This is a genomic window from Natrinema sp. 1APR25-10V2, assembly GCF_031626495.1.
Lineage (GTDB): Archaea > Halobacteriota > Halobacteria > Halobacteriales > Natrialbaceae > Natrinema.
Map to the genome: position 1 here is coordinate 284,783 of NZ_JAMQOJ010000006.1, position 57,339 is coordinate 342,121.

Annotated in this window: 54 protein-coding genes and 5 pseudogenes (1 of these 59 running past the window's edge); 28 read left to right on the forward strand and 31 right to left on the reverse strand. The window is 58.2% G+C overall.

Annotated elements, in window-relative coordinates; all coding sequences use genetic code 11:
- Positions 1–8: 8 nt before the first annotated feature.
- The 5 genes and pseudogenes from NDO75_RS19780 to NDO75_RS19800 all read right to left on the reverse strand — a co-directional run bounded on the left by NDO75_RS19780 (position 9) and on the right by NDO75_RS19800 (position 4,375).
- Complete coding sequence (locus NDO75_RS19780) at positions 9–410, reverse strand: nuclear transport factor 2 family protein (RefSeq protein WP_310908331.1); 402 nt, start codon at positions 408–410, stop codon at positions 9–11.
- Between the two features lie 44 nt (positions 411–454).
- A complete protein-coding gene (locus NDO75_RS19785; protein WP_310908332.1) occupies positions 455–1,327 on the reverse strand; it encodes a plastocyanin/azurin family copper-binding protein in 873 nt (290 codons plus the stop codon).
- A gap of 15 nt (positions 1,328–1,342) precedes the next feature.
- A complete protein-coding gene (locus tag NDO75_RS19790) occupies positions 1,343–2,368 on the reverse strand; it encodes a methyltransferase (protein ID WP_310908333.1) in 1,026 nt (341 codons plus the stop codon).
- Between the two features lie 236 nt (positions 2,369–2,604).
- Positions 2,605–3,856: pseudogene (locus NDO75_RS19795) on the reverse strand (transposase).
- A gap of 153 nt (positions 3,857–4,009) precedes the next feature.
- Positions 4,010–4,375, reverse strand: coding sequence for a helix-turn-helix domain-containing protein (locus NDO75_RS19800; RefSeq protein ID WP_310908334.1), 366 nt, complete (start codon positions 4,373–4,375; stop codon positions 4,010–4,012).
- 413 nt (positions 4,376–4,788) lie between these two features.
- Between NDO75_RS19800 and NDO75_RS19805 the strand changes: the two genes are divergently transcribed.
- Entirely contained in the window at positions 4,789–5,130 is a 342-nt protein-coding gene (locus NDO75_RS19805; RefSeq protein ID WP_310908335.1) for a hypothetical protein, read from the forward strand.
- On the opposite strand, the gene NDO75_RS19810 is transcribed toward NDO75_RS19805, so the two are convergent.
- Positions 5,127–6,446, reverse strand: coding sequence for a transposase (locus NDO75_RS19810; protein ID WP_310908336.1), 1,320 nt, complete (start codon positions 6,444–6,446; stop codon positions 5,127–5,129). The two genes, NDO75_RS19805 and NDO75_RS19810, sit on opposite strands and share 4 nt — an antisense overlap.
- A gap of 311 nt (positions 6,447–6,757) precedes the next feature.
- On the opposite strand from NDO75_RS19810, the gene NDO75_RS19815 reads away from it, so the two are divergent.
- The 9 genes from NDO75_RS19815 (at position 6,758) to NDO75_RS19855 (ending at position 15,419) form a co-directional block, all read left to right on the forward strand.
- On the forward strand, positions 6,758–7,093 hold the full coding sequence (locus NDO75_RS19815; RefSeq protein ID WP_310908337.1) for a hypothetical protein: 336 nt from the start codon (positions 6,758–6,760) through the stop codon (positions 7,091–7,093).
- Between the two features lie 328 nt (positions 7,094–7,421).
- Positions 7,422–7,994, forward strand: a complete 573-nt coding sequence (locus NDO75_RS19820; protein WP_310908338.1) for a class I SAM-dependent methyltransferase — start codon at positions 7,422–7,424, stop codon at positions 7,992–7,994.
- A 167-nt stretch (positions 7,995–8,161) separates the two neighbouring features.
- The gene (locus tag NDO75_RS19825) at positions 8,162–9,112 is read left to right on the forward strand and encodes a type II CAAX endopeptidase family protein (RefSeq protein ID WP_310908339.1); all 951 of its coding nucleotides are present in this window, start codon (positions 8,162–8,164) and stop codon (positions 9,110–9,112) included.
- Positions 9,113–9,132: 20 nt separating this feature from the next.
- Complete coding sequence (locus NDO75_RS19830; protein WP_310908340.1) at positions 9,133–10,806, forward strand: serine hydrolase domain-containing protein; 1,674 nt, start codon at positions 9,133–9,135, stop codon at positions 10,804–10,806.
- Positions 10,803–11,210 carry a hypothetical protein gene (locus NDO75_RS19835; protein WP_310908341.1) on the forward strand — a complete coding sequence of 136 codons (408 nt, stop codon included), beginning with the start codon at positions 10,803–10,805 and terminating at the stop codon, positions 11,208–11,210. Before NDO75_RS19830 ends, NDO75_RS19835 begins: the two co-directional genes overlap by 4 nt.
- Positions 11,211–11,657: 447 nt before the next feature.
- On the forward strand, positions 11,658–12,344 hold the full coding sequence (locus NDO75_RS19840) for a helix-turn-helix domain-containing protein (RefSeq protein WP_310908342.1): 687 nt from the start codon (positions 11,658–11,660) through the stop codon (positions 12,342–12,344).
- Positions 12,345–12,432: 88 nt separating this feature from the next.
- On the forward strand, positions 12,433–13,491 hold the full coding sequence (locus NDO75_RS19845) for an ATP-binding cassette domain-containing protein (protein WP_310908343.1): 1,059 nt from the start codon (positions 12,433–12,435) through the stop codon (positions 13,489–13,491).
- The gene (locus tag NDO75_RS19850; protein ID WP_310908344.1) at positions 13,488–14,405 is read left to right on the forward strand and encodes an ABC transporter permease; all 918 of its coding nucleotides are present in this window, start codon (positions 13,488–13,490) and stop codon (positions 14,403–14,405) included. Before NDO75_RS19845 ends, NDO75_RS19850 begins: the two co-directional genes overlap by 4 nt.
- Before the next feature lie 207 nt (positions 14,406–14,612).
- Positions 14,613–15,419, forward strand: a complete 807-nt coding sequence (locus tag NDO75_RS19855) for an alpha/beta hydrolase (RefSeq protein WP_310908345.1) — start codon at positions 14,613–14,615, stop codon at positions 15,417–15,419.
- Between the two features lie 641 nt (positions 15,420–16,060).
- On the opposite strand, the gene NDO75_RS19860 is transcribed toward NDO75_RS19855, so the two are convergent.
- The 4 genes and pseudogenes from NDO75_RS19860 to NDO75_RS19875 form a co-directional block, all read right to left on the reverse strand.
- A complete protein-coding gene (locus NDO75_RS19860; RefSeq protein WP_310908346.1) occupies positions 16,061–16,912 on the reverse strand; it encodes an RNA ligase family protein in 852 nt (283 codons plus the stop codon).
- A gap of 54 nt (positions 16,913–16,966) precedes the next feature.
- Positions 16,967–18,232 (reverse strand): Fic family protein, encoded by a 1,266-nt coding sequence (locus tag NDO75_RS19865; RefSeq protein ID WP_310908347.1) that lies wholly within the window; start codon positions 18,230–18,232, stop codon positions 16,967–16,969.
- Between the two features lie 192 nt (positions 18,233–18,424).
- A pseudogene (locus NDO75_RS19870) lies at positions 18,425–18,661 on the reverse strand (hypothetical protein); the annotation flags it as partial.
- Between the two features lie 35 nt (positions 18,662–18,696).
- Positions 18,697–19,056 carry a hypothetical protein gene (locus NDO75_RS19875; RefSeq protein WP_310908348.1) on the reverse strand — a complete coding sequence of 120 codons (360 nt, stop codon included), beginning with the start codon at positions 19,054–19,056 and terminating at the stop codon, positions 18,697–18,699.
- 245 nt (positions 19,057–19,301) lie between these two features.
- Between NDO75_RS19875 and NDO75_RS19880 the strand changes: the two genes are divergently transcribed.
- Positions 19,302–21,845 (forward strand): helix-hairpin-helix domain-containing protein, encoded by a 2,544-nt coding sequence (locus NDO75_RS19880; RefSeq protein ID WP_310908349.1) that lies wholly within the window; start codon positions 19,302–19,304, stop codon positions 21,843–21,845.
- Entirely contained in the window at positions 21,842–22,834 is a 993-nt protein-coding gene (locus tag NDO75_RS19885) for a DNA-processing protein DprA (RefSeq protein ID WP_310908350.1), read from the forward strand. Before NDO75_RS19880 ends, NDO75_RS19885 begins: the two co-directional genes overlap by 4 nt.
- Before the next feature lie 74 nt (positions 22,835–22,908).
- Here NDO75_RS19885 and NDO75_RS19890 read toward each other — a convergent pair whose 3' ends face one another.
- Entirely contained in the window at positions 22,909–23,832 is a 924-nt protein-coding gene (locus NDO75_RS19890) for a metallophosphoesterase (protein WP_310908351.1), read from the reverse strand.
- A 325-nt stretch (positions 23,833–24,157) separates the two neighbouring features.
- On the opposite strand from NDO75_RS19890, the gene NDO75_RS19895 reads away from it, so the two are divergent.
- Both NDO75_RS19895 and NDO75_RS19900 read left to right on the forward strand, forming a co-directional pair.
- Positions 24,158–25,108 (forward strand): helix-turn-helix domain-containing protein, encoded by a 951-nt coding sequence (locus NDO75_RS19895; protein ID WP_310908352.1) that lies wholly within the window; start codon positions 24,158–24,160, stop codon positions 25,106–25,108.
- Complete coding sequence (locus NDO75_RS19900) at positions 25,105–25,950, forward strand: DUF6036 family nucleotidyltransferase (protein ID WP_310908353.1); 846 nt, start codon at positions 25,105–25,107, stop codon at positions 25,948–25,950. The genes NDO75_RS19895 and NDO75_RS19900 overlap by 4 nt, the downstream gene beginning before the upstream one ends.
- A 1,712-nt stretch (positions 25,951–27,662) precedes the next feature.
- Here NDO75_RS19900 and NDO75_RS19905 read toward each other — a convergent pair.
- Complete coding sequence (locus NDO75_RS19905; protein WP_310908354.1) at positions 27,663–28,559, reverse strand: DUF3267 domain-containing protein; 897 nt, start codon at positions 28,557–28,559, stop codon at positions 27,663–27,665.
- Positions 28,560–28,998: 439 nt separating this feature from the next.
- Here NDO75_RS19905 and NDO75_RS19910 point away from each other — a divergent pair, with 439 nt between their 5' ends.
- Positions 28,999–29,961, forward strand: coding sequence for a type II CAAX endopeptidase family protein (locus NDO75_RS19910; protein WP_310908355.1), 963 nt, complete (start codon positions 28,999–29,001; stop codon positions 29,959–29,961).
- 314 nt (positions 29,962–30,275) lie between these two features.
- Here the strand turns inward: NDO75_RS19910 and NDO75_RS19915 are convergent, their stop codons facing one another.
- Complete coding sequence (locus tag NDO75_RS19915) at positions 30,276–30,509, reverse strand: hypothetical protein (RefSeq protein ID WP_310908356.1); 234 nt, start codon at positions 30,507–30,509, stop codon at positions 30,276–30,278.
- A 135-nt stretch (positions 30,510–30,644) separates the two neighbouring features.
- On the opposite strand from NDO75_RS19915, the gene NDO75_RS19920 reads away from it, so the two are divergent.
- From NDO75_RS19920 to NDO75_RS19935, 4 genes are read left to right on the forward strand one after another with little or no spacing between them, the layout of a single operon-like run.
- Positions 30,645–30,935, forward strand: coding sequence for a hypothetical protein (locus NDO75_RS19920; RefSeq protein WP_310908357.1), 291 nt, complete (start codon positions 30,645–30,647; stop codon positions 30,933–30,935).
- A 2-nt stretch (positions 30,936–30,937) separates the two neighbouring features.
- The gene (locus NDO75_RS19925; RefSeq protein WP_310908358.1) at positions 30,938–31,807 is read left to right on the forward strand and encodes an FAD:protein FMN transferase; all 870 of its coding nucleotides are present in this window, start codon (positions 30,938–30,940) and stop codon (positions 31,805–31,807) included.
- Positions 31,791–32,078 carry a thrombospondin type 3 repeat-containing protein gene (locus tag NDO75_RS19930; protein WP_310908359.1) on the forward strand — a complete coding sequence of 96 codons (288 nt, stop codon included), beginning with the start codon at positions 31,791–31,793 and terminating at the stop codon, positions 32,076–32,078. Before NDO75_RS19925 ends, NDO75_RS19930 begins: the two co-directional genes overlap by 17 nt.
- Positions 32,078–32,623, forward strand: coding sequence for a hypothetical protein (locus NDO75_RS19935; protein ID WP_310908360.1), 546 nt, complete (start codon positions 32,078–32,080; stop codon positions 32,621–32,623). The genes NDO75_RS19930 and NDO75_RS19935 overlap by 1 nt, the downstream gene beginning before the upstream one ends.
- Here NDO75_RS19935 and NDO75_RS19940 read toward each other — a convergent pair whose 3' ends face one another.
- Positions 32,624–33,163: a metalloregulator ArsR/SmtB family transcription factor gene (locus tag NDO75_RS19940; protein ID WP_310908361.1), complete on the reverse strand. Its 540-nt coding sequence runs from the start codon at positions 33,161–33,163 to the stop codon at positions 32,624–32,626.
- Between the two features lie 2 nt (positions 33,164–33,165).
- A complete protein-coding gene (locus tag NDO75_RS19945) occupies positions 33,166–33,495 on the reverse strand; it encodes a hypothetical protein (protein WP_310908362.1) in 330 nt (109 codons plus the stop codon).
- 19 nt (positions 33,496–33,514) lie between these two features.
- On the opposite strand from NDO75_RS19945, the gene NDO75_RS19950 reads away from it, so the two are divergent.
- Together NDO75_RS19950 and NDO75_RS19955 are read left to right on the forward strand one after the other, a co-directional pair.
- A complete protein-coding gene (locus tag NDO75_RS19950; RefSeq protein ID WP_310908363.1) occupies positions 33,515–33,946 on the forward strand; it encodes a LiaF domain-containing protein in 432 nt (143 codons plus the stop codon).
- Between the two features lie 158 nt (positions 33,947–34,104).
- Positions 34,105–34,962 (forward strand): CPBP family intramembrane glutamic endopeptidase, encoded by an 858-nt coding sequence (locus NDO75_RS19955; RefSeq protein ID WP_310908364.1) that lies wholly within the window; start codon positions 34,105–34,107, stop codon positions 34,960–34,962.
- A 26-nt stretch (positions 34,963–34,988) separates the two neighbouring features.
- Here NDO75_RS19955 and NDO75_RS19960 read toward each other — a convergent pair whose 3' ends face one another.
- From NDO75_RS19960 to NDO75_RS20005, 10 genes are all read right to left on the reverse strand, one after another.
- Positions 34,989–36,191 carry an MFS transporter gene (locus tag NDO75_RS19960; protein WP_310908365.1) on the reverse strand — a complete coding sequence of 401 codons (1,203 nt, stop codon included), beginning with the start codon at positions 36,189–36,191 and terminating at the stop codon, positions 34,989–34,991.
- A gap of 6 nt (positions 36,192–36,197) precedes the next feature.
- Positions 36,198–36,614, reverse strand: coding sequence for a DoxX family membrane protein (locus tag NDO75_RS19965; RefSeq protein WP_310908366.1), 417 nt, complete (start codon positions 36,612–36,614; stop codon positions 36,198–36,200).
- Between the two features lie 243 nt (positions 36,615–36,857).
- Complete coding sequence (locus NDO75_RS19970; RefSeq protein WP_310908367.1) at positions 36,858–37,178, reverse strand: AzlD domain-containing protein; 321 nt, start codon at positions 37,176–37,178, stop codon at positions 36,858–36,860.
- Positions 37,168–37,929, reverse strand: coding sequence for an AzlC family ABC transporter permease (locus NDO75_RS19975; protein ID WP_310908486.1), 762 nt, complete (start codon positions 37,927–37,929; stop codon positions 37,168–37,170). The genes NDO75_RS19970 and NDO75_RS19975 overlap by 11 nt, the downstream gene beginning before the upstream one ends.
- Positions 37,930–38,116: 187 nt before the next feature.
- Positions 38,117–38,968, reverse strand: coding sequence for a DsbA family protein (locus tag NDO75_RS19980; RefSeq protein WP_310908368.1), 852 nt, complete (start codon positions 38,966–38,968; stop codon positions 38,117–38,119).
- Positions 38,969–39,209: 241 nt separating this feature from the next.
- Complete coding sequence (locus NDO75_RS19985; protein ID WP_310908369.1) at positions 39,210–39,842, reverse strand: GAP family protein; 633 nt, start codon at positions 39,840–39,842, stop codon at positions 39,210–39,212.
- Between the two features lie 357 nt (positions 39,843–40,199).
- On the reverse strand, positions 40,200–41,018 hold the full coding sequence (locus NDO75_RS19990; protein ID WP_310908370.1) for an AI-2E family transporter: 819 nt from the start codon (positions 41,016–41,018) through the stop codon (positions 40,200–40,202).
- Between the two features lie 197 nt (positions 41,019–41,215).
- Positions 41,216–42,445 carry a cation:proton antiporter gene (locus NDO75_RS19995; RefSeq protein ID WP_310908371.1) on the reverse strand — a complete coding sequence of 410 codons (1,230 nt, stop codon included), beginning with the start codon at positions 42,443–42,445 and terminating at the stop codon, positions 41,216–41,218.
- An 830-nt stretch (positions 42,446–43,275) separates the two neighbouring features.
- Complete coding sequence (locus NDO75_RS20000; RefSeq protein WP_310908372.1) at positions 43,276–44,163, reverse strand: DUF1214 domain-containing protein; 888 nt, start codon at positions 44,161–44,163, stop codon at positions 43,276–43,278.
- A 557-nt stretch (positions 44,164–44,720) separates the two neighbouring features.
- Positions 44,721–45,044 (reverse strand): DUF1214 domain-containing protein, encoded by a 324-nt coding sequence (locus NDO75_RS20005; RefSeq protein ID WP_310908373.1) that lies wholly within the window; start codon positions 45,042–45,044, stop codon positions 44,721–44,723.
- 294 nt (positions 45,045–45,338) lie between these two features.
- On the opposite strand from NDO75_RS20005, the gene NDO75_RS20010 reads away from it, so the two are divergent.
- Positions 45,339–46,979, forward strand: a complete 1,641-nt coding sequence (locus NDO75_RS20010) for an MFS transporter (RefSeq protein ID WP_310908374.1) — start codon at positions 45,339–45,341, stop codon at positions 46,977–46,979.
- 94 nt (positions 46,980–47,073) lie between these two features.
- Here the strand turns inward: NDO75_RS20010 and NDO75_RS20015 are convergent, their stop codons facing one another.
- Positions 47,074–47,358: a sodium-independent anion transporter gene (locus tag NDO75_RS20015; RefSeq protein ID WP_310908487.1), complete on the reverse strand. Its 285-nt coding sequence runs from the start codon at positions 47,356–47,358 to the stop codon at positions 47,074–47,076.
- A gap of 111 nt (positions 47,359–47,469) precedes the next feature.
- A complete protein-coding gene (locus tag NDO75_RS20020; RefSeq protein ID WP_310908375.1) occupies positions 47,470–47,952 on the reverse strand; it encodes a universal stress protein in 483 nt (160 codons plus the stop codon).
- Positions 47,953–48,081: 129 nt separating this feature from the next.
- Between NDO75_RS20020 and NDO75_RS20025 the strand changes: the two are divergent.
- Positions 48,082–48,207, forward strand: a pseudogene (locus NDO75_RS20025) (IS607 family transposase); the annotation flags it as partial.
- Here the strand turns inward: NDO75_RS20025 and NDO75_RS20030 are convergent.
- Positions 48,184–48,312 (reverse strand): hypothetical protein, encoded by a 129-nt coding sequence (locus NDO75_RS20030; RefSeq protein ID WP_310908376.1) that lies wholly within the window; start codon positions 48,310–48,312, stop codon positions 48,184–48,186. The pseudogene NDO75_RS20025 and the gene NDO75_RS20030 sit on opposite strands and share 24 nt — an antisense overlap.
- A 6-nt stretch (positions 48,313–48,318) precedes the next feature.
- A pseudogene (locus NDO75_RS20035) lies at positions 48,319–48,492 on the reverse strand (urease subunit beta); the annotation flags it as partial.
- Positions 48,493–49,412: 920 nt separating this feature from the next.
- Between NDO75_RS20035 and NDO75_RS20040 the strand changes: the two are divergent.
- The 3 genes and pseudogenes from NDO75_RS20040 (at position 49,413) to NDO75_RS20045 (ending at position 52,387) form a co-directional block, all read left to right on the forward strand.
- Positions 49,413–49,736 carry a hypothetical protein gene (locus NDO75_RS20040; RefSeq protein WP_310908377.1) on the forward strand — a complete coding sequence of 108 codons (324 nt, stop codon included), beginning with the start codon at positions 49,413–49,415 and terminating at the stop codon, positions 49,734–49,736.
- A 263-nt stretch (positions 49,737–49,999) separates the two neighbouring features.
- Positions 50,000–50,148, forward strand: a pseudogene (locus NDO75_RS27805) (RNA-guided endonuclease TnpB family protein); the annotation flags it as partial.
- A gap of 844 nt (positions 50,149–50,992) precedes the next feature.
- Positions 50,993–52,387 (forward strand): orc1/cdc6 family replication initiation protein, encoded by a 1,395-nt coding sequence (locus tag NDO75_RS20045; protein ID WP_310908378.1) that lies wholly within the window; start codon positions 50,993–50,995, stop codon positions 52,385–52,387.
- Positions 52,388–53,023: 636 nt separating this feature from the next.
- On the opposite strand, the gene NDO75_RS20050 is transcribed toward NDO75_RS20045, so the two are convergent.
- Positions 53,024–54,262, reverse strand: coding sequence for a transposase (locus NDO75_RS20050; RefSeq protein ID WP_310908379.1), 1,239 nt, complete (start codon positions 54,260–54,262; stop codon positions 53,024–53,026).
- Positions 54,263–54,323: 61 nt separating this feature from the next.
- Entirely contained in the window at positions 54,324–54,707 is a 384-nt protein-coding gene (tnpA, locus tag NDO75_RS20055) for an IS200/IS605 family transposase (protein ID WP_310908380.1), read from the reverse strand.
- A 1,250-nt stretch (positions 54,708–55,957) separates the two neighbouring features.
- Here tnpA and NDO75_RS20060 point away from each other — a divergent pair.
- Together NDO75_RS20060 and NDO75_RS20065 are read left to right on the forward strand one after the other, a co-directional pair.
- Entirely contained in the window at positions 55,958–56,848 is an 891-nt protein-coding gene (locus tag NDO75_RS20060; RefSeq protein ID WP_310908381.1) for a ParA family protein, read from the forward strand.
- Positions 56,845–57,339, forward strand: the 5' portion of a protein-coding gene (locus tag NDO75_RS20065; RefSeq protein WP_310908382.1) for a hypothetical protein. 30 nt of this gene lie beyond the right edge of the window; only the first 495 of its 525 coding nucleotides appear in the window; its start codon is at positions 56,845–56,847; its stop codon lies off the right edge, out of view. The genes NDO75_RS20060 and NDO75_RS20065 overlap by 4 nt, the downstream gene beginning before the upstream one ends.

Consider the following 57,339-nt stretch of genomic DNA (forward strand, 5'->3'; position numbering starts at 1 on the left):
TCGACCTATCACCCTGTAGGCTGATTTGAGGGGGGTGGCGGGAAGGGCAAGTATGACCGCCACCGAGCAATCGCTCCTGCGTCGCTTTCGATGACGAACACTTGTGGGAAATCGACTTCGGCTCCGTCCTGCATGAGGTGGTGTGTGTTCACTTCGAGAGCGAAGGTGCCGTCGTCTTCCCAGACCTTGCGCACGGTGAGGCCGGGTTCTTCGACGATATTTTCCAGCGCCCAATCGAGTGCTCTGCGGATTTCGTCGGGCCCGCGGTACTCGGGTTCGGGGTAGTGTGGGTCGATGAATACCCCATCTTCTGCCCAGAACGCGGCGGCTGTCTCCGTATCCCCTTTTTCGAAGGCCCGCAACAGGTCTTCGATCTGCTCTCGAGTCAAGGTGTCGTCATTCGCGACCATTGGTACCCCCATCGATGGAGCGTCTGCTCTCGACGAGTAGTGAATCAGTCATGGCTGTGCCCTCCGCTGACCCGTTCGATGTCGGCGAGAACGTCGTCGAACGATACCGTCCCATCGCCCGCCTGGATGGAATTCGGGTCGAGTACGTCCGTGTCGAGTACTTCTCTCGGCGTCAGCCACACCCATTCGGCGTTGTCGTTCGCGTTCGGTCCGCTGAAGCGGTTGAGTTCCCCCTCGAGGAACTGCTTGCTGAAGGGGGCCAGGAGTGGCGGTGGTCCTTCGGCCCCTTCGAACGTATCCTCGTAGTCGGGGACATCGTCCTCGTCGAGGTTCCCGACGACGAGTCGCATGTTCATCCCGAAGATGTGGTGGGGCGCACAGAACACGTCGTACAACCCTTCTTCTTCGAACTGGTACAACCACGTCCCACCTGCGCCGACGACCGGCGAGGAAAACTGCGGCGCATCGGCGGGAATTCGCCGTTGGTATCCGTGTGCCGGATGATAGGCCGTAACCGTGTGATCCGGCGTGGTGAATCGGAACTGAACGATATCTCCGGCGTCTACCGTAAGCCCCGTCGGCTCGAAGTGGAACAGCGGACCATGCTCCCCCGGTGCCGGGTCACTGACGCGGAGTTCGACCGTGTGGTCCGGCTCGAGTTTGTCCGGGATGTCTTTCGCGCTCGGCGTCGCGTACCCGTAGTGTGAATCGATACGCGGAGTCTGTGGATCGTTTTGGCTGGCAGCAACGACCCCGCCACCGACCGAGAGTGGGGCACCGACCCCGAGCGCTTTCAGGAGCGGTCGTCGTCCGACGCTCGGAATCGCGTTCGACTGCCGCTCGGATCGGTCGGTATCTTCACAGTCGGTTGTCGAACCAGTTCGTCTGGGCTCGCCGTCGTGAATCTCTTGGAGCATTTTCGGTGGAACGTGCTATTTCTTTGCTTCGACCATCGTATCGGGACCGGGTAGGGGAGTGGTCTCTCCGCCCTCGAATCCGGCTTGGTGGAGCCACTCGATACATTGGCCAGGGGTGTAGTCCGAACCGTCCGGCGTCTCGATCAGCATGTTCAGGCTCATCAAGAGCGGCAACACCGCATTCCTGCGGTCCTCGTCGATCATCGTTCCGTAGACGATAACTGCACCGCCGGGCTCCACCGCGTCGTACACTTTCGAGAGTATCGCTCTCGTTTCGTCGACCGACCAGTCATGGAGAATGTGGCCGAGGACGTAGACATCAGCGGCGGGCAGCGACTCGTCGGTGAAGAAGTCGACGGTCCGGAACTCGATGCGGTCGGCGGTGGGACTCTCCCCGGTGAAGTTCTCGAAGTACGGTTCGATCCGGGGGAGATCCGCTCCGATCGCGCGGACGTGGTCGTTCACCTCGGCAATACGGCGGGGAACGACGCCTTCGCTCGTCCCTAAATCGACGACCGACTCATGGTCCGCCCAGGGGAACTCGTTAGCGATGACATCCGCTGCGGCCATGCTGAAACTGGTCATCGCGCCGACGAACTGTTCGAGGATCGCGTCGTCGTGATAGATGACCCCTTCGAAGGGGTGAGCCTCGTCGTCTTCGAGTTCGTTCTGGGGCCGTCCCGTCTGGAGTGCGGTTTCGAGGTCACCCCAGAACGGATAGAGACGGTCGTTGACCATCTCGAACCAGCCGACGAACGACGACGGCTTGTCTTCCACGAGGTAGGTCGCTGCCTCCGGGGCGTTCCGATACTCGTAGTTCTCCCGATCGAGGAGACCGAGTGCCACGAGGGCGTCCAGGAAATCCCGTGACCCCCTTGGATGCAGGCCGATCGCCTCCTCTATTTCTTCGACCGTGAGCGGTCCGTTTCGCTCGAGTTCCGTGAAGAGACCGAGTTCGGTGGCGCTCAGTAACGCTTTGGCGGCCCAAAATCCCTGTCCGATTTCCAAGATTCGTTCGGGAGTCGGCCCGTCTTCTGTCATGCCTGTTGGCCTCCGTGGTCCCGTTGACCACAGCGAAGACGTCGCCCCGACCGGATTTATAATTTTTGTGATACTAATGCGAGTCAGTGATATCCGCCCTATTAGGTAATGGAACGTAACCCCGGATCAAGAGAACTGAGAGATTACAGAAGGGAGAGGCGAAAACCCACGACTGTGACATCCTCCGCGCCGTAAACGGCGCGGCTTCCCGTACCGCAGGTGGGATATTTGCTGGTCTACGACACGACCTGCTCTCTCGTGTGAAACGTCCCGCTCTTGCGGTCGAACAGGTGTACCGATGGCTGTGCCACACAGCCGTTACTCCGAGTCCTCACCGTGAGGACTCGGAGTTATCTTCTGGCGCATATTCTCCGCCCCATTACAATCCGCGTTGGCTACCAACTCGCACGACGAACAAACGTACAGGCCACGTTCGATCCGGTTTGACTTCGTGTCGTCGCCACAGTGCGAGCAGGTCTTCGAAGTGTCCCACTCGTTCTCCTTCAGCACCTCGACGCCACGTATCTCGCCTTTGTATTCGAGGTACTGGTAGATGCGGTCGAATGCCCACGAATGCAACTTCATGTTCCCGGTCTTGCCCCAATCAGACTCACGCACATCTTCAGGCCAACTCACCGCGAGCCTGCCAACACCGCGTTCGACACATTCAGTGATGAGGGCGTCCGTGAGAACATGGTAGAAATGCGTCTCACGGTCAGCGAGCTTTCTCCGTGCCCACATCGACTTCTCCGATGGGCCGTTCTCACCTTCAGTATCGTACTCAGTTCGGGTGAAGTAGTGCTTGTCCTGCTTGAGCGAGTTGCCGGAGTACAGGACGTACTCGTTCGGGAAGGCGACCGTGGCAATGTTCGTGATGCCGAGATCGATTCCTGCTACGCCGTCACCTGCTGAATCCGCGGTTTCGAGATCGACTTTACAGACGAAGTGCAGCTCCCATTCGTCGCCATTCCAGACCGCACGAACGTTCTGTACCTTGTTGACTTCTGAGAGGTCAATGTCTGGCCGGGCCTGGTACTCACAAAGAATGAAGTCCGACCAGTTCTCTTTCAGGTTCGACCCTTTCGAGAGTCGGAGGCGGTTGTTCTCGGGGACGTGTTTGAAGCCGTCTGTTTTGAACGTGACCGTACTACGTGGTCGTTCATCGCCGTGCTTGCGATAGCCGGGCGGATTCGCCTTGTCGTCTTTCTGTCGTAGATCGAACCACGACTGAAAAGCGTCAGAAAGTTCTTCGATGACTTTCTGACTGGATTGTGCGTTTAGGTCTTTCCAGCACGCTTGGTTCTTCATGTACGCTTTGAGCGTCCCTTCATCGGGAATCTCGCCGATTTCATCCCAGATGCGGTCGGCTGTCCAGCGTGCGACGTTCCAGATCTTCGAGGCGGAGTCTCCGAGCAAATCCAGATCATTGCAGACCTGTCGCTGGTTCTGAATGGAACCAACATAGGTGCGAGTGACCTGAATCGCCATACATAGCCTATATAGACAATCCAACTAAGTGGTGTGGATTCACGTTGAATATCCAGCTTGCCATCGACTGTGGATTGTGTAGTCGAGTGACGCGATTCACGCCCGGCGTAAACGCCGGGATTCTCTCGCTGTTCAAACATAGCCGAGAGGTGGTCAATCCGGTAACTCGACGGCGGGCATCTCCGCGGCTGTGTATTCAAACGCCCACTCCTCGAACTCCTCGAACACTCCAGTGAGCGATTCACCTCGTTCCGTCAGGTCGTAATAGGTGGCGATCGGTCGGTCTTCCAAACGTCGAGTGATGAGGTTCCGCTCCTCTAGATCTTCGAGTACTCGAGAGAGGGTGGCCGAATCGGCAGTTGTCGTCTCTTGGAGTTCGTTGAATCGTTGTTCTCCGTATAGGTGGAGACTCCGAAGGACGGTGAGCCGCCATTTCGATCCGACTATCTCGAACGCTCGGGCGACCGGACACACCTCGAATACGTCATCATCGGGGTCAGGTTTGGGAGGGGGGTCCATGCAAGTCATTAGCCGTGTTCCGTGCTATCTCCCCACACACCAAAAAGGTGTCTTGAGACTATTCTAGAAAACCATCTGTCGTCCGACCCGATGGACGGTCCGACTGTTCAGTACAGATCGAAAATCGAGCGATACGCCGCCGTTCGAAAGCGCTCGAGAGATTCGCGAGGGAGCAGCCGAACAGGATATCGAATAGTGTGCGAAAGACTGGATCGCAACTCGACAGTTCGTTGTCTTTCCCGATCGCAATCGACGCGACCGGTCGGCGTGCCCTCCTTTTTGTTTAAACCAGCTCATCAACTGGTCCGTTGCGGTCGTCGGGCACATCAAGGCGAACGCGCACGGTGCGGGTAATTCTGGCAGTCAGACGACGAGGGGTTTCAAGGGCCGTGTAAAACTAGTCACAGGAAACGATGACCGAGGAACGTTCAACTTCCGAAAATTTTCGGCTGCTCTCCGATGAAACGCGAGTCGATATTCTGGTACCAGTTGCTACCGCTCAGTACGAACTCGGTCAAGCGGGGGCCGGAGCCGCCGAGCTCGCGTTCTCGGAAATTTACGATCACGTAGCGGTCGAGAACACGTCGAAATTATCGTATCACCTCGGCGAACTCACCGGGACGTATCTCCGAAAGAGCGACGACTGGTACTCGCTCTCACACGCCGGAGAGCGCATCGTTCGCTTCATCCTGTCTGGAAACTTTGACATCCTCCCCGCCCTGAAGGGCGAGGATTCCCGAGCGTTGGGATATTAAGGTTTGCAGTCTACCACCTCTGTCCGAGGTTGGAATCCTCGGGAGAGGTCATACAGGTAGACTCCGGGCTGTGCCAACCAGCCGGTACTCCTATCCCCGTCCAAACTGGCCGAAGACTCGGAGTTACTTTCGTCGTTGATGTCGAGCCGGATATTCTCCGCCCCGTTCACATCAGCGTTGAACGCCGCGTCACACTCCTCACACACGTACAAGCCACGTTCAACGCGCTGACTATCGTCTTTCCTACCGCAGGCGCAACACGTTTTGCTCGTGTCGTGCTCGGACACTTCCACCACTTCGATACCCTCAACCTTCGCCTTATAGGTGAGTATCTTGGTGAACCGGTAGAACGCCCACCCGTGCAGGTCAAGATTTCCGTGCCGACCCCAGTTCTTCGACTCACCGTTCTCGTCTTCACGCACGCCGTTGAGTTTCCCGATGTTGATGCGCCCCACTCCCCGCTCGATACACTTCTCTATGATGTGTTTGGCGAGACTGTGGAAGAAGTGAGTACGGCGCTCCGACCACTTGTGGTGCAACCGAGTGGCCCGTTCGCCACCTGAATCGTCACACTTGGCGGTTTCTTTCGGGAAGTAGTACCCGTCTTGCTTCAAGCGGTTTCCGGGGTAGAGGTTGGCGTCCTCGGTGCTGTACGCGACGGCGGCGAAGTTACAGATGCCGAGGTCAACACCAGCCGATTTGTTGCCAGGTGCGTCAGGTGTTTCCACTTCGTGTTTGCACACGAGGTGGAGTTCCCATCGGCCCTTCGACGTATCGTAGACAGCACGAACTTGTTCCAGGTTTTCAACCGTGACCTCGGGTCGAGTCTCGTATTCGACGAGGATGTAATCCCAGTCGCGTGGGTGGTCTTTGTGGTTTGCACCCTTCGACAATCGAACTCGATTGTGCTTGGCGTCGTGGCGGATGCCTTTCTGCTTCCACGTGACCGTGCTTCGTGGGTGTTCTTCGTGGACACGATTGCCGTTGTCGTCGTAGTAGTTTTTCTTGCGGTAGCCGGGCGGATTCGCGCGAGAGTCGTTCTTGCGTTTGCCGTACCACGAGTTGAAGGCTTCAGCGAGTTCCTCCAGAACGCGCTGGCTGGACTGAGAATGGAGTCCTTTGTAGTTGTCGTGACCTTTCAACTCACGCTTCAAGTCCGAGTCGTCGGGAATCTCGCCCGTGTCCTCCCAGACTTCACGGGAGTGGTAGTTTGCAACGTTCCACAGTTTCGATGCACTCCACCCGTGCAGGTCGAGCATCCGCTCCACTTGTGAGTGGTTGCGGATTTTCGCTCGATAGGTGCGGTGGACGTGCATTCGTGAAACGTCTCCATAACTGGTTATGTTGCCTTGTAATGTGAATATTTGGTTGTCGCGTGGAATATCCAGCTGTGCAGTTATCGGTGGTGGGCGTCCTCCAGTGACGGCGCGTATCCCCGCCAGAAGGGCGGGGTTTTGCGCCTGTCCATCCCATAACGCCTGCTCAGGTCGAGACGTGGGACGGCGACGCTCTCGTTCGGAGTGTCAAGCTACGAAGTGCGGAGGACGTCGGGCAGATTCGACGAGGGATGTGTCCGGAGTGCGGGGCCCACCTCTCCGCTGACGTGATTGAAGTGCCTGGAAGTGCGTTGCCTGATGCTGATTCGTTCGTCGTGACGAGTAGCTGTGAGGAGTGTCTCCGGGAGTACAACAGCCCGCTGACCTACAGTGTCGTCTATCACCCGGCGTCGGTCGCGTTCTATTGGGAGCGCGGGATCGATGTGACTGCACAGGGGATCTGGGAATTCCACGAATACGTTCACGAGGAACGCTGGACCTCCGAACAAACCGCGTCTGATCCTGACGAATACGAGGTCGTGTTGCGCCACGGGGACGATGAACTGAGGCTCCATCTCGATTCGACTGCGACGGTGGTGCGGACGGAGCGCGTGCGACGCGAAAGCGGTGAGTTTCGGCGATCGTGATAGAACTATTACTAAATTAGCGTTGAGCGGATAGCGGTGCTGATCGAATAGGCCTCTGATTATCGGTGTCAGGAGCGGAATCTCTCGGTTATCTGCTCAACTCCCGTTTTGAAGCGAATCCGATAAATTATCAAATTTACGATACTTTTATCGGTGTTGCTGGCTCGAGCCGTAATTGCAGTCAACGGAGGCTCAACTCGTGCCATCAAGCAATCCTCACGAACCGACACGCCAGCAGAATCGAATACAGAGCGAAAGTACCGAGCGGCAGCAACCGAGTCAGAGACGATCGAAGTCGGCCGAAGAGATCGCCGATGCGTACGCAGAGGTGGCTGACACGCTCGCTCGGTGGCGACAACTCGACCGGCTCTTCGCAGGTCGGTATCGCCGCCGGCAGTTCGAGAACGCCAACAGCCGCGTTCTCGACGTCGCCTGTGGCACTGGGAGGAACTTCCAGTACCTCCCATCGTCGAGCGAGATCGTCGGCATCGACATCAGCGACGAAATGCTCGCCCACGCCCGGAATGAACTCGAGAGACTCGGTCTGGACGGGACCGTCCACCAGATGGACGCCCAGGCGCTCGAGTTCCCGGACGACAGCTTCGACACTGTCATCTCGTCGTTCTCTACGTGCACCTTCCCCGACCCGATTGCCGCACTCTACGAGATGGAGCGGGTCTGCACGCCTGACGGCGAGATCCTACTACTCGAACACAGTCGCAGCGACGCTGCACCGCTCGCCTGGCTCCAGGACTGGCGTGCCGAGTCCCACTACGAGACGAACGGCTGCCGACTGAACCACGATCCGCTGGAGACCGTCGAGCAGACCGACCTCACGGTCCAGAACGCTTCGTCCGCGTTCTTCGGTCTCGTCACTACCATCGAAGCCACCCCGAGGTGATCACCAGATGTACACGCATCCGATCCCGAAAGCGCTCGCGTATCGACGCAGTAACCGAGACTCTACGCCCCACGGAACCACTACGTACGCACCACATCAGACGTATCGTGAACCCCTCCCGGAGGAGACGGTATATCAGAGTTCGACCGACATGCCGGAGGTGGCGTATGTCTAACGTTCGCTCCCGCCTTCGGTCGCTTGTCCGGAGTCAGCAGAGTGACCGGGTGCGGGCCGTCTGGCGTGTGCTCCTCCCGGTACTCGCTGGCTTTCTCACGTTGCAATTCGTGATCATGGCGGCGCTCACGCTCAACCTGAATCGCGGCCAAATGATGGTGGCCGGATTCGCCGGGACCACCCTCGTGATGACGGTCGTTCTCGGCGTCTCGGCCCGATATCTCGATCGCCGGCCGATCCGAGAGTACGGATATCGACTGTCGCGGGACTGGTGGTGTGATCTCACCGCTGGAACCGGAATCGGAGCCCTCGTCGTAGCACTGACGTTCGTCATTGCGCGGCATACCGGCTCGTTGCAGGTGACCAGTAGTGGACTCGTTCCGGGCGCAGCCTCTCTCGGATGGCTACTGGCGTTCTTCGCCGCGTTTGCTGGCGTCGCGTTCTACGAGGAGTTCATTTACCGTGGCGCGTTCGTCACGAACGCGGTCGAGGGTCTCGTGGCCCGCGGCGTCACTCGTCCGGTCGCAACCGGTGTCGCGTTGCTTGCAAGCACGTTCGCGTTCGCTTTCGTCCACGTCCCCGGCGCGATTGCCGCAGGTGCCAGCATCACACTCGTCATCGCGAAGACGGGGCTGCTCGGCGGCTTATTCGGCGTCGCGTACCTCCGTACTGGCGAGCTCGCACTTCCAATGGGCCTGCACCTCGGCGTGAATTACGCGCTGATGAACGTCTTCGGCATCGGTGCCGCAGGCGTTCCCGGTATCCCGACTCTGCTGACGGTCGAACACACTGCGACGGGCCTGTGGAATCCAGCCCGCGGCATCCCGCTTCTCGTAGCGATACTCGGCGGATATGTCCTCGTGGCTGCGTGGACACAATGGCGAGAATACGACCGTACCGCTCGACAATACAACCGCCTCACCTACAGCCATTCCGACTCATGACACGACCACGACTCTCTCCGGTGCACGACAGCGCTGATAGAACCACGCGACGGTCGTTCCTCGCCGGTCTCGGCGGCCTCGGGTTTGTCGGCCTCGGAACTGCAGCCGGCCGAATCAGCGCCACGATCAACGCTCGAGCCAGCGACTCACAGACTGGCGATGACCCGCTCACGGATCCGGACGGACTCGAGGCATTCGTCGATGACGTGATGGCCGAACGAATCGGGACGACGCCCGGAGCGACCGTCGCCATCGTCAGCGGAGATACCCCTCTTCTTGTCAAAGGATACGGGGCCGCAAACGCCGATACCGAGGAACCGGTCAGGGCTGACGAGACGGCGTTCCGTATCGGGTCGGTCGGCAAACTGGTGACGTGGACCGCGGTCATGCAAAGCGTCGAACGAGGCGTACTCGATCTCGACGAAGACGTCAATACGTACCTCGACGACTCGGAAGTCACTGTCCAAGAGGCGTACGACGCGCCGGTGACACTGCACCATCTCGGGACCCACACAGCCGGTTTCGAGTCCGCTCTCGATCCGGACATCGTCGCAAGCCCAGCGGCAATCGTGCCATTGGAGACACTTCTCACAGACCAGCAACCGGCTCGCGTGCGCCCGCCCGGTGAGCTGGTCGGGTACTCCAACTACGGTGCGGCGCTCGCAGGACATATCGTCGCCGAAGCCAACGATACGACGTTCGAGGAGTACGTCCAGTCGGAGATCTTCGACCCGCTCGACATGACCCACAGTACGTTCGCACAGCCCGTTCCGGAGGACCACCCCGGTACGCTCGCAGCGGGACACTCCCGGGACGGAGAGACGTTCACGACCGCCGAAGACGTGTTCATCAACATGCGCCCCGCGGGGTCGATGAGCGCGACGGCCACGGATATGGCGGCGTTCATGAGCGCGCATCTCGGTGATGGAGCGGTCGGATCCGCGCGGATTCTGTCTGCGCAGACGGCCGAGGCGATGCACGCGATACACCACGTCCGCCATCCGGCAGTCACCAACTGGCGATACGGGTTCCACGAGTACGGGGCACCCGACGCTAATCTCATCGGCCATTCGGGGGCAACGATCGACTTCGCGAGCCAACTTGTTTTAGCACCCGACCACGACGTGGGCATCTTCGTGAATTACAACACTAACTCCGACGAGTCGCCGTCGGCAGTCGTCGATGAAATCATCGCCGAACTCGACCTACAACCGTCACCGACGCCGCCGACCCCGACATCCGTACCTGGCGGTCGAGAGCGTGCTGAAACGGTCGCTGGGGAGTACAGCGCCACCTATCTCCCGGATAGCGGTCCGCTTCACATGATGGATCTCATGGAGCACGTTACCGTCGAAGCGACGGACAGCGGACGGCTTCTCACGAAGAGGATGTCCGGTGACGCCAGGCAGTGGATCGAAACCGACCCGTACGTGTATCGAGAGAAAGGGGGTCACAACGTTCTCGCCTTCGAAATCACCGGCAGCGAGGTGACCGCGATGAACATGAGCAGCGAACCGACCGGCGTCTACCGACCGGTCCCATTCGCCGACCGCAAACTCGTTACCGCCGGTGTCGTGGGGAGTTCCGTTGCCGGGTTCGGGCTCTCGCTCGCGGGAAGGGGGGCGCTCGGAGCCTGGAGACGCTGGAAAGGCTCAGACAATAGCGACGAGAGCCCTATGGAGGAAGCCGAATGACAGAGACGAACGATCCACAGGGCCGCTCGTCACGATCGCGGGCCCAAGACGAGACCGCCCCGAACGTGCGCGGTCTCCAACATCGTAACACGAGCCCCGCGTGGCTCGCTCGCGCAGCGGGTATCGGATTGAGTGTCGTTTCCGTCGGTTTCGTCCTGCTGCTCCCGTTCGTTATCGGACGGTACGGGGAGCTCAGCCTCATCACCCGGCCGCTACCAGTGCAGATCACGTTTGTACTCCCGTACGTGATCGCGGCTCTGACGGTCGCTACGACCATCGGTACCGTACTCGCGTGGTGGAACCAATACTGGTCGCTGAGAGCCCGTCTCCACCAGACGATACTGGCGCTGCTGGGACTCGGGTTTAGCTGGCAACTCGCTACCCTCGGGTTCCTCGCATTGTAGACCGTATCGATCACTCACTCGCCGAATACCGTTCAGGAATATGTCATGGGCTTGGGATACATCACGGAACTCGAGCGCGCTGCCGAACGACGAGAAGCGGAAATCGAGACGGTGGTGACCGTCAGCGAGTCAGACGTTCGACACGCAGCTATACGGGCAGTTCCCGATGCGGACTCGATAACTGTTCACGGCGATAGAATCGCCGGATTGCCGTCGGTGAATTCGCCAAAATAGGGGCCGTTCGTTCGGTCCTTTCAGAGATAACGGGCGATCTCGATACCTACGAGTTCAGGACCTGAGCGGAAGAAGAACACGACGCTCGGATTCGAGATGCGAACGCTCATCTCGAGCAGATCGATCGAGACTAAGGCCGGAGGACGTAGCATTCGATACTGAGCCAATCGGGCCTTTCGACACTCACATTACAAACGGTAGAAACGGAAGCATATGGGACTCGTCGCTGAATTCGATATCGGTTGCGAGGCGCTGCCACTCGCTGGAGTCGCGGCGGACGTACCCGAAGCAACGCTGATCCTCGAGTTACAGTTCAATCACGGGAACCGGCCACTGTTTCTCGTTACCGCGACCGGCGGCTCACAGCAAGCGCTCGCGACTGCGTTTACTGATGCCTACGATGTCGCCGAGTGGACGCTCGTCGGACAGGCGGGCGACACACGCCGCTATCAGGCGCTGCCGGCGCTCAGCTTCGAAGAACAACTCAGCGACCACATCGGAGATCTCGCGGGCCTCGAAGCACTCGCCACGGCCGACGCCATCATCGAACGGATCGAGGTGCTACCAGACGGATGGCGACAGACGGGGTGGTTCGCCGACAGAGACGCGTTCGGCAAGTTCACCGCATTCTGGAAGCGTAACGCCGGCTTCCAGTTACACCGTCTCACGCGCGACGGCGAGTCCGAACCCCCCGGTGACGGACTTACCGACCGCCAGCACGAGGCACTGCGGATCGCCTACGAACTGGGCTATTTCGATATCCCACGCCGAGCGTCTCTCGAGGATGTCGCCGCAGAGCTAGAAATCTCCGCCTCTTCGGTCTCCGAGCGACTACGTCGAGCGCAAACCCAACTCATCGAGGAGACGGTGGCAACGACGTGGCCGCCACTTCCCAACTGATTGGGAGGGTCTCTTTCTGAGGGGTCTTAAATAGCCTCACGATTTCGAGAACATCCTACCCGACTTCGCCGTGATGTCTCACTCGCCCATGGCTTTGCAACAGTCACGACGACAGATCGATGACGAGACGACCCCCTCTAGGCAGACCGTTGCTATCGACGCGGAGGACGTTCATGTGATCTATGACGATGGAACCGAAGCCGTTCAAGGCGTCTCTCTTGCCGTCGAAGAAGGGGAATTCTTCGGGTTCCTCGGTCCTAACGGGGCCGGGAAGACGACCACTATCAAGACACTCGTCACACTGCTGTCCCCGACACAGGGGACAGTACGAATCAACGGTTTCGATACGAAGAACGACCCGCAGGCCGTGCGCGAATCCATCGGCTACATGGCCCAAGAGACGAGTATCGACCTCGAGCTTACGCCGCGTGAGAATTTGCGCATCGCGTGCCGGAGGTACGGTGTTCCGAGCGAACAACGAGCGGAACGGATCGAAGAACTGCTCGCCCTCGTTGATTTACGAGACGTTGCGGACAAGCGAGCAGAGACGTTCTCGGGCGGGATGCAGAAACGTCTCGATACCGCTACCGTCCTCGTCCATCGTCCGCCCGTGGTCTTCCTCGATGAGCCAACGACCGGTCTCGACCCCGAAGCGCGACTCCAGGTCTGGAATTACTTCGAGGAGATCAACGACCGGGGAACGACGGTGTTCCTCACGACACAGTATCTCGAAGAAGCGAACGAACTGTGTGACCGCCTCGCCATCCTTCAAGATGGTCAGATCACCCACGCCGGTACCCCCGACGCGCTCAAGTCAGCAGTCGGGACGGATACTGTCACACTGGCGCTGAAAGAGCCCACCGACGAGAAACGGCGCCGTGCGATGAATGCAGTCCGTCGTATCCCCGCTCTCGAGGTGGCGGCCATCGAAACGACCGCCGACGGTCTCACCATCGAAGCCGACAACGCTCGCGCGGCCACGAGCGAACTCTTCACCGAACTGACCGCGGCAGACATCACGGTCGCTGACTTCGACATCCAGTCACCGACTCTCGATGACGTCTTCCTCACACTAGCCGGGGAGGGCGATACTGGTGAGAACGGACCAGCCAACGAGGCCACTAATGTACAGGAGGTAGCACGATGAGCGGCGTTACCGACGAAGATGGCACCATCGGTAGTAATTCAGCAGAGAGAGCACCGGGGAACGGTTTCGCAACGGACGCTCGGATCAGCTTCAAGCGATGGCTCGTCAAAACCTCCCGCAATCCGTATGTTACGTTCACGTCGCTGGTCCAACCGATCATCTTCTTCGTGCTTATGGCTGAAGTTCTCGGCGCAATCGTCGGCGGTGCGCTGTCCCAGTCGGTGGGCGCCGACATTGCGTACGTGACGTATCTCACCCCCGCGATCATTATTCAATCGGCGCTAGCTGCCGCTGCCGTCTCCGGCATCGGGCTCGTCGACGATATGGAGACGGGAATGTTCGACAAGACGCTCATCTCTCCGACGAACCGAGGCGCGATGTTCGTGGGGAAAGCGCTGTCTGAGGTCGTCCGAATTACCGTCCAAACGGGGATTATCCTCGGTCTCGGGTACCTCCTGTTGGTTCTCGAGTCGGGCGGGTCAGTCAGTCAGTATCTCCAAACGGGTGTGGTTGGTTTTCTCGGTGTGTTCGTCGTTACCGTGATCTTCGGTGGCGTCTTCATGGCGTACTCGAACATCGTTGCGCTCGTGACTCGCGATCGAGAGGCCACCGTGATGATCGCGAACCTCTTGACGTTTCCACTGCTGTTCATCTCGAGTGCCTTTGTTCCACTCGATGCCCTCCCAGACTGGATTCGAGCGGTCGCGGTCGTTAATCCCATCACCTACGGCGTTGACGGTATCCGTGCGCTCATGCTCGGTCAGGACGTGATGACGGTCGTCGAGGTAACGGCGTTCTCGGGACTCTGGAATTCGGTCGTTCCCGCTGTCGCCGTTCTCGCGGGGTTCAACGTCGTTCTGGGCGGTATTGCCGTCGGGCTCCTCAAACGGGCCTCCAAGGCCGAAGTCCAGTAGCGTTTTTATCGTTTTCAGCAGTATCTCGCTGCTCCTTAGCCCCTCGGCTGTCTGCGTCGCGCCGAAAACCGACCCATCTCGGGGACGGTGGCGACTGCGTAGCTACCTCACCTTGGCTGTCCGACCCCGTCGCCGGCCTACACTTAAATGGCCGGACGATTGAGAGACAGGTATTCTCCACACACACACGAACCACGAGAAGCATCTATGCAGACAGTTACGTCAGCAGATGGGACCGGTATCGCTTACGAACAACACGGTGAGGGGCCACCATTACTCCTCCTCCACGGCGGCTCCTCTCCGCAGTACTGGAAGCCGATCGTGCCCCAGTTCGCTGAAAACTACACGGTCATCATTCCCCATCGCCGCGGAGTGGGGGAAAGCGGCGACTCTGACGAGTATAGTCTCGACCGGGGAGTCGAGGATGTGCGTGCGGTCATCGATGCTGTCGACGGGAATCCGATTCTCTTCGGCCATTCGTTCGGGGGGCTCCTGGCGCTCGAAACTGCTCGAACCACACAAATCGAGAAGCTCATCGCCTATGAACCAGCGGTCCTCGTCGGTGAGTATAGAGAACAGGCGAACCTCGCGACACAGATGCAGGAACGAATCGACGACGGGGAACGACGCGAGGCGATGAGGTACTATATCCGTGAGGTCATGCACGGTGGCGAAATCGACGATCTCGACGGGTGGCTCGCTGAGTGGCCGCCTTGGCCCGATATCGTCGCGCTGACGGAAAACATCGCTCGAATCAACCGTGCCATCGAAGGGTACCGCCTTCCTGACACACTAGAAGTCGATGCACCAGCGCTCATGCTGACCGGCACGGAGGGACCATCCCATCTCCGAGATGGCGTTCGTGCGGTCCACGAAGCGTTGTCCGACAGCCGCCTCATCGAGTTCGATGGTGTCGGTCACGCTGGCCCAATAGAGGCACCTGATCGCGTCTTGGCCGAGGTACGTGCCTTCAGTAACGGAAAGGACATTTCAGTTCCGGAAGGTAGTACTTAGAACTGTGCCAGATCTGTATCATTTCGTGTTAGAACGGTCTCTGTAGAGTGCCAGGAGTCGCGCTTTCTCTTTTAGAGATGACCTGCACTGCGCTTAGTCAATTGCCACGAGGAATATTGTCTCTCTTTTCAATACGTAGTTCCTGCTACTTTGGATCGACTAGTCATCGCTCTGTTACCTATCTCTCCTCCCGGCGTACCCCCAACAGATTCCCCTCGGACGTCCGTCGCGAGTATCGTCTCGCCGGATACAGGTAGACCGAAAATCAGACTATGTTCACTCAGTTCGTCGGAGGTTCTACTATCATTGTACGTCGAGTGATCTGCTCATTTCTGTTCTCGAGATCTCGGGAACCACCGGTCGGCTCGAGGGTGTCCCAATGGCGTGAGCCGTTCTCCAAAAAAAGCGAAAACCCGAGAAGATTGAGCGGCACGAGACGGCCCCGCGACTGCCGCTCCCAGAATCGGTCCGTGCGACGTTCCGACTCGACGAAGAAGCGGCATGAACCTCGCTGGCAACTCCGCAGTGTCACGGATCTCTTCGTCGCCGCTGCGGTGAGTGAGTCTTCGTAGTTGACTGCGGAGGTCAAGTCGAGTAAAGTAGTCCTCGAGTACTCTGGCACACTCCACCGTGAGCAAGATTCAGGCGGATCCGGCCCGCTCTTCGAGGAACTGTTGCGTTAGCGCGCCGACCTCTGATCGGAACGTGTTTATGTCGACCCTCGTGTCGCCGTGATAGAGCCGTTTGTGTTCCTCGCGAACGATATCCTCGAGGACGCGCTCGTACAGCGGGTCGAACGTAACGGGACGGTCCTGATCGTCGAGTTTACTTGCAAGTTTTTCGAGCCGACGCTCCGTCGCATATCTCTCGGCCAATTCCTGTGCGGATGCGTCGACTGGAATCGTCTCGTCGACCTCGCGAAACGAGGGATGGAGCAGCTTTGCCCGCTGACCGCGTTTGTTCCGGACGACGACGCCCGCGGCAGGGCCGTCGTACCAGGCGGAGTGGGGGATCGAATAGGAGTCCGGATCGAAATCCCGAGCGCGACGTTCCCGTTCGAAGACGTTCACGGGTTGGAGTCCGATCCGGTCGAATATTCGTTCGACGGTATCGACGGGGTAGAAACTGTCTTTCCGGGCTGACCACACGTCGAATCCGAGAAACGATGGTGTCCGGTCCCAGTCGTAGTCGATCGCGTGGTGATGCATCGCCTCGCCGAAGAACACGAGCGTCTCAACGTCGTCGATGGCGGCCCGGAGCGCCTCTCGGTCGAGGTTCGATCTCACGTGACGGACAGCGTGTTGGTACGGTTCGGGGACGTTCTCCAGGTCGTCGTAGACGTGATTTCGATCGCCGAATCGAATCAACCCCGACTCCCGGAGCTGGAAGCGAAAGTTCGCTCCGTCGACCTTCTCGAGGAGCCACAGATGTCCCTGCTCGAAGAGTTCGTCGGGAGCGTCTGCGACGCGAGGGATCGATGGAAACGTCTTCATTTACTGGTTCTCATGCTTCCGGATACTTAGTCTCGAGTTCGTATACTGTGTCGATTATCGGTCCGGAAGTTGCCATGCTTGTTGAACGTCTACGAGTTCGTTTGAGTTCGGGAGTGCTTTCGCTGGCCGTTCAACGATATCCATGATTTCCTCTGCTCTGAATACCCGATTCTGCTCATTACCTGTTATCTCAGCGACTACACCATCAGCTTCGAGTCTTTCGACGGCATTATTCGCAGTCTGATAGACGACATCAATCTGTTCACTCGCTTCTCGGACAGTGAAGTACGGCTCCTGGAATAATGCAAGCGAAAGTTGGCGAACGAATTTCGGTGCATCGGTATATCGTCTCGCGTACTCCTTTCGCCTATCGATGAGAAGCTTTGCACGAACAAACGCTTCTTCTGCTTGTTCGCGGATGCCACGTAAGAAGAATCGAAGCCATTCGTCCCATTTGCCCTCCTCGCTCACAGCCAGCAATCGGTCTGCATACTCGGTCCGATTACGCTCAATATATGAACTCAGGTAGAGCAACGGATAATGGAGTGAACCGCTTGTGATGAGCATAAGCACGACGAGTAGACGGCCGACTCTGCCATTGCCATCTTTGAAAGGATGTATCGTTTCGAACTGATAGTGTGCAATCGCGATGTCCACTAACTCCGGCCAGTTAGATTCTCGCTGAATGAACTGTTCAAGATCGCCCATCAACCTCGGTACGGAATCGGGCTTCGGGGGGACGAATCTGACTTGCTTCCCGAGCCCCTTTGGACTCGCTTCCTCAATAACAGCGTATCCCGGACGAAGCTCTCCGGGGAGCGGGTCTTTTTCATTTGACCGATCTTTCACGAGCAGTTGCTCGTGGAGAGACTTGATGAGCTCCGTCGTGATACTCTGACGCTCAATCCCCGCTGTCTGGAGATATGAAATAGCATCGTTGAGCGCCTTGATGTAGTTTCGAGCCTCTCTGACGTCTGCCTCATGATCGCTCTGGACAGTATCTTGAATTCGGAGGTCGTCAACGTCATATCGATAGATGTCTGAAACGGTTACTGCTGTACCCTCCACTTGAGATGACTGCTCTGCCTCTTTATAGACGAATGAACTGAATACTGCACCGGGGTTATCGATTTCACTCCCGAGTCCCTCCAGCCGGCCTAAAGCCCATGTTGCTCTTGATGCCTCTTTGATAACGTCGTCAGGGAGCTCTAATACTGGAGGTAGTTTGTCCGGGAAGTATGCCTTCGGGAGTGACTCTCCTGTCCGAAGAGGCATATATTGACCCGGCGCATCTGTAGGCAAATCGTATTCGTCTTTCATTGCACGTACTTAGGTACTACTCGATTGAAGATCTCTGGGACATTTTGGAATTGCAGGTCCTAATTAGCGAACTATTTCGACTTTGACCTGCCGATCTGAGAATAGAGTGGAGAGTCACGACTGCAGTACTACCTGCTCCCTATCAGACAAAATCTATACACGATCATCCTCAGCAGATTACCTCTATTCGTTTCACGGCACGACTTCGCAAGGGATCGTTTTCAGGTCGTCTTCTAACTCAGAGGCTTGGAGGATGGCAATCTCACGATCGGATTGCTTCTCGAGCGAGGCCGTTTCATCGTCGAGATCTTGGACTATGAGGAGGCCGTTCCAGTCAGGGCCGAAGTACTCTCTGTCATCACTATCGAAGACGAACTCGTCGTCGACATGAAGAAACGCGAGATACTCGAGTGTCTCCTTGATCCCTCGCCCATCTTGTTTGTCGAAATACAACGCCTTGATGCTTATGCTCGATACTGGCTTTGGACTTTGTCCATCTTGCACTGTACGCAAAGGTTATCAGCAAAGCAAGCGATATCGTCGTAGGGGCAATCGTACTCGTCGACGTCGACGGAGAGGCTTCGTTTCGCGTGTTCCCATTCAGTCTTCCAATCGTCGATATCCATGTCCGCAGACGTGAATACGACGTTATCGTCTCGATCGATGATTTTGGCTACAGTCACGGAGTACTGGTGCTCCTCTACAGTCTCGATCGCAGCACAAAACGATGAGCACTGAATTTCTCGTGTCCCGGAGCTGTCGTCTAGTAGTCGGACCGTGACCGAGCCGTCGTACTCCTCTGTCGGGTCCAATCCACCCGGCATACCATCGTCTTGGGATAACACTGTAAAAGGCTACCCCTTGACAGGGTTTTGAGATCGATAGCGATCGAATTCTATTTCCAGCCAACAGTGAACGCCTTCCTCTCGTTCGATGTCCTCCGTGCTAGTCGTTCCGAGCGCCCGCACCACCTCGCCGACGTCCGTATCTCCCTCACAGCGTACGTCCGTTTTCCGACCGACGCCGTCGTGCCCATCAACGTTATATCAATTTCCCAGAAAACACCTGTATGACCACGCCAGAGGGATCTCGAGACCCGATTTCGTCCACCGATACGTCAGTGACGTTCACTGAGGAAGACATTCGGCAACTCTGTGGGGACGCCGATAGAAGTGACCGACTACCCGACCTCGAGCGGAAGGGGCAACGCGTACTCGAGCTCGTCGAGCGGACGTTTTCGGGTCACGAGTGGTTCGACGATTTCGTCTGGGGTGAAGCCGACGGATCGCCTGGCCTCGAGGCGGGCACCTCCACGCAGGAGGGGACACGAGCGATGTGGCTCTCATTGGCTCACGAACAGTACCGGGAGATCGGTGGTCGGACGAAGGGACTCCAGCTCGAGTTCGGCCTCGACGGTGGCGACAAGCGGGGGTTTTTCGATCGTGACGTGCTCTGCGGCGTGTATCTCGGACCCTGGGTTACGGAGTCGGTTCTCGAGGCGTTCACGAGTCGTCTCCAGCGACACGCCGACGAGATCGCGGCTCATCTCGCGGACCACGAGAACCACGTCCTCCACGTTGGCGATCGAACTCTTCGTGCACCCACACTGGAGACGGTACGAGAAGTAGGAGAAGATTGTTCTGACGGCGTTCTTCTCACGGCAGATCTGACGTTCGCCGACGTTCGAAACGACCCGGAGATCGTAGACCGAGTTTGCGAGACGTTCGCGAGCGTGTGGCCGCTATACGGACTGTTGGCCGGCGTTGATATTCCAGCCACCGGAGACGGCACCGATTCCGTGCCGGCCGACGTCGACCGGACAGGGGAGGACACACCCCAGGAGACGACCGGCCGCTCGAGTCCGACGGACGATCCGTCGGTGGAGCCGACTCGGGAGTCGATTCTGGCGCACTCGGATTTGGACGAGAAGCAAATCGAGCAAACGCTCGATGCGCTCGGCGAGCGCGGGGCGACACGGGAGGAAGCCCTTCGTATTCTCAGCCAGTACGTCGGCGATATGGCTCGCGGGGACGGGCTGTATTCCGTCTCCGGTCTCGGTCCGATGACGGGATACACGCTCGAGCAGGCCGGAATCGCGACAGTCGACGAACTGGTCGAGACGCCGCTCGACGAGCTGCGCTCGATCGACGGGATTCGAAACCGGCGGGCACGGGTCATCCTCGAGGCGGCGTCACAGCGAACCGGGAAGCCGACATCTGGACCGGACGACGGTACCGGGAATCGCTCGAGCTCGGCTGCCGACGACGATCAGCGTGTAGTGACGGACGACGGTGTCGCCGTGGAGGCAAACGCCCTGTCGGAGTATTACGAATCAGTCCGTAGCATGCGGAAGGTGCTCGAGCTGTTCATCCTCTCTCCAGATAGCCCGCACGAACCGGACGATTTGACCGATCCGCTCGTGCAGTACTACGTCCTGTTGGACGCCTGTATCGCGTTCGGATCGGCCGACATCGCGTTCGCCGGCTACGGCCCGCAACATCAGTCCCGGCTCCCATTTAGCACCACTGCGTATCGTCGGGCGTTCGGCAACGGGAACTGGATTACGGAGTATCAGACGATCGACATCGAGCCGTTTCAACCCGAGACCCGTGAGTGGCTGCGCGAACGGGCACGGTTCGAGAAGCCCGAAGTGCTCGTTCGGCCCGTGCCCCCACAGGGAGAGCATCCGCTCCCGGAAGTCGTCACCTCTCGGGCCGAACTCGAACAGGCACTGATCGTGTTAGATCAGTTTCCGGCGTATCCATCTGTTCCCACGGATCCCGAGGGAGCCACGACTGACCGAACCGTTCCAGTTTCGGACCTCTACAGGCGGATCTTCGCCGATCTCGATGCCGAACATACGGTGGACCTCGATATGCTCTCCGACTCGGTCCCGGTGGAGGAACTCGAGGGCCCAGTCGTTGAGGCGACACCGACGACGCCGGAGGAAATCGATTCGTTCCTGGGGACCCACGAGAAACTGACGCACCTATTCGGGCGGATCGAGCCGCCGTCAGAGTCACCGGTACGGCGATCAGTACCAGCGTTCGCTCTCGACTGGTATCGACCACCGGGAATATTTTTCCAGCAGTTGCGGCAGTTGGCGAAGTCCGGATCGTCAGAACCGGTCGAGTTCTTCCTACCCCGACTACAGGACTTAGTCAATCGACGTCTCCTCCAGGATTACTGGGAGTACGATTATATCTGCGTCTTTCCGAGCCACGAGGCGTCCTCGCTCAGTGAACCCTTGGTCGAACTCGCACAGGAGGCTGTTCTCGATACGTCTATCATTTACACGCCGCTCTTAGAGCGGACCGAAACGGTCGAGCGACAGCGCGGGAAGTCTCGCGAGGAGCGACTCGAAGCGGTTCGGAACCCCACGCAGACGCTTCACTGCCGGTCGAAACTCGACGGGGAGACGGTGGTCCTACTCGACGATGTGAGTACGACTGGCAGTTCACTTCTCGCAGGCGCCCATGCGCTCCGTGAGGCCGGGGCGGGACGCGTTCTCGCTCTCACGCTTGGATTCACACCGGGGGAAGCGATCGAAACGAGAAAAGTAACGTCACCCGACGGATACGCCTCCGAGATCGTAGCGGGGACAGAGAAGTGAACCTCGACGACCTCGCCGGGCTCGTGGCCCTCACCGAGATCGGTGGCATCGGTGACAAGCGGGCGCTCGAACTGTACCGAACGTTCGAGGATATCGACGACCTCCTCGATAGCCCTCGAGATGCGTTTTCGGAGTACCACTACGTCGACGCGGAAGCGTACGACCGCTTGCAGTCGCTCGAACCGATCATCGAGGAGACGCGCCAGCGGTTCGACCGCTACCGAGCCGACGGGATCGACGTCATCGGAATCGAAGACGATCGGTATCCCGCTGCGCTCGCCGCCCAGCATTCGCCACTCGTCATCTACGCGAAGGGGAACACCGAGCTACTCCAGCAGCGGTCCATCAGCTTCTCCGGGTCCCGCGAAACGAACATCGCCGGTCAGAAGTGGGCCCGTGAAATCGCTCGAGACCTCGCCGCTGAGGGATACGCGATCGTTAGCGGAGGTGCGACGGGTGCTGATACGGCGGCTCACGAGGGCGCGCTCGAGGCCGGGGGAGCGACAGTCGTCGTACTCGGGACGGGGGTCGAAACGCCATACCCGGAAGAAAACGAACCGTTGTTCGAGCAAATCGTCGATACCGATGGCGTTCTCGTCTCACACCGCCGCCCGACTGCAGGGCCGACGCGATCCGGATTCCTCGATCGGAACAAAACGCTCTCCGCACTGAGTCCCGGTCTGGTTATTGTGGCTACTGACGGCTCGGGAGGGACGATGTCTCAGTACGACGACGCAACCGCACAGGAGCGGCAAGTGTTCGTTCCGACATCGACGCTCGATATCCAACCGTACAAAGGGGTTACCGAAATCGTGAACACCGGTTCGCCACTGGCGATCGAAACGGCACCGGAGATCGTCGAGTGGTACCAACGAGAGGGTTCCGCCCGCTCCTCGGACGCAGGTTTGGACAGCGAGACGGGACACAGCGGTGACGATACCGGGCAAGCAACGTTAGCTGATTGGGGATCAGATAGCGACGAGCGCTAAGCGGTTCTCTCTGGAGAACACTCCAGATCGGCTATTTCTCAGGTATACGGAATGGCTACCAGAGTTGTAGCCTCTTACTGTCCGCTGAATCGCTCGAGTTCGGTCATCGTGACGCTGCCGTCGGCCTCCCGGGTAAGAGCAGACAGGGACTCTGGCGTTTCGACGAACACAGCTTCACCCCCATCCGAATCGAGGTTCTCCCGAAGCACGTTTTGACAGTACACCTGCCCCTTACGCTGTGGTGTAGTGTGGCGGGTGTGGCCGACGACTTGAGGCGGCGCATCCGGAGGCAAATGATCGAAGTCGAGCCAGACGAGTCCCGCACCCGGGCTCTTCGGATGCCCCTTTCCGACTCCGAGAACACGCTGATGATCGTCGATGACCCGCCGCTGCATCGCTACATCCTCCTCGGTTCCGGCAGCCTCGAGCAGTTTCGTCGCGGCATCGACGAGCGACTCGTTGACGTCCTCGACTCGGTAGCCTGTCGGCGACCCCGCGTGGACGTAGGTGACGTTGTGCCCGCGATAGGCCGCTACGATGTGGCCCGCCACGATCTGCTCGAGAAACAGCCGACGATCGTCAGTATCCACTGCGCCAGCGAACCACTGCGGGAATCCGAAGTGGTCTGGCGAGAGTATGATTGCCTCGTGGTTGCCGAGGGTGATGCGAACCCGTCCGGGCGGGGCTTCGTCGACGAGCCTGGCGACCAACTCGAGAACCTCCTCGTTCGCCGGCCCTCTATCGATGAGATCGCCGTTGAACACGAGCACGTAATTCTCGTCCGCCCAGTGGAGCGTTCCGTCCCTTCCGCGGACGACTATTGGATCGAAATTTGGGTGATCTGCCACCGTTAGTAGTGCGCCTCGGACCGACTCGAGATAGCCGTGGATGTCACTGATACTGACAATAGTCGGCGGTTCGCCCTCGCTGGGGAGACCGTCGATGGAATCTCGAGTGGAGGGAGTGAGTTGAGTTTCGTCGGCGGTATCGAGTGGCATCTGTCCGTCCCTACGGATTGACGGAGTAACTTACTATCTTTCTGCGAGGAGAGAATCCCGCCGTAAACGGCGGGAGTGAATCCGACAATTCGACTGACTCCTCGAGAGAATCGTCGCCGTTGAAAATTCCGTTGGTGGTGTCCGTGGTTCGTAGGAAGACAGCTCTCTTAACCAACAAAATCACCGGAAATAGTGTTCTGTTGGTTAATATCCTATTGTATGGGTGTGCTATCAGTAATGTTTGAAATATAACTTATTAAAACTCTGCCATGTAGTCTCAAATAACGAAAGGTTCTTATAAATCGTTTGCGTAATATGAGACGACATGGTAGAAAAAAGCCACTTCCGACTCTTATCACATCTTATAGAGGAGGATGGGTCGGAAGTGGGTATCAGTACGCTCGCTGACCAACTCGATTGGAGCGCTGGCCATACCTCACGTATCGTCTCCGAATTAGAAGCCTACGGCTACGTCCAAACCAAGCAACCCGGTCGGCAAAAGTTGGTTTCTCCGACGGATATCGAACCAATCGAGCAACTCGAGGGTCTGCTTACGGAATATAGCCACATGGATTTGTCCGATCTCATCGCTGGCACTGGGTTACTCGTGCTCTATTATCTCGATCAAGGACGGACCGCAACCGAGTTAGCTGAACTGAGTGGTGTTAGTAAGGCGACAATATATCGTCGGTTAAATGACTTTCAGCGCGTCGGTGTCGTTGGGAAATCGAAGTCCCAGTATCGTCTCAATGATCCGTTTGTAGTGTTGGCCCCGATCGCTCGAGGACTGCTCCACCAGAAACATCGTCGCGAAGCAGAGCGACACGCAAGTGGACTCAAATTTCTCTGGGAAACACACGATGAATACCTCTTCGCCTGCGACAGTGACGTTACCGCTGACGGATTTTACCTGACCGGGCCTGCCCTGTTCGAAGCGTTCGATGTCCCGCTTCTCACGAGGGATAGGCGACACTACTTCCGGACGGATCGCCTCTCAGAGATTACTCCCGCAGAATTAGTCTGCCACACACTACTGATCGATGACGGTCCCCGGTACCGAACGTACTGTCTCTTATTGATGCAACAGCAGGACATCGAGCAACCGGAATTGCGGAAGCGTGCTGAACACTATCTCCCCGAAGCGACGAACGATCTACGGGCTATCGTAAATGAACTCATCGAATACTTAGAGACAGACGGAACTACAACAACTGAGCAACTGCCCAAATGGGAAGACTTCAAACAAACGGCCAGAGACTATGAGATCACTGTATGAGTTCTCGAGAACGATTCGGTCGTAATTATATCGAGGCCGAACTCCAAGAAATTGCAGATCATATCCAGACAGACGTTGATGCCTATCTCATCGGCGGTGGCGCAATGTCACTTCACGAGCCGTCTCTCAAGGACACGACCAAAGATATCGATCTCGTCGTCGTGGACGAGGCGGCCCTTAGCCGTCTACTGGGGGTACTCGACGACCTCGGCTATGAGGAAGTTACCGATCTCGGTGACGAATATGATCGGTTAGGAGCGCGTCACTGCGTTCGAAACGATGCCGGCTGTCAGTTCGACGTCTTCTATCGGCAGATTTCTGATAAGCTGTATTTCAGCGACGGAATGCAAGCGCGGAGTGAGGCGTTTCTTTCGGACGAGTCTTTCTCAGTCGGCCTCGTTTCGTTCGAAGATATCTTTCTTTTCAAGGCCGTCGCAGAGCGTCCGGACGATATCGGAGACATGGCGACACTCGTCCAGACAGATCTCGACTTCGATGTGATCGAAGAGGAAATCGAATGCCAAGTAGACCTCTTGGGCGGTGAACACTTTGTCACGGTGATCTCTGAGTCGCTGGAACGACTCGATCAGAACGAAGGTATCCAGACACCACTCGACGATGTTGTTCGAGAGTACTACCAACAGTACATGAAGGGATACGAACTCCGGTTGCAGTTAGACGAGGACACCGCAAAATCCGTTAGCGAACTCGCGTCGACGTTAGACGTATCAGAAGATGAAATCGAACGTCGATACGGGTATCTCGAGCAGTACGGATTCGTCGAACGGACCACTGAGGGGATACGAGATACCGGGAAGCACGACGAATTTCATCGGTCCTAATATACTGTGGTGGAAGTAACTAGTGGTGTCCTCGTTCTTCCTATTACCAAACTAGTGTGGTAGAAAAGGGAAGAGAACGAATCCCATATATGCTCTTGCTTGGACGTCTTTAGTGAGTGTCAGGCCTGTGGATTTGTTCTGCGAGCAAGGAGTAATACTAACCCTGACCCAGTGAATTGGGAGTCGTGCCCTGCCTGCAGCGGTACAGACTTCACTCTCATCGAAACATAGCTCAGGTGTACTTATTGCTAACTCGAGTCGTCCGCCCGACCTGTCTGTGCTCTCGGACACAGAACCGCAGCAAATCGCTGCTTCGCTTTGGGCTTGGGTTCGATTTCTCCCTTAATCCAACACTTGTGTAATGGCGTTTGAATTTCACCCATAATTATAGTCCGGTAGCCGATGTCCGGGATCCACGGAGCACACTAAATACTCGTGATCCAGCATTGAGAACAGTCTTTGTGGAAACGCAGCAGTCTATTTCGGCAATTCGAGGCGTTCGGCGTGCTGGCGGTAGTGTTGAGGCTTTTGAATTTGATTCGGTTCGAAGATCGGATCACCTTCGTCGATCTCGTACTCCGCCGCGACCCAACTTCTGTACGTTCCGATATCAGTTGGTGCTCCGGACTTGCAGTTCGACGACGGAAGGTGACCTGACGTGAGATAATCAAAACGATTGCCACAGGCGAGGCATGGCACCGTTCCTTTGTTCGGCGCTTTCTGTCGACATATAATAATATATTGACGTGTTTCCCGATAAACCTGTCTACTGTGCTTACTGCTGACTCGAGTTCATTTGTCCGATCCTCCCCAAATTCTCGGACGGTATTTTCAGCCTCTACTTGCTCGAAGTTGCTGTTTGATACAGATCAAGTAGGTAACGGAGTGACCGTCGGTTTCTCCGATAACTGTCAAAAGCCGCGTGCTGAATACAGAGGATGAGCCCTGTTTAGACGCTCCCGAAGGAACCGGTTAGTAGTTACGACGGGTAAACAGAACCAGTTCGTGAACGTCTCTCGACTCGGTTTGTTGTTTGGATAACAGCCGTAGAGGACGATCTGCACCGCGTGTAAACAAGGCCCAGAGGATGAGTTCAGCAAACCGACTTAGTTTGTTCCGAACGAACTGCGCTGAATCAGGCAATCAGTAGATCTGCAGACTAGACACTGATCGAAGAGGACCGCCAATATCTGCCTAACATTCTCTGTGCAGAAACGGAACTTATATCGATACTTGTCTAAATCCATCACACCCGCAGGTACAATTGCTCGTTCCGATGGGGCGGATTTTTCCCGATTGAAGTACCTTGGCGGCGTACACCGATTCACAGCGGTCACATTCAGCCATGAGTCGTTTGGACTCGGCCATATTCTTCACCCAAATAGTCCTCACAGCGTGCAGTCGCTTGAAGAATGGTCCCACATATTTTGGTTACTCTCCACAGACAATCGCAGAGATGAATTAACACATAGTATTCGAATGGAACGTAGCAGCTATGAGAACTGTCTCGCCTGTACCGAGCGATCACCACCTTCACAAATCGGGTCTGAGTTCGTGCAACATTCGCGCTCTGTATTCAGCACGGCTCTCCAAACACCTCTATTAGCTGATGGGAGGGACGGCGTTAGGTTCGTACAGGGACAGTTGCACGGAGAGTAGATTGTGTTGAATACGGTCCCCTCGGTCAGTCAGATGGTTCTTCCACAACACCATCACGGAACGACATTTCGGTGCTGGCCCGAACGAATGTATCCATAGAGTAATCCGATAATCGCACCAATAATGACGATTCCCGGGCCAGCAGAGAATTCAACGCCGTTTGGCGTTCGACTGAACTCGAAGATATAGAGCGGTGAGTCCGGAATTCCCAAAAGGACGGATCCAGCACCAACAGCTGCCAATACGAACGGCACCAGTACACCGACGGTCAGTGCGACGATCAGGACGCCACCAGCAAACCCAACGAGCAAATCCCAGACGACAGTTGCTGGAGCCGTGTCCCACCGGTCTAACCCCGGCGCTCCGTATATCTCGAGGCCAGTCGTGCTGTCAAGGACGGTTACCTCGGCCGGATAGCTGAGGAGTACCAACGCCATCCAAACGTCTCCGACAGCACCACCAGCATTGAGTGCCAGCGGGACGGCCAGCCAGGGCCACTCAAACAGAATCATAACTGGAACACCGGCCAGCGTCAACACCACCAGTGGAGCCAGCGCAATCACGAGGAACTGATTGCGGGTGAACCGTGTCTCGGTCGTCGCAAATGCGTACGGGAAGACAACGTACGCGACCCCGATGCCGTACCGAGGGTGGCCGCCGAAGGCTTTCATAACTAACCCGTGACAGAGTTCGTGGGGTACGATGACCAGCGCCATCACGGCGACGAGAGCCACAACCGAGAGGGCAAGGTTCCACCACCAGACTTCCTCGATACCCACACCCAGGCTCCCCACCAGAGCGGTTTCGTCCCCAGTCACGAGAACATACAGGACGAGAAATCCGCCGACAGAGATCAGGAACCCGATTATACTCACGACAGTCCACTGGAGTACGAGTGCACGTGACAGGCTGAACTGCGCCAGTAGTTCTTCATCTACGTGATTGCTCACGAGCGTCCCTCGGTAGAGACGAATTCTCAATGCATCTTCTTGAATCTACGAACGCCGACGGGCACAGAGCGCGTATGCAACACTACGGTAATTCTCTGTGTCTCGCACGGTCCTTTTGACAGGAAATAGATGTTTTTCCACACCTCTGCAAGATACAAAGCGCGAATGCAGCACGGATTCGCTCCACCGACACGCGAATCGATGCAGGGGAAATGCGTATTGCTAGACGTTATTTACTACTACACCCATGCTAGCGTGGTGAATGTGATGGAAAACCAGGGGTCCGATTGTGGTCGTGTTCGTGGTTCCCATCCTCTTGGGGGCCTACTTCAGGGACATGAATCAAGGAATCCTGATCGGTATCGAGACGGGACTTGTCTTTGCCGTGGTGAGCCAGTTCTTCGAGTCGAAAGCCGAGTCTGGTCTCTCAGCCTAGAACATGTCTGAACGGGGCTCCACTCGGGAGAGGACGGATTACCGTCTAGACGGTTCCACAGTCGACGCACGAAAGGTCGCCGCGTTCGTCGCGCTCGCGTTCGGTATCTCGTGGACCGCAGCGGCCGTGTTGTACCTCGTTGGCGTCGAGTACAACACGATTGCGAGCACTGTACTCGTGGTGGTCTTCTTCATGTGGGCGCCTGCGGTCGCCGCGGTCGCGGTCCAGTTGTGGTACGAGGAGCCGATCCGCGCCGGCACCGGCTTAGTCAGGGGACGACTCCGCTGGAGCGTGTTGGCGTGGCTAGCCCCGGTCGCACTCCTGGCCGCGACCATCGGTATCGGCGTGGCACTTCCGAGCGTCTCTTTCACGACGGACTACGGCGCGTTCCTCGCCGAGCAGGGGTTCTCCGAGGAACAGATCGAGCAATCGCTCGCCACCCTTGAGGCGCTCCCAGTTCCGCCACTGGTCCTGTTCGTGGTGCAGGGACTCGTCGCAGGAGTGACGATCAACGCCGTCGCGGCCCTCGGGGAGGAACTCGGCTGGCGCGGGCTGCTATTGACGGAGCTCTCACCGTTGGGATTCTGGCAGCTCTCCGGCGTCACTGGCGTCGTCTGGGGCGTCTGGCACGCGCCGATCATCCTCCAAGGCCATAACTTCCCGGAGGCTCCGATAGCGGGCGTCGTGACGATGACTGTTTGGACCATCGCCGCATCGCCGGTGTTCACGTATCTGACCGTCCGGGCGCGGTCCGTCCTCGCCGCCACGTTCTTTCACGGGTCGTTCAACGCGGTCGGCTCGTTCTCGTTAGTCTACCTGACCGGCGCCGGCAACCTGCTCACCGCCGCCGTCGGGGTCGCCGGTATCGGCGCGGCGGTTGTGGCCGTCGTCGCTTGCGTCGTCCACGACCGGTACTTCGCCGATGAGCAAATCACGACGGGAGATCCGCTATCGCCGTGGGCGTGACCGCTCCCGGACGGTAGTCCTCTGTACATGTTCATCCCCTCCCGTCGCCGAATTTGTCTGCTGTATAGACGCTCTGTATCTTGCACGCGCTGTCTGCCAGCTGCTGGATAGATTGAGCAATGTGTGCAAGATACAGCGCGCGAATGCAGCACCAGCTAAAGACTGATCAAGTAAATATTGCGGCCGCTAAGTAAACCGGGTTAAGTTTCCAGGCCTGCTGTCTGGCTGATTCATCAAAAGGAAGTCGAACTCACCCTTTTGTGAAATCTTCTATAACTCCCTTCAACTACGGTAGCCAAGAAATCTGAGCCCGTTCAGTGAAACAAGGACTGTCGAACCTTCGTGGCCGACGACCACGAGTGGAAGCGGGATGCCTCGCAGGGGAGCCCGCTCGTCCGGAGGAGCACGAGATTGGTTTCATCGGCCGCGGCGACGAGTTCGTCGTCCCCGCGCTCACTGACGGGAAGTTCCAACATTTCCTCGTAGAACGCCCACGCTGGCTCGAGAGATTTGACCTTGTGCGCCGACCAGGAGAGCCCTGTGAGCATAAGTCAGGTTACTCGAGGCAAGAGCAAAGAATCGTGGGCGATCGACGACCGGTCCGGACGATTCGACGGTTGGACGAACATTCGATTGATGGACGCGAAACGATAGATAAGGCTGTAGCCTACCTGCACTTGCCCATGAGATCCCCACTTCCGACGAACAGACTCGTTTCGCTGACGCTCGCCGGCGCGGTGTTAACTGCTTTCGTCGCGCTCGCGCTGGCAGCCCCCGGTCTCGGGCTCGGCGTCGATTCGCTGACCGACGACGAGAACCCGACGGTTGCAAGCGATGCACCGACCCCGAACGAGGACTTCACACCGGCAGTCGGGACGCAAGGCGGCGGTGAACACGAGGACGACGAATACGAAGAACTCGAGGACGACGAGTACGAGGGCGAATACGAGGAACACGAAGAGGAGGACGACTAGCGATGAGCTTGGCAGACTCCCTTACTGCCGCCCGCACGCGACTCGGTGATGCCAGACTGGAGTTTCGGTGCTGCGACACCGACTTCGTGGTTCGGACGACGGGCTACCACGCCAACGCCGCAGCCGAGCGCGCCCGCGATACCGCGCTGTCACTCGAGGCCGAACTCAACGCGTTCGATCCGGAAAGCGCAGTTGCGCATCTCAATCGGACCGGACGCGTCGAGAACGAACACGTCGCTCGCTTGGTCCGTCGCGGCCTCGAGTACGGCGAGCGCACCGACGGCGTCTTCGACATCCGGCAGGGGGCGGTCGAACACGACCTGAAGGCGTACCTCCGCGGCGACCGAGAATCGATTTCGCCGGCGTTTGAAACCGGCTCGGTGCGCATCGACGGCGACCGCGTTGTCACCGAGACGGAACTCGACTTGAACGGTCTTGCGAAGGGGTACATCGTCGACCGTGCGACCGCCGCAGCGGCGGGGCCGGGCCGACGTGGCTTCGTCAGCGGCGGTGGCGATATGTCGCCGCCGACCGGCCCGATCGCCGTCGAGAGCCCCTACGGGGATTCGCGTCCGCTCAAAATCCTCGACACCGACTGGAACGTCGCCACCTCCGGGGACTATCGCCGGGAGCGCGACGGTGTCGACCACGTCTACGATCCGACGACGGAGCGACTCGGTGCGCGACATGAGTCGGTCACCGTGGTCGCGAACCGCGACTGCATGGAAGCTGACGCACTCGCGACGACGCTGGCTGCACTACCGTTGTCGGCTGCGCTCGAGCGCGCAGTCGCGTGGCCGGACCTCGAGGCGTTCGTGGTTCACGGCGGCGTCTTTCGGATGACGGAGGGATTCGATGAGCACATCGCATAGCGGGACGATCACGGTCGTCGCGGTCGTGCTACTCGTCGCCACGGTGCCGGTGCTGTGGGGAATCGCGGACGTTCGCGAGGCGCAGGCGGTCGACCGCGAGCAGGCGGACCTCGTCGACTCGACGGTGCCGACGAGACAGGCACCGAACGATTACGACGGTGACGGGATTCGTGACAACGCGGACCAGTGCCCGACGCGACCGGAGACGACGAACGGCTTTCAGGATAGCGACGGCTGTCCGGACATCGTTGAGACGACGGGGGCCTCGTGATGGAGATTATTTGGTATCTCGACCGTGGCGCGGCGCTGGTCGCCTATCCCGCGCTGTATCTGGCGGTCTTGACGGGGATCCTCTACACCGCGCGGTCGTTCGGCCCGCTCTACCGGCTCTCTCGCCGGATCCACATCGAAGTGTCGGTGTTTGCGATGCTCATGACGCTCCTCCACGGCGTCCTCGGTGTCCTCGACACCTGGTTCATCGTCTCCGGGTCAGCCCCCCAGCCCGCCTACTCGACGACGTACCTGCTCGCTGGTGTCGTGGTGGGCGTCGGGGCGCTGCAGGTGCTCGTCGTCGCTGTCCTCGGCTTTCTCGACGCACAGCGGTTCGACCGGCCCTGGGGACCGCGGGTCGTCCATGCGTTCGCCTACGGCGGGTTCGCGTTCGCGACGATCCACGCAGTCGCCATCGGGACCGATGTCGCGGGGCTGATCCGTCCAGTCTTCGCCCCGGCGATCGCGTTCCTCGGCTACGTCCTGCTATTGCGCCTGCTGGTGGCCAGCGGGCAGCTGTCGACGCCCGCGACGGCGAAGCAGTAGCTAGTAGCTGTCCCACAGGTCGAACAGCCGGTCGACGACTCTATCGGTGAACGTTCGTCGGTGGATCGTGTAGAGATACTGCACGCGCTCTGGATCGTGCAGGTCGTATTCGACGCTGCGCCCCTTCCGCTCCTTGGTCACGAGATCCGCGTCCTCGAGTTTCGAGAGGTGCCACGACACCGTCGACGGCGACCGCTCGAGGCGATCGCTCAGGTCGGCGGTCGACAGCGCTCCTTCGACGGCGAGGTGGGCGATAATCCGGCGGGCGTACTCGCGTCGTAGCGCGTTCATCACGGCCTGATCAGCCTCATCGAACTCCGTTGCCGGATAGTACCGAGTGTACTTCCCGTCGTCCGACTTCTCGAGCAACCCCTGGGTTTCCAGCCGGCGGAGGTGGTACTGCAGTGTTCCCTGCGCATACTCGAGAGCCTCGAAGAGAGCCCGAAAGTGGATCCCGGGATTGTCGCGGACGTGCTGGTAGATTGTCCGCCGCGATCGCAGTTCCAGCGCTGGGTCCGCGTCAGGGTCGGAATCCGTCATGGTCAGTCACGAGTCAACGCGACGAAGAACGCGAGCAGTCCCACGAGGATGAGTGCCGCCGCGCTGTGCTCGAGCAACTCGACGGTCTGCACGGGGAGATACGAGAAAAGGTAGTACTCGAGGAAGACGACGAACCCGTAGATCGCGAACATGAGATAGCCGACGGCGACGACGGCCATGCGACGGTCGCGTTCCCGTCGCCACGCCAGCGCGCTGAGCAGTGCGAGCACCGCGCCGAGGAGAAAAATCCCGAGACTGATGATCTGCTCGAGTTGCTGGGCGAGCGTCAGTGCAACGGTCATCGTGACGAATCCCGAAACGAGCCCTGCCATTCGGTTCGACTCGACAGTGGTGTCGGGAAAGAAAAAGGATTGTCGTCCAAGCATCGAATCGGGCAGTCGGACTGGTCCCGACATCGGGCTGCTGACGAAAGCGGAGGAGGTGGGCGAGCAGAGCGTGGACGGCATCGCCGTCTTCGGTGGCCGGAATCAGCGAGTGACTTCCTCGCGGTTTACGGGTGCGGATCTGACCGCGCTCTTTGGCGGGTACGAACTCGATTTGCGTGATGCCGAGGTGGCTGATCGTCCGGCGCGGATCAGCGCCGTCGCCATGTTCGGAGGCGTCGATATCATCGTTCCTCGAGGCTGGAACGTCCGACTCGACGTACTACCGATCTTCGGTAGTGCGGAGGACGAGCGCCCGCGCCGCGAAGCGGAACACGAGGAGATCGACCTGATCGTGACTGGCTTCGTCGCCTTCGGCGGGATCAGCGTGAACGACTGAGTTCGCTCTTAAAAGATTGTTTGTATTACAATATGTCCCAATCGAATCTCGATCCCCCCGTCTATCTCGGCGCATTCGTCACTGTGACATTGCTCACAAGTTGGACGATCGCGTTCGGTACGATTACCAATACAGTCCCGGCGTACACGACGCCACTGATGATGGTCGTTCCTGCGGTCGTGACACTGGCCCTCCGGCGAATCCAGGGCGATTCGATCGTGCGAACGGTCAGGACTTCGGTCAGTGGAACGACGGGACCAGCGCTCCTGTTCGCGGTCATCTACCCCGTTCTGTTCATCGGTGTGGCCGCTCTCGTCGCGCTCTCAACTGGGCTTGGAACCTATCAACCCGGCGCAGACAACGCCATTAGCCAGGTCATCAGACAGGGCGGGGTTGCGTTGGTACCCGTATTTATCGTGCTGAACGTCGCCCTCATGTATGGCGAAGAACTCGGGTGGCGCGGCTATCTACTTCCACAACTCACCGCTCGGTGGGGGCGAGTCTCGGCGACGGCAGCCGTCGGCGTTGTCTGGGGACTCTACCATTCGGCGTTTCTCTATACCGCGGCAACGGTTCTTGGGGTGGCGAATCCCCTGGTAGTAACCGTCGTGCAGGCCAGCGCCGTGTTCGTGGTTTCGTTCCCCTTCGCGTACGCCTACTATCTCACGGACGGGAGCGTCCTCCCCGTAGCGATCTTGCACTTGATCTGGAACATCCTCAACCCCTGGATTCTCGGCGACATCTACGGAAACGTCCAGGGACTCGTCACCGGCCAGATTTTTGTCGTCAACGGCGGGGGTGTTCTCGGCGTGGTGCTCGGACTCGTCGCCGCGGGCGGGTTCGTCCTCCTGTTCAAGCGGGAATACCGAACCCATGAAACGTCGCACAGCGTTGCTTACACACGTACACTGGGCAATTTATTCGGCAGACTGCAAGTTCAACGAGCCGAAGCAGATGCGATTTCGGAAGATCGTTCATTGGCCGATGCTTCTCGAACAAACGCGCTGTTCTCATAGGATTTCAACAAGGCCGTTGAGCCCCGTCAGGAGCCGAGCGTGACGACACCGAGTACCGCGACCCCGAGCGTGGCTCCGACGCTTCCAGTGAGGAGCGTTCCCTGATAACCGATCACGCCACCGAAGAGTGTGAACAGGGCTGGCCCAACAGTCTGGCTGATCCCGATAGTGGTCGTCTGGAGACTCATCACGCCGCCCCGGACGCGATCGGGAGCCAGCGCGCTGATTTCGGCGAACAGCGTTGGCGTAACGAGGCCGCTACCGACCCCGAAGACGAGCAGGGCGCCGACGAGCAGCGGCGTGGCATTTGCGAGACCGATCCCCAGGAAGCCGATCGCATAGAGGGCAAAGCCTGCAGTCAGCAATGTCTTCGTCGAGGCTCGAGCGGCCAGTCTGCCGTTCTGGGTGGAGACAGCTGCAGTCACTAGCAACACGATGCTGGTGACGAGCCCGACAGCCGCCGGGGTGAAGCCGAACGTCTCGGAGAGATAGAACGGAAGCGCGGTGTACAAGCCACCGAAAAGGAGCGTGAAAGAAGCGAACATGACGCCGTACAGAACGAACGCTCGGCGGGTGGGGATGAGACGGATCGCCTCCCGGATGTAGCCGTGTTCACCGCCATCGGCCGATGACGCTGGTTCGTCGAGCGCGAACAGAACCAGCCCAGCGACCGGGATCGTACACGCGTACATGAAAAACGGTGCGTTCCAGGCACGCGCGGCGAGATAACCGCCGACAACCGGGTACACCGCAGTCCCGAGCGAGAGCACGGCCGACGTGACTCCCATGACGGCATCGTGTTGCCGACCGGTGTATCGGTCGCCGACGACCGTCATCGCGAGCGCCGAGAGGATGCTCCCAGCCGCGAACCCCTGGAGGACGCGCAGTCCGAGCGCCACCGCGAAATCGTCCGTGAAGGCGATGGCAGTGCCGGCGACTCCGAAGACCGCGAGGGCTCCGGAGAGGACGTACCGCCGACCGATGCGGTCAGCGAGCGCGCCGATGAGCGGGGCGAGCAGGATACCCGGAAGCGCATAGAGCGTAATGAACAGACCGGCACGTGACTCGGAGACGCCGAACACGGACTGGATCTCGGGGAGGGCCGAACTGATCAGCGGCACGTCCATGGGCGTCATCAGTGTAGCCGCGAGGACGGCGATCAGTACCGGTGAGCGCCACGGGACACCGACCGACGGCTCAGCGGTCGTTGAATTCTCGGTTGCTCCCATGGCTTGTCAGAGCCCCACACCGATTGCCAGCGGCCACGAGGCAGCCGACAGCGCCAGGAAGACCAACGCACTACCGATCAGGCCGACGTTCTTCAGGAAATGGATCCGTTCGTTCTGGCGGTCGTGACCCTCCACGGTCCAGAAATCGTGCATGACGATCGTGATCGGGATGAGGAGGGCGACCACTGCTAACGCACCGAGTGCAGGATAGACACCCGTGAGGACCGCGAGTGCGCCAGCGATCAGACCGAGGCTTCCCAGCGGAACGCTGACCGCAGCTACCGGCGCTCCCTTGTGCGTCGCGTATTCGACCGCGGAGTCGAGGTCGAGCAGATTACCGAGTGCGAGATACCCGATGACGAGCGCGAATAGCACTCGACTGAGCAGGAACGCCGCGCCGGATAGCGTCGAGGAAAACGCCATCAGACGCCACCTCCGGCCACATCGTCGTTCGATCCGTCACTGTCCGTCTGTTGTCTTCCGACCGTCGCGTATCGAATGTCGTTCGCTGACATCGTTGCAAGAGCAGAAACGGACCGCCGACCGATATATTTCAGGCAAGTTACACTATATCTGGTTCCCCGTACTATACCACGCCAGACAGGCGGCAGCGGAACCGATCTCGGGGCGGAAATTTGATCGGTCGTTCGCCGTAGTGACCGTCAGCTAGACGGTCCCGGCACGCCCTCCTCGAACGACCAGCAGCGTGCCAACACCGGCAGCCATTGCGAGCAATACGTTCTCAGTTCGGTGAGCGACGAGTACGACGGCGATTCCAGCCATCCACTCACTCGGGCCGCTATCTAGCAACCGAACGGTGAGCATTGCCACGATGATACCCCCAGGAAGTGCGTCGAGTCCCTCTCGAAGCGAGTCTGACGGCTCGAGTCGATCCAGTATCCAGAACCCGCCAGCCTTGGTCGTGTAGGTGGCAGCGCTCATCCCAAAGACGACTGCCAGCGCGAGTACCGACACGTCATCGAACACGACGCATCACCTCCGTCAGGCTCGCGGCGAGTCCGCCGGCCAAGATATACCATCGGCCGGGCAGGGCGAGTTCGGCGGCAACGGCAACGAGGGCGGCTGCGATCCACGGAGGGAGGGACTCACCTCCCTCCCAGAAACCGACGAGCAGGGCGAGGAAGATCGCGGTCAGGACGAAATCCAGCCCGTAGGTTTCCGGGTTACCGATGCGACCGCCAGCGACTGCACCGATCGCGGTGGCAACGACCCAGAAGAACCAGATCGAAAGTCCGCTACCCAGAAGAAAGGCGCCGCGTCCGTTGCCAGCACGGAGATCTTTGATCGTGAGAGCCCAGTTCTCGTCGGCCATAAAGAAGAGACTCACGTACGCCTGCCGAGACGAGAGGGTGGTGAACCACGGGCGTAACGAGGCACCCATCAGGAGATACCGAAGGTTGACCACGAGCGTCGTTCCGACGACGGCGACCACGGGAATCGGCCAGTCCCACAGCCCGACGGCGATAAGTTGCGCTGCCCCCGCCAACACAGTCGCACTCATAGCGACGGCGGTCACGACACTCAGGCCTGCCTCGCGCGCAAGTACTCCAAATACGAGGCCGTAGGCACCGACTCCGAGCGCGACTGGAACGCACGTGACGAACCCCGCTTGGAGACCGTCACGAGAAAATTCGAGCGCTTCGGTCGCTGCCCCGGCCGACACGTCTTCGTCACCAGCAGCTGTGTTGCCAGCGGATTCTGTTTCCTCTCGAGGCATGATTTCGTTTCGCTCACTCACTACGAGGCGCGAACGTCATCTGACAGTTCGTTGTGGAATGGAGTTCTATCCGATCCATGTGAGGCCCTCCTGAGACGAACCCGGTCGAGTTGATATCATCGATATCGTGATCGTACCGGTCCCGAATGGCATCGGGTACCCACGCATCTTCGTAGAGTAGTCCCAGTCAGTTCTCGCCCCTGTCGTTTGAGTGCCAAAAAAAGCCATTGCCTCGAGATTCACGGCGGATCGTTCCATCGTCGACGAGGGATTCAAGCGCCTGTCGTGCTTTGCCATCGTCGAGTTCGTACACCTCCGCGACTTCCCGCGTCGCTACGGGCCCGTATTCGGCGATGAATCGACGTATCGGTGGCAGAGAAGACCGTTCCAGAGTCGGATCAACGGACATCAATGCGGTCAGCAGTTCCTCGAACGACGTGAATCCGGACGCCCGCTGTTCGCCAGCCGGACCGTCGATGTGATAGGTGGGGAACGATCGAACACCAGCGTCGCGGGTCCGAGAAAGATCGTCCTCGAAAGCCGCTTGCGCGGTCCCGTTGTCCAGTGCCGTCGTGAAGGCGTCGACATCGAGGCCGACTGCGTCTGCTAGTTTGACCTGTTCCTCACGGTCGTTGACGTTACGAACTTGTGTGATGTACGCTTCGCGAAGCCGTCGCAAATACCGATGAGCTAGTTCGGCCCCCTGTTGGCGTGCAGCGGTGAAGGCTCTGCTCGCGGGATAGGTCGATTGCGCCGGATCCGTTTCGAAAATCGTCACGTCGACCGGCATCCCGTGGTGTTCGGACGCTTCTATCCAGTGAGGAGCGACGTCACTCGGCTCCGCGATGTCGTTGACCGGGTCGTAGAACTCGTCGAAGTCCTCAACCAGACCGCCCATGACGTATCTGATCCGGATCTGATCCCCGAGCACGGTTCGGAGGCGTCGGATGATGGGTTCCGATCCCCAGCACCACGTACACATCGGATCCGTGTATTGGGTTATCGTTGGTCGGTCACTCGCGGTGTCTGTCGAAGACATATGCTCAGCCGCAATCCGCTGGAGGATATATTTCAGGCAACGTACAATAAAGCAGGTATGCTACAGGAAATCGGGTAACATACGGCACAGCGACGGGAGAGTCACGCACACAAAACGACCTGTGTGGAGACTGTCAACCCGGTGTGATTACCGCTCGTCGAGGTTGTAGCACTCCGGCCTCCAGCCCGATCACGTCGAGATCTGAGGCGCGCGGACTGACGGTCCGTGAGTTCGTGCATACCTATCCGGAAAGGTTCTGCAGCGTCAGGACGATGAAGAGGGCGATCACCGCTTCGGAGACGATCCAGGAGTTGTCGTTCATCCAGTCGCGAATCTCCGGGAGCGCGGTTTCCGCTCGCTCGCCCAGTGCAAGCACCGCGAGCGATGGAAGCGCCAAGATGAACAGCGTGAGCAGGACGAACCCGGCTGCGTCCGTGACCGGGTCGCCGTTCGCCGCGAGATAGGTACCGACGCTCATCGAAGTGACGATGTTGGTCGGGAAGAATCCCAATAGGAGAAACCCCAGTCGAAACGAGAGTCGCGGTGTCGCGGTGGTTAACTTGCCCATCCACGCTGGTGGCTTCGTCACATTCCGCTTCCGGTAGGTAGCCACTGCCGCGTAGAGGAGGAAGACGAGGACGACGATATAGAGCAGTTGCTTCGCGCTCGCACCGAGCAGACCGCCACCACCGCCGAAACTGTTCCCGAGGAGGTACGCGACGACGACGACGAGACTGATCGAGAGGAACGCACTAAAGACGTACGCTGTCGAGTTCGCCCGCCACTTCTCGCTCGTGGCGAGGAAGATGGACGAGAGTATCTGCGGACCCGCAATCATCACGATGGCCAGTGGGAGTACCTGCACGAGGCTCATGACTCGTGCCTCTCGTGGCCCGAATCATTCTCTCGACCGGCACCCCCCTCTTTCGGAACATGCGTCAAAGACAGCATTATTGTGCTTCTCTCCGAGAATCCTAAGCTGGCAACGACAATTAGTGTTGCCAGATTTATACATTTGTTATTCTCTCTTTTTCTCATAGGTCCTGCGCTCGCTTGTGGTCGTGCCGATGCCGATCGGACCCGGCGCCATAGCGAGCATATCGGCACGATTTCGGGGAGCAAGTCGCGTAGCGATGTACCGCGAACGACGTCGACGATTGAGACGGGTGTCTCGCGGAACGTTTCGGTCGCATTCGACGACCGGGCGGAGACGGAATCCCCATCGGTTCGTTTACCCTGTTCCGATATCGCTCCGATCCGTTTCGGACGGAGGAACGTCTTCTCTTTCGCTGACGCCCTCTGCGAACTCATCGAGTGTGTGTTCGGGTACGATGTCGACGCGCTCGCGGTCGGTGTCGGCCAGCACTGGGAGGATCAGCCGAACGAACGTCACGATGAACACCATCAGGAACGGACCGAGGAAGATCCCGTACCAGCCGAACAGCGGCGGGCCGAACAGGTACGCGAACATGACGAGCCCAGTGTTGAGCAGTCGTCCCGAAAGGTACGGCCGGATGTACGTCCGGACGAGATTGTCGAACGCGACGATCATGACCGCGAGGAACGCGATCGGGAACCAGAGGAGTCGCGGATCGACCGTCGCCGCCTGAACCGCGAGGGTCGCAGCGATCGCGAAGTAGACGATCGACCGGCCCACGAGCGGGACGAGCGTGAAGAGGCCGGTCACGACGGCGAACAGCACCGCTGAGGGAATCGCCAGTCCGCCGGGCGCGACGACGTTGAATACCGTGTAGACGATCGCCGAGAGAATGATGACTGCGAAGATCGTCATCGTGTACCCGAAGTAGATCGACCCCAATCCTCTATCGACGACGGAGAGGTAGTCGGTCGCCAGGCTGTCCTCGCCGAATACGTTCGTTTCAAACCAGTCTGCGATATTCCGGTCGCTGACCAGCAGGAAGAACGCGATCAGCAGCGAGATGAACATGTTGAACAGCGTCGCCCCGATCGCGCCGACCGCGCCGCCGACGGAACCGAGCAGGTTCTGCACCGACGGGTCTTGGATCAACACGACCGTCGTGTCGTACACCTCCGAGGGGGTATTCGGGAGATCCGTGATCTGAACTGGTAGCTGCGCGAGGATTACATACAATCATGATGGTTCTTGAACACTTGGGGGTCGGGTCGCCACCGTAGCGTGGTTTGATTCAGCAGTGACGGATTCATCCCACGGCTAAAGCCGTGGGTTTTCTCCTGTATCTCGTATAACAGACCGCAGTTCGGTACTCACTGTTCCGACTCGGTTACCCCGAGCAAACCGGCGATTTGCCTCGCGAAGCCTGCTTCGATGACGACCGTGACGAGAATGACGAGAAAGACAGTGCCGAGCAGCAAATGCGCTCCCGAGGGATCCGACGGAGGCGCCTCCGTCAGCAACCGGACGGCGAACAGCGTCGCGACCGACGCCGGGATAATCCCCCGCGGACCGACGAAACTCATGAACAGCCGTTCGCTCGGCGTGAAGCCGATCCCGACCGTCGAGACGAAGACAGCCAGTGGACGGATCACGACCATCAGAACCGCGACGACCGCGAGCCCGGCGACTCCCAGCGCGAGGAGTTCCGCGAACTCGAGCAACGCCGCGAGCGTGATGAAGACGAACGAGAGGACCAGCAATGTCACGTCTCTCATGAACTGCAGGATCTCCTCCTGGTAGGGTAGTTCGAGGCTTCCGAGGGTGAAACCCGCAGTGGCGGCGGCCACGATCCCGGCCTCCGAGAATACCGAGTCAGCGGCGGCGAACGCGATAACGGCACTGGCCAGCGCGAGCAGCCGGGCCGTCTGCGGCGCGGTCTCGGATGGGTGTTCGACCCGCGTAAGGAGGTACCAGACGACCCCGGTGACCACGAATCCGACGATCACCCCCGTCGCGAGACGCTGGATGAAGAGCCACACGAACCCGCCCGGCGCGAGTTGCTGGGCCGTCATGGCCTTGAAGAGGACGACCGCCAGCACCGCGGCCGTGACGTCGTTTACGATCCCTTCGACTTCGAGCGTCGTGGCGACCTCCTCGCGAACGGGAACCACCGCGAGAATCGGCGCGATGACCGTCGGTCCGGTGGCGACCAGCAGCGCGCCGATGAGAAACGCGATGTCCCAACTCGCTCCCAGCAGCAGGCGCACGGTCAGAGCCGTCCCGACGAACGCGATGACCGCACCGATCGTGATCATCCGGCTGACCGCCTTCGACGCCTCCCAGATGGCCCCGTACTCGAGGCGAAACGTGCCCTCGAAGATGATGATGGCGACGCTCACGCCGACGATGGTCGAGAGCGCATCGCCGACGACGTCAGGCGTTATCAACCCGAGGCCCTCGGGACCGATGGCGACGCCCGTGAGGATGAGAAACAACACGCTCGGCACTCGGTACCTCGCGGCGAGAAGCTGCGCCGCCACACCGAACCCGACGATGGCCGCAATGAGAGCGACGACGTCGAGACTGACGTGAATGGACATCGGTTCATCGACCTCCGGGACGGGGAGTAGGAATATCTGTGCACCATGCACCCGACGAGCGACGGCTCCACGGGCAGTTACCGACCCACACGACCGGCATGCAACGCGCTCCCACATCCAGTCACAAATATCCAAGACTCGGCGACAACCGAGTGTAATCGAGACTGTCGTCTATAATGAGTTACACAACTATATATCAATAACTTTGAGGGTTCTGAGAATGACGATATCCCGTTTGAATCGCCGGTCCCACGGCTCGAGGGCCGGTCTCCTAAGTTGCGACTGAGCGAGTAGAAATCCAAGAAGCGCGACTTCCCGTCATAGCTCTACCTTGTGGCGAGAGTCAGTTAAAGGTCTGAAGCACTCACAGACTGATTGCCTTCGAGCCCTTCACCAAGGATGCCATGCATAGGTCGGGGAAATTACTATGCGAATGAGTATCACAGTACACCGTGATCTGCTTCCGATCGGCGGCTTTGGAGGCAGATCAAACGGGACCCGCCCGTGTCAATCACTCGATCGGTTTGATAGTAACATGCCAAGGGGCCCACTGCCCCTTTTGATGAGTAACGTCCTCGTTTAGACGCCGGAGAGGCCGACTCAATCCACTGAATTACTACCTACTGATCAACGTGAGTAGTGTGTTCTCTCGTCTCTCGCCTCACACATTGCTTCGTAACACCGGCGAAACGTGCCGTCTCTCGCGACCCTGCACCAGCGGTCAAAAACGTTCAGCACAACCGTCGGCACAAAACGACGGACGAGTCGACGGTCGATAGCGCGTTGACTCGGTCGCTACCGGCCGACACAATCGAATCTGCGCCCGGTTCTCACTCGATCGGCTCGGCCTCGGGGAACTGGTAGCTCCCGTCGAGAATGTTCTCGCGAGGCCCGTAGAGGCGAATCAGGTAGAACCATTCCGCGGGAGTGTAGAGGAAGTTCGGTTGATCGGGGTCACCGCCGAAATGGATCGTGACACTGCCGTCATCGTTCGGCTCTGCAGTCACGTCGTTGAACGAGTACGACGCGTACTCGTTCTCCTCGAGAAACCCGTCGCTGTTGTAGACGGTGACCGACCAGAATCCGTCAACGGGGACGTCGTCGACGGTAAACTCGTGTGGCGTGTCACCGTCGTTCTGATCGGGAACCCTTTGCAGGTAGATCGTTTCTGGCTCCGGAACACCGCCCGGTGTCACGGTGGCGAGATAGTACTTCACGGGGTCGACCTCGTCGACATCACCATACGCACCGCCGAAGTCGTTCATCGTTTTCATGACCGTGACGAGCGCATCGAAGAGTTCGTCGTGTGCCTGGCGGTCCCAACTGGGAATCTCGAACGTGCCGGCCGAGTCCTGGCTCACGGCGAGTTCGTCCTGTAACCCGTGGACGGTCTCTACGTCGGCCGGATCGTTCGGGTCGACGAACGTGCGGACTATGACCCACACGTACCGCGTTCTGACCCCGTCCCGGGTCAATGTGTACTCGCCGGGACCGCGGTACGCCTCTTTCACGTACGCGTCCTCATTCATGACAACCATCGACTGGTGACGGTCGCCGGTGTCTGGTTTGGTAATGGTGACCGGCTCGGTCAGGTCGAAGACACCGATCGAATAGATCGTGTCCCGATTGGGCAAGGCCGCGATCCGCACCTCAGGGCCGACTATCGTCGGGAAGTGATAAAATTCGCCGAACCCGCCCCGTTCGACGATGTTCGCCATCATGAGATGTATCTGTGACCGGGGAAAGTTCTCCCAGGTCACTGGGGTTGGCTCGTCATCCGCTGACGTCTCGGTTTCAGCCTCCTGGGTATTCGCCTTCGAGGGGTATTGGCTGGCAGCGGCACTGCCCCCACTCATCGCAAGCAACCCGGCGAGGCCCGCCCCGCGAAGGGCAGTGCGGCGTGTTGCCCGTAGTGATTCGGATTCTGGTTTCGCCGTCGTATGGTGTGTCTCGTTACTCATAGCTCGTGCCTCTCTGAGTGTCCCACAGTAGCGGTTGGGACCGACTCGGACAACCGCACGCTAGCATTTCATATAAAGCAGCGACGATACTCGAGAATACTTTCATGGCATGATGGTGGTAGAGAGTTGACCGACTCTGAATTCTCGAGCGACTATCTGTACCTGTAGTAAACGACGATAGATATCAGTTCGTGCCGCATTCGTGCCTTCTATTCAGTAGACTTTGACCGCGTTCACAAGCCGCTGTCAAAAACGGCGTACTGGGTAGGGAGATTGAAAGAGAGCTGCCTAGTTGGAGATGAAGTGAGAAGGTGTCACTCTTCTATAAGGACGATTTCGGGCATGTCGTAGGACCCGTCGACCACCGGCCAACGGGGACCGTAGAACCGCGCTGCGAAGCGCATACCCCCTTCAGGAGCTGGCAGCCAGTTCGTCGCCTGCTCGGGATCGTCCGGTTTCTCGTGCTGGACGTAGATGACGAGTTCGTTGGCTTCGGTGTGCAACAGTCCTTCTTCGAGCATGTAGCTGTTGATGCTGTAGCGGTCGAGTTCGTTCTCGACGAAGTAGCCCTGCGCGTCGTAGATCGGGATCTCTCGTGTTGTACTCGCGCTGTGTATGCTGCACGCTGGGAAGAACACTCACCACAGCTGATAGTGAATGCAGTGCTGATATCGTCCACAGGGACCATCGCCGCGGGTCGAAAGGTAGCGTTCCGATGGGAAAGGCAAGCGACATCTCAAATTTGATGGATGTAAGCGCACACCTGTCTCGTCACTCTCTGCTGAGTCAACGTAACTGGCCACGTCCCGGTTATTTGACGGTCAAACGCATGAGGCTACGCTATGACCCCAGATGGGGTGCGTTCAAACGGGAAAACTTCGCTTTCTGATAGGCTTCAGAACGGGGTGGAATACTGGGCTCCGGCAATCGCCGTGAGTCTGACGACGTTCCTCGTGGTCGTCAACGCTTCCCTGATGAACGTGGCGATCCCCACGATGGTTGACGAGTTCGATACTTCGATCACCGTGATTCAGGGGGCCGTTTCGCTCTACTCGCTGGTAATCGCTGCGCTGATTTTGCCTGCCGGTACGCTGCCGTCCCGGCGTAGTCCTCGGCGTGTAATGGCAGTTGCGTTGACCGCCTACGCCGGCGGAACGCTGGTAGCGGCGATTAGCTGGAACACGACGATCCTCTATCTCGGCTGGTCACTCGTCCAGGGTTCCGCGGCCGCTGTGATATTCCCTCTGACCTTCACTGTATTGACAGTCAGTTACGAAGACGATGACCGAGCGAAGGCGTTCGGCCTGCTGGCTGGCGTGCACGGGATTGGATCGACTCTTGGTCCGATTATTGGTGGGGCACTAACCACGTACGCAAGTTGGCGCTGGGGATTTTCGCTCCAAATCATCGGTGCGGGGATTATTCTCCTCTTCGTACAGTACGTGACTCCGAACCCGCTGTCGGAAACGCGCAGTTCGCTGGATAAAGGTGGGACGGCACTGTCCATCGTTGGTGCGACGTCGCTCGTCACCGGATTCCTCCTAAGCGGGAAGTACGGGTGGTTGGTCGAACGGCGATCGTTCGTCGTCGGCGAGATGCAATTCAATCCGTTCGGGACGTCGCCGTCGATCTGGTTTCTCGGGGTCGGACTTCTCGCGTTCGCCGCGTTCGTTCAGTACGAACGCCGAATGGAACGCGCTGGGAAGTCACCGCTCGTTCCGCTGCATGTACTGACGAACCGCCCTTTTTTAGCTGGGGTTGTAACGTACAATGTTCGCTCGATCGTCTCGGCCGGCTTCATGTTTATCTTCCCGGTCTATCTCCAAGCGGTACTCGGATACACCGCCTTCGAAACCGGGCTCGCGTTGTTACCGTATTCCATCGCGTCGATCGTTTTTGCGACGTTTACGATCAGTTGGCGGAAGTACATCTCACCGAAGACGCTCGTCCAGGTCGGCATCGTGTGTATGGGCGCTGGACTGTTGGTATTGTACGAGCAGACGGGTCCCGGTCAGACGATCGGTAGGATGCTTATTCCGGTGGCACTCTACGGAGCCGGTGTCGGACTCATAGTGGCACAGATCTCTAATATGACGATGTCGGCTGTCCCTACCGCGAACTCCCCTGAGGCATCCGGTGTCCTGAACGTAAGCAGTTCGATCGGATTTGCCATGGGGACTGCAGTCGTCGGCTCGTATTTTCTCGGACAGTTCTACGGTGGTGTGATCGATAGAGTACTCCGAGCAGAACACGTGACCGTTTCAACGGAGCAACGAAATGATCTGGTGATCGCGCTCGAAGACGCAGCAGAGACGGCGACCGAAGCCACGCAGCAACAGTTTCTGAACCGACTCTCTCCGACGCAACGACAGTTGCTCGAGGGAATCTTCGAGGCTGCGATGTTCGACGCTCAGCGGGCGACGCTGCTCCTGCTCGTACTGGTCGTGCTGCTCTTGCTTATCGCATCGACGTTCTTGCCACGGCAGATACCGGAAACCGACGACGGAGCTGACCACTCCGAATCGCCCCAGGATTCGACACGTGACACTTCTGAAGCAGCCGTAGAGGACTAACCGAAAATATCAGACCGAACACCCGGGATGCGAACCGTCGTTCTTTCGGTCGGCTCAGCGAGGTTCGAGAAACCGATGATGAAGATAGATCCGTCTACGAGGATGATCGCTCCGTTCTCCAGCGGTCGATGACGTCGTCGATTGATTCCTCGGGCCTCACGCCGCCGACGTTCGCCGCAAGTCCCGTCGTTTCGAACATCTGCACAACCTCGGACTCCGCCCCCGCAAAACGGAGATCGATTCCGCGTGAGTCGAGTTTTTCCTCGAGTTTCTCCAACATCTGTGCGGCCCCGAAATCGACTGTTGATGACGATGTGAGGTCGAACACGACTAATTCGACATCGGAATCACGTTTTTCGATCCGGTTGAGGAGGTCGATCTAAACCGTATCTGCGTTCGCGTAGAACAACTACTGGGTATCTCGCTAGAAGGCCGGTACTCGAGCCTAAATGACCAGAGACAATATCGTTTCCGTTCTGAGAATCGACACTTAGCGTTCCGATTCTTGTGGGAAGTCTTCATCCCGGATAATCGTCACGGGGACGTGTGCTCTCCGTGCTACGCTTTCGGCAACACTTCCAAGCAGATATCTGGCTAACCCGTTGCGGCCATGACTACCGAGAATGATATGGTCGATGTCGTGCTCTTCCGCATAGGTTACGATAGTCGAAGTCACTTCCCCATCGATCCGCTCCGTTTGTATTTCCGTCTCGAAGTCCCGTGCGATCTCCGCTGCTCTCTCAAGGAGTTCCTCGGCATCCGTCCGTGATCGCTCGTAGAGTTCCTCCGAGGGGAAGTCATAGAGATCGCCCTCCCCGTCGCGATCGTTTGTCCCATACTGCTCAGCGAGATCGTTCACATAGAGCACGTGTATTTCTGCATCGGGGTACGTCGACAGTGCGTATCGCAATGCGAAGTTCGCCTGTGTCGATTCGTCGAACGCGACTAACACTCGTGACGACATGCCGCTCATACGGTGACGAACGACAAATTACCCCCCGTAGGACGTCCCGCTGTCGGATATCGCGACACGACCTCGGTACGCTGCACTCAGGAGTTGGTATAATTGTTATGAATTAAATAATATATAAATTAACAGCATCTGAAGCCACGGTCGGACTCAATTGGCGAGTTCGCGGACGAACTCAGTATACATCCGCAAACCGTCAAATTCTGGTGTCGCAACAACGACCTCGAGGACACCTCAGGCGACGAAGGCCAGCAGCGCGACGCCCAGAACGACGATCAGCGCTCCGAGGAGGCGGACGGCCCGTTCCTCGGGCGAGAGGGCGCTACTCGTACACGTGGTCGACTGCGAGGGAGAGAAAACCAATTGCTACGTTTCGCGGTCGAACGTGAGGCCGGGGTTGACCTCGAAGAAGTGGAAGTGTGAGCCCACCTGTACGGGACGGTCGCCGGTGTTCTCGACCGTAATTGTCGCCGTCGGCCGGCCTTCATTGATCGGCACCGGCTCGTCGGCCGAAAGCAGCTCTCCCGGAATGAACTCGCTCATCCCGCGATCACTCCGGCCGTACTGCCGGATCGCGGCGTGAGTGGTATTTTCATTACATGACCAGGTAAGAAGACAGACGACGTAAAGTAACGCGTGATCCACAATATTTGCGAAAAAATAGACGTGCTCAGTTTATTTACGTGAGAAATTTTGTTGGCAGGGTGCCGCTTCTGAAATGACGTTTTAAGACTGTACGAACGACGATCGACAGAGTGCAAAAAGAAAAAATCAACATCTCATTTGTGTAACTATTGATCGGAGGCGTGACTGAAAGAGTTAGAGTCGACTCAACGGAGTTCCGGAATGATCGTATCTCGAGACAGAACGCGGGCGAAAGGGGAATTTGAAATTCGCGGTTTCCCCGGCGAAGCGGATTACGCTGGCCACGCGAAAGCGCGTCGTGAAAGCAGGAAGTCCCACCCTCAAGCGCGAGGGCGTCAGTCCGAGCGGTAGGGTGGGGTAGTTCACTCGTCCGAAATAGTCCGACTGGGCCGAATTCAGCTACGCAGACGGTCGGAAAACGATCCCAGTATGACCCCCACGACGAACGAGAACACGCTCGGGACGAGCGCCCAAAGGAGATCGGGATGTTGTGCGCCGGTATGCAACGGAGTGTCGAGCATATACAGATCCTATGTGTGATGCTGGTATTTAACCCCTGAATTGAGGACAAACTTATATTATTTTCGATCCTTAGAGCTGATATCTCCAACTTTTCGGTCAGAGAAGGTTAATTCGTCAGAAAGTACCCCCAGACCTCTTGGGATATCTTACTATATACACTGCGCCTTTTTGCGAACAGGCGCCTGTCTCTTCGATGAGCTGCTCCGACTCGTTATGATAGCAAGTAGCTCGCTCCTCAGGCTCTTAACCAACACTACTACGGTATTGGCGCCTGTGTTGGTTAACACGGGCTGATCATGTCCTACGAACCGCCGGCGCCTCCGACGGAACTCCCGACCGACCTCGTCGACACGCTCGACGATTATTCGCCAGAACTACTCCGTCATGTTGCTCGCTATGCCGACGAACTCGCTGAATATCGCGAGCGTGAAGCCAGACTCGCAGAGGAAGCCGACGAAGACGAGACCGAAGAGCAATTCGAGGATCGTCCGGATGACGTCCCTTCCAAGGCGACGATCACGATCAAGGAGATTAACGATAACCGTTACTACTACTGGCAGTGGCGCGAGGGCGAGAAAATCAAGTCACAGTACAAGGGACCGGTCGATCCCGGCGAGTGATTCACCTCGGGGTCGCGTTCCAAGTCCGCTACCCCTCGACGAATCGTGGATTTGGTAGGTTGGGAGGAGTTCCCCTTGCTCCTTCCGACGCTGGCTAGTCTTATTCCTGCCGAATAGAGTAGTTACCTATTCTACCTATTCATGAAAAGGTACCTATTAGCTGAATTGAGATGCTAAGCACCCTTCCTCACTGAGCGCAGACAGCGCGAGCAGGGAGCGGATACAGCCTGCACGAGTTTCTTACACTATCTCCAATCTGCTACGTCCTGAGCTGCTACGCTCGAGAGTACGATCCCGTCGTGGTTGAAACCTTGACGCGAAAAGTCTTCTCGGACGTGATGGCAACTCTCGGACTCGTGCTGGAGCGTCGTGGGGACTCTTTCTCCGAATCCTCGAGTACAAGTGTGACCGCCGGCGTCAGCCTTCTGTGAGTGGGTGGGGGGAGTTCGTATAAAGGATATATTTAGACACCCCTCTATCGATGTGTTTTCGAATCTGTAATCGATCAGATGCTATTAACCAACACAATCCGTGTGAAGCAGCAGTGTTGGTTAATCCTCAGGTGAGAGACTCGGCGAAACTTCGGTAACCCACCGAATGTTCGAACGAGAAAAACGAATACTCGACGTCGACCGAAAAGAGAAGGAATTGCTGAACGGCAGTAAAGGCTGCGATGAAATCTCTGGTATGCCTCATTCCTGCAGACACAGACACCCCTCTATCGATGTGTTCCAACTACTGGGTGTGGGAGACAACTGAGGAAAGAGAGCGCTTGCTGTTCACATCTTCAGGTGGAAATTGGCGGAATGAACGAATGAGAAGACAGATTTGGGGGGAGACTTCTCTCGAGATCAGCCAGAGGAGTAGACTGTTTCAGTGAGAACACATCGAACACATCGATAGAGGGGTGTGTGAGTGTTCTAGTCTAGAAAGCTAGAAGAAGAGAAGGTATAGCAGCTATTTCTCCCTGTTATATCTCGGTCAGCACGTCTCTCCGGAGGTTTCTCTCTTCTCGAGGCTTCTCCTTTGCTTCCCCGTTGCCGAAACCCCCCTCCCCCTTCGCGAGAGAGAACACATCGATAGAGGGGTGTCTGTCTTCCCGGGTGCACGATCGAAACATATCGTTATCCCTCTGCCTTCTGTCCCGGGGTCGTTATCCAATCAGATGGAATTGACGACAATCGACGGCTCAGTCCAAGAAATACACATCGATAGAGGTGGGCAATGCTTTTGTGGCTACCACGTATGGCCATCGTATGGACGACTTCGACGATCCTCGAAAGGGGGAGAGGAAATCGAAGGACGAGGCGGTAGACGAGTCGCCTCCATCTTCGGCTGATGCTACCTCGACTAGCGGTTCACAGTCGATCGAGGATATGTTACTCGAGTTCGATCAGCAGGAGGGGTTGATCCGGGATCGATCGCTACTCGATCCGAACCACATCGTCGAGGAAGACCGGATCGTCGGTCGCGATAGACAGCTCCAGGAGGTCACGAAGATGCTCCGCGTTGCGCTCGGTGACAACCGCCCCCCGAACCTCTTTCTCTACGGCCCGTCGGGAACGGGCAAATCGCTCATCACCAAGGCTGTCTGCAAGAACATCAGCAAGATATGCGAGACCCGAGATATCCGATTCGGGACGATCGAAGTCAATTGCCAGGATCTCGATACCCTCGGCGTCGCCGTCTACGAACTGGCGGACCGCGCTGCGGACGAAGCCGGCGTGGAGGTCGAGGTGCCGAAACACGGCGTCGCCACGAAGGAAAAGTGGGACGAACTCTATCGCATCGTCAACGAGAACTTCGACTCGGCCGTGTTCGTCCTCGACGAACTCGACATGCTCGTCGGTCGCCGGGACAAACAGGAGCCAGCGTTCTCTCGACTTCTCTATCAACTCTCTCGAGCCGGTGCGAACAACGAACTCACTGCCCACGTGTCCGTCGTCGCGATTTCGAACGATACGAAGATGATGGAGTCCGTGGGCAGTCGCGCCCTGAGTTCCTTCACGCCAGAGGACGTCCACTTCGACGATTACGATGCCAACCAGCTCCAGTCAATCCTCCGTCGTCGTCAGGATGCCTTCTTCGAGAACGTTCTCGACGAGGATGTCATCCCGCTGGCAGCGGCCTTCGCGGCACAGACCCACGGGGATGCGCGAAAAGCGATCGACCTGATGCGCGTCGCGGGCGAACTGGCGGAACGAGAGGGCGACAAGAACGTTCGCGAGGAACACGTCCGCGAAGCCCAAGACAAGGTCGAGAAGAACCGCGTCCTCGAGGTCGTCCGCGGCATCAGCACGCAAAAGAAGCTCTGCCTCTACGCGACGGCTGCCGTCGCTGCTGAGACTGACGACGAATCCGCTCGCAGCACCACCGGCTATCGAGTCTATCAGTTCCTCACGGACGCGATCGACGCCGAACAGTATCACCAGGAGACTTACGTCAACAAGATGAAGGAGATGACGACGTACTCGCTCGTCGATTTCGAACGTCGGAGCCACGGCCCGAGTTCCGGGATGTTTCTCGAATTCCAGTTCGGCGAGCGTCCCGAGACCATCCTCGAAACACTTCGCGAAGATTCGCGGATCGGTATGGTGTCCCTGGACGAAGTCTCGAGCGTCGTACAAGCCCAAATCCGAAATGAGACCTAGCTCGTTCTCGAGGCTGCAGTCGTGATTAGCGCGGTAGCACACACCTCTATCGAAGTGTTCTGTCGCCGATGACGAAGTCGAAACTCGAGTATCGAACAAAGAGAGCCATCTCTTTGGACCCTGCAAGCATTGCTCTGAATAGCTTCAACTATCGACCGCCGGTCACACACCTCTATCGAAGTGTGATTGGCACGGAAATCGACTGAGGCGTTGATTTCTCACGCGTAGCTGTGTAGTTGTTTCTTCGTATGACTTTCGGTATGAGCGTCTATTTCGGTTCTCCCCTCTATCGATGTGTTTTCTCAGGACTTGAGAACGAGACACACCTCTATCGAAGTGTTCCCCGTTCTCGGCGACTGCTTCGAAGTGGATGGCTCTGTTGAAACCCTCAACGCTTGATAGGCATCGTGTGCTGAATACAGAGAGCGAGTTCAGCACGGTCGCGATGGTCAGCCACCTCCCCGTCGGTACGTCAGTCGGAAACCGGCAGGATTTCACGCGCCCGATAGTCAGGATTTGCCCCTCCCGACGACCATCCGAACTATAGGTCTGGGTGTGGGCTTGACCTCCTCCCGCGCCTGAAGACGCGGGAATCCCGCCACGGGATTTCAGGTCGAGTGCAACGACCCTGTGGTTTCAAGACGCATACGTTCCACGCGTCAACTGCTGGATTTCAGCATCGGCTTGGTTGTCTTGTGGCGCGGTCAAACGCGCCCCATCCTCAGCCGAGTCATCGTCGTTCTCGTGTTCACTGGAACGACTCTCTCCGCTGAGGTAGCAGTCTGCGATGTTTATCGCCCCATTCACGTCGGCTTGGTACTCGCCCATCCAGCAGTCGTCGTTCGTGCACTGGAACGTCGCCTGCTTCGGGCGATACCCGACTTCACCGCACGCATGGCACTCCTTCGAGGTGTTACGTGGATTCACCGGCTCGACGGGAATCCCCTTCTCGACGGCCTTGTACCGTATCTGCGCGTGGAGTTTGGCGAACCCCCATCCGTGAAGACGACGGTTCATGTATTCACCGTAGTCCATCGACTCTCGGATATACGTCAGGTCTTCCAGAACCAGCACGGGATTCTCGACGGACTCGGCGTACTCCACGACTTCGCGGGTGACACGATGGAACACGTCGTCTATCTGGTTCCACAGGTCGTCGCCGAACGACTCGGCGATGCATTCGCTTCCGCGTTCTTGAAGCCGTCGCGTAGCGGTGAAGTAGGTCTTGCGGAGCCGACGAACGGTCTTGCCCTCGTCGGCCCACAGTTCGGGGCGGGTCGGAGAACCGCCTTTGTCTCGGTGACACACCGTGACGAGTGACGCTTCCCCGATGTCCACTCCGATAGGCGTCCGTTCATCGTCGGACGCTTCGGAAGAGTCCTCCACATCGCGGGTGGCGGTGACGTGGAGATACCACGTTCCGTCCCGCTGGAACAGCCGACTCTCACCCATCTCGATGTCACCAGTGTTCAACGCTTCCAACCAGTCTCGTTGGTCGGGATTCGGCTGTGCTGGCATCCAGAGGTGGTAGTCTTCGTGGTGAGGGATTTTGACGTACCACTCGATAGCGTTCTCGGGTTTGTGGTTGAGGCGCAACCCCTCGTTCGTGAACCGAACAGGGTGGTCGTCGTGCAGGTCGCCCGCGTTGTACGTCGTCGTCAACTGCGGGACGTACTTCTTGAGGGCGTTCTTCGCGTACCCCGACAGGTCGTAGTTGACCACCACGCCGTTCGCTTCGGTCTGGGTGGTACAACCAGCGTCGAACGCATCCCGAAGGGCCTGTTGGTAGGTGTCCCGCGTCTCGCGGAGTTTCCGCTGTTTGTGCGCGTTCGGATCTACCAGTTTCAGTTCCAGCGTCTTGGTGAGTTCCGTCATTGGTCGCCTTCCTCGTGACGTCCCGAGAAACGCGTCGCGTTTCTAGTATGCCAAACAGAACTCATGAGTTCTGTTGACGCTGGATGTAGTCCTGTATCGTCTCGCTGGAGACGTGGCCCGCCGTTCCTGCGTAGCAGCCCCGCGCCCATCGAATCTTTTCGCCCTCGTTATCGGCGTAGTGGTGGTTGTATTTCCGCGAGGAAATGCCCTTGAACCAGTTGGCGAGGAGCGACGGGGCGTGTATCGGCGGACTACTGACGAACAGGTGGATGTGGTCGGGTTGAACGGTCAGGTCGATTACCTCTAAGCCCTTATCGTCGGCGATTTCGTGGAGGATGGTTCGCACACGGTCGGCGACCTCGCCTATGAGTACCGACTGGCGGTACTTCGGCACCCACACTATGTGGTAGTTGAGGTTGTAGGTCGCGTGTCGTGTGGTCTTCACCGTGTTACACACTATAGTTCGTCGGCATTTTAATACCTTCGGTGAACTGTGGGAAATTAAGTAATGGCGGGACTCGTGGATTGACCCACTATGCCTATCGCTCGACCTCCGCCTGAAGACGGAGGTATACGCTATCGGTCTGTATCATGACGACCACGTGGGCTTCGTGAACGAACTGCTTGACGAGGTGACCGTGATCGCCCACGAGTCCGCCGACGAACTGTTGCGGGCCGGTGGGAACGACAGGTCCGGCGGCGGGCTGTTGAACAGGCGGGTCTACTACCTGGCGAAGCTTCGTTCGTGGATTACCCCCGAGTGGGACCTGACCTTTCCGCCCGTCACGCTCCGGGACGTACAGGACTCCTGCTTTGTATCCAGCATGATCGCTCAGACCTATCACCGTATGAGGGTTCAAAAGACCAAGTGGATCGCTTTGAGATACAGTGTGCGAAAAACTGGCGCTGCAACACGGCCACGTATGGCCTTGTACATGGACTACCAGATAGGTGGCGTAGGTCCAATAGCTCCATTCACCTATTGGACCTATTCTACCTATTGTGACTATTCAGTCGATTGCTAGGGTGAGTTTTGGGCTCCTCAGAGAGACAGGGCGAGTACCTTGGTGTCGGACTCCGAGTCTGGTTCACGACCGGGACGGCGTTGGGTGCCACGATTGGGGTGTAACGGTACTGGTGCAAAAGTCGCTTAACTACTCGGCTTGTGTCCGGGCTGTCCTTGGTCGTGCGGTCAGCTAGCCACTGCTTCAGCAGTGGGTTTGCCGGTGAACCCCGTTTGTCGACAGCCAAAGAGTCGGACGCCGTTTGAGTAGCGTGAATAGGTAAGAAGTGAACGATAGGTGAAATAGGACTAATAGCCACAATAGGTACAAAAGGTGAAATGGGTGAAATAGGTGGGATAGATTGAGTTGGAGGGACTAGTTGGAATTCTGAGGCAGGTGGTTACCGATGGTCTGGTGAGGTTAGTAGGGCAGGTAGAGGCCCTGTAGCAGGTTGAGCAGGAACAATAGGTAAAATAGCTGCAATAGGTGTGGTAGGTGAGGTAGGTGGGGCAGGTGAGGTAGGTGGGGTGGGAAAGGTACCTATTGTGACTATCGCAGCTACCTCAACTATTCTGCCAGCAGTAGGTAGAATTAATATGGCGGCGTGAAATGCATTCACCAGCAGCTGAAATAGGCACAATCGAAACAATAGGTGCCTATTCTAATTCACCAAAACCGAGTGATCTGAATAATGAGCGACACAATGTCCGAGCCACGTGCTGTCAGCGTGGTTATCCTGAAAGGTGGCGTCGGCAAATCAACGACCTCGATGAATCTCGCGCGCCAGCTCGCCGAGCGTGGACGGACCCTCTTTGCTGACCTCGACCCGAACGGTCACGCGACGAACGGTCTCGGCTTCGAAGCCGCATACCAAGGCGATGTCAACCTTGGCGATGTCATCCTCGAGGGTGATGCGACACCGCACGACTTGATCCGACCGACAGAATACGGGTTCGATCTCCTGCCATCGTCGAACACGCTCGAGGACGTCGAGAAGGATCTCGCGGGTGCGATGCAGGGGTCGGCGCGAATCAAATCGAAGATCGTCGATCCGCTGCTGGGAAGCGAGTACGACTTCGTCGTGTTCGACTGCCCGGCCTACCCGGGGATGCTCAACAACAACGCACTCGTCGCGACGGGGAATGTCGTCATCCCGATCGAACCGGGCTCGAGTGCGATCGGCGGCTACAAGCGGACGATGGAGCGGTTGATCGAACCAGCGCGCGAGTACATCGACGTCGACGTCCTCGCGGTCGTTCCGAACAAACTCTCCGACCGGATCGACCAACAGACCGAGGATCGAGAGCTCCTCGAGAATCTGAACACCGCGACCTACGAGGTCAATCCCGGACAGCCGTTACAGGAGGCGGTGCCGGACTTCGCGCGGATTACGGGCGATGAATTCGATGCGATCGATGCCGGCGAACAGACCCCGCCGAAACCCGGCATTCGGCATCGGTCTGCGCTGTCGCGCTCACTCCAGCACAACCAACCGCTCCAGGATTACGACCCGGAGAACGACCAGATCGCCTGCTACGAGGAACTCGCTGAAATCGTAGCCGCTGGGGGTATCGAGCGATGAGCAATCCGTTCGACGATCTCAAAACGGACGACGAGGCGTCGATCGACGACGCGGACGAGACGGATGATGCGACTGATGCGGAGACGGACGAGACGACGCAGAGCGAGACCGCGGTCGAGACTGAACCGAAGACGGACTCACAACGCGTCATCGACGAGCAGTCGGCGTCGACCCCGGACGCTTCCTCCTCGAGGTCGAGCGCGGAGCCGGCCTCGAAACCACCGGCTGACTCCGGGGCCGCAGCCGAGACAGCTGACCAATCCCTGTCACCCGCCGAAACGGGCCCGGCCTTCGAGTACAGTGAGGTCAAACAGAAGCCGTTCTACGCTCGTACTCAGACCGTGAACGAATTCGAGAACGAGATTCGGACGACGATCGTTCCGAAACTCGCCGAGGCCGGGGTGATCAACGAGGAAACGCGCGAGATTCACGATGCGGTTCTCCGGCTTGCGAGCGAACGGCCCGAACGCATCGCCGAACTCGTGCTCGAG

Excerpts from the sequence above, each read along its gene's own strand:
- NDO75_RS19940 (WP_310908361.1), bottom strand. The coding sequence starts at position 33,163 with ATGACGGATTCCGACCCTGACGCGGACCCAGCGCTGGAACTGCGATCG.
- NDO75_RS19910 (WP_310908355.1), top strand. The coding sequence starts at position 28,999 with ATGTCTGAACGGGGCTCCACTCGGGAGAGGACGGATTACCGTCTAGAC.
- NDO75_RS19995 (WP_310908371.1), bottom strand. The coding sequence starts at position 42,445 with ATGTCCATTCACGTCAGTCTCGACGTCGTCGCTCTCATTGCGGCCATC.
- NDO75_RS19880 (WP_310908349.1), top strand. The coding sequence starts at position 19,302 with ATGACCACGCCAGAGGGATCTCGAGACCCGATTTCGTCCACCGATACG.
- NDO75_RS19980 (WP_310908368.1), bottom strand. The coding sequence starts at position 38,968 with ATGTCTTCGACAGACACCGCGAGTGACCGACCAACGATAACCCAATAC.
- NDO75_RS19955 (WP_310908364.1), top strand. The coding sequence starts at position 34,105 with ATGATGGTCGTTCCTGCGGTCGTGACACTGGCCCTCCGGCGAATCCAG.
- NDO75_RS19890 (WP_310908351.1), bottom strand. The coding sequence starts at position 23,832 with ATGCCACTCGATACCGCCGACGAAACTCAACTCACTCCCTCCACTCGA.
- NDO75_RS19860 (WP_310908346.1), bottom strand. The coding sequence starts at position 16,912 with ATGAAGACGTTTCCATCGATCCCTCGCGTCGCAGACGCTCCCGACGAA.
- NDO75_RS20040 (WP_310908377.1), top strand. The coding sequence starts at position 49,413 with ATGTCCTACGAACCGCCGGCGCCTCCGACGGAACTCCCGACCGACCTC.
- NDO75_RS20020 (WP_310908375.1), bottom strand. The coding sequence starts at position 47,952 with ATGAGCGGCATGTCGTCACGAGTGTTAGTCGCGTTCGACGAATCGACA.
- NDO75_RS19805 (WP_310908335.1), top strand. The coding sequence starts at position 4,789 with ATGACCGAGGAACGTTCAACTTCCGAAAATTTTCGGCTGCTCTCCGAT.
- NDO75_RS19985 (WP_310908369.1), bottom strand. The coding sequence starts at position 39,842 with ATGAGCCTCGTGCAGGTACTCCCACTGGCCATCGTGATGATTGCGGGT.
- NDO75_RS19850 (WP_310908344.1), top strand. The coding sequence starts at position 13,488 with ATGAGCGGCGTTACCGACGAAGATGGCACCATCGGTAGTAATTCAGCA.
- NDO75_RS19945 (WP_310908362.1), bottom strand. The coding sequence starts at position 33,495 with ATGGCAGGGCTCGTTTCGGGATTCGTCACGATGACCGTTGCACTGACG.
- NDO75_RS19790 (WP_310908333.1), bottom strand. The coding sequence starts at position 2,368 with ATGACAGAAGACGGGCCGACTCCCGAACGAATCTTGGAAATCGGACAG.
- NDO75_RS19975 (WP_310908486.1), bottom strand. The coding sequence starts at position 37,929 with ATGCCTCGAGAGGAAACAGAATCCGCTGGCAACACAGCTGCTGGTGAC.
- NDO75_RS19800 (WP_310908334.1), bottom strand. The coding sequence starts at position 4,375 with ATGGACCCCCCTCCCAAACCTGACCCCGATGATGACGTATTCGAGGTG.
- NDO75_RS19825 (WP_310908339.1), top strand. The coding sequence starts at position 8,162 with ATGTCTAACGTTCGCTCCCGCCTTCGGTCGCTTGTCCGGAGTCAGCAG.
- NDO75_RS20000 (WP_310908372.1), bottom strand. The coding sequence starts at position 44,163 with ATGGCGAACATCGTCGAACGGGGCGGGTTCGGCGAATTTTATCACTTC.
- NDO75_RS19900 (WP_310908353.1), top strand. The coding sequence starts at position 25,105 with ATGAGTTCTCGAGAACGATTCGGTCGTAATTATATCGAGGCCGAACTC.
- NDO75_RS19835 (WP_310908341.1), top strand. The coding sequence starts at position 10,803 with ATGACAGAGACGAACGATCCACAGGGCCGCTCGTCACGATCGCGGGCC.
- NDO75_RS20045 (WP_310908378.1), top strand. The coding sequence starts at position 50,993 with ATGGACGACTTCGACGATCCTCGAAAGGGGGAGAGGAAATCGAAGGAC.
- NDO75_RS19920 (WP_310908357.1), top strand. The coding sequence starts at position 30,645 with ATGAGATCCCCACTTCCGACGAACAGACTCGTTTCGCTGACGCTCGCC.
- NDO75_RS20060 (WP_310908381.1), top strand. The coding sequence starts at position 55,958 with ATGAGCGACACAATGTCCGAGCCACGTGCTGTCAGCGTGGTTATCCTG.
- NDO75_RS19855 (WP_310908345.1), top strand. The coding sequence starts at position 14,613 with ATGCAGACAGTTACGTCAGCAGATGGGACCGGTATCGCTTACGAACAA.
- NDO75_RS19915 (WP_310908356.1), bottom strand. The coding sequence starts at position 30,509 with ATGCTCACAGGGCTCTCCTGGTCGGCGCACAAGGTCAAATCTCTCGAG.
- NDO75_RS20050 (WP_310908379.1), bottom strand. The coding sequence starts at position 54,262 with ATGACGGAACTCACCAAGACGCTGGAACTGAAACTGGTAGATCCGAAC.
- NDO75_RS19865 (WP_310908347.1), bottom strand. The coding sequence starts at position 18,232 with ATGAAAGACGAATACGATTTGCCTACAGATGCGCCGGGTCAATATATG.
- NDO75_RS19895 (WP_310908352.1), top strand. The coding sequence starts at position 24,158 with ATGGTAGAAAAAAGCCACTTCCGACTCTTATCACATCTTATAGAGGAG.
- NDO75_RS19810 (WP_310908336.1), bottom strand. The coding sequence starts at position 6,446 with ATGCACGTCCACCGCACCTATCGAGCGAAAATCCGCAACCACTCACAA.
- NDO75_RS19840 (WP_310908342.1), top strand. The coding sequence starts at position 11,658 with ATGGGACTCGTCGCTGAATTCGATATCGGTTGCGAGGCGCTGCCACTC.
- NDO75_RS19930 (WP_310908359.1), top strand. The coding sequence starts at position 31,791 with ATGAGCACATCGCATAGCGGGACGATCACGGTCGTCGCGGTCGTGCTA.
- NDO75_RS19960 (WP_310908365.1), bottom strand. The coding sequence starts at position 36,191 with ATGGGAGCAACCGAGAATTCAACGACCGCTGAGCCGTCGGTCGGTGTC.
- NDO75_RS19875 (WP_310908348.1), bottom strand. The coding sequence starts at position 19,056 with ATGCCGGGTGGATTGGACCCGACAGAGGAGTACGACGGCTCGGTCACG.
- NDO75_RS19935 (WP_310908360.1), top strand. The coding sequence starts at position 32,078 with ATGGAGATTATTTGGTATCTCGACCGTGGCGCGGCGCTGGTCGCCTAT.
- NDO75_RS19965 (WP_310908366.1), bottom strand. The coding sequence starts at position 36,614 with ATGGCGTTTTCCTCGACGCTATCCGGCGCGGCGTTCCTGCTCAGTCGA.
- NDO75_RS19780 (WP_310908331.1), bottom strand. The coding sequence starts at position 410 with ATGGTCGCGAATGACGACACCTTGACTCGAGAGCAGATCGAAGACCTG.
- NDO75_RS19785 (WP_310908332.1), bottom strand. The coding sequence starts at position 1,327 with ATGCTCCAAGAGATTCACGACGGCGAGCCCAGACGAACTGGTTCGACA.
- NDO75_RS19925 (WP_310908358.1), top strand. The coding sequence starts at position 30,938 with ATGAGCTTGGCAGACTCCCTTACTGCCGCCCGCACGCGACTCGGTGAT.
- NDO75_RS19845 (WP_310908343.1), top strand. The coding sequence starts at position 12,433 with ATGGCTTTGCAACAGTCACGACGACAGATCGATGACGAGACGACCCCC.